This is a genomic window from Pseudomonas sp. 4CAES_32.4 (assembly GCF_058136335.1).
On the sequence record NZ_CM176882.1, the window covers coordinates 4,548,187 to 4,604,293 of the forward strand.

At 60.2% G+C, this 56,107-nt stretch carries 57 protein-coding genes and 2 pseudogenes (2 of these 59 running past the window's edge); 9 read left to right on the forward strand and 50 right to left on the reverse strand.

Features of this window, described 5'->3' with window-relative positions:
* Window positions 1–743 carry the 5' portion of an AraC family transcriptional regulator gene (locus AC3Y64_RS20340; protein WP_008085522.1) on the reverse strand. It extends 148 nt beyond the left edge of the window, so 743 of the gene's 891 nt are visible here — the first part of the coding sequence; the start codon lies at window positions 741–743; its stop codon lies off the left edge, out of view.
* Between the two features lie 191 nt (window positions 744–934).
* Here AC3Y64_RS20340 and AC3Y64_RS20345 point away from each other — a divergent pair, with 191 nt between their 5' ends.
* The gene (locus tag AC3Y64_RS20345) at window positions 935–1,987 is read left to right on the forward strand and encodes an NAD(P)-dependent alcohol dehydrogenase (protein WP_489985049.1); all 1,053 of its coding nucleotides are present in this window, start codon (window positions 935–937) and stop codon (window positions 1,985–1,987) included.
* On the opposite strand, the gene AC3Y64_RS20350 is transcribed toward AC3Y64_RS20345, so the two are convergent.
* From AC3Y64_RS20350 to AC3Y64_RS20375, 6 genes are all read right to left on the reverse strand, one after another.
* Entirely contained in the window at window positions 1,984–2,787 is an 804-nt protein-coding gene (locus AC3Y64_RS20350; protein WP_489988009.1) for an IclR family transcriptional regulator, read from the reverse strand. The two genes, AC3Y64_RS20345 and AC3Y64_RS20350, sit on opposite strands and share 4 nt — an antisense overlap.
* Window positions 2,788–2,848: 61 nt before the next feature.
* A complete protein-coding gene (locus AC3Y64_RS20355; RefSeq protein WP_158960047.1) occupies window positions 2,849–4,159 on the reverse strand; it encodes an MFS transporter in 1,311 nt (436 codons plus the stop codon).
* Between the two features lie 174 nt (window positions 4,160–4,333).
* Window positions 4,334–5,482 (reverse strand): galactonate dehydratase, encoded by a 1,149-nt coding sequence (gene dgoD, locus AC3Y64_RS20360; RefSeq protein WP_007908327.1) that lies wholly within the window; start codon window positions 5,480–5,482, stop codon window positions 4,334–4,336.
* 62 nt (window positions 5,483–5,544) lie between these two features.
* Window positions 5,545–6,165 carry a 2-dehydro-3-deoxy-6-phosphogalactonate aldolase gene (locus AC3Y64_RS20365; protein WP_489985050.1) on the reverse strand — a complete coding sequence of 207 codons (621 nt, stop codon included), beginning with the start codon at window positions 6,163–6,165 and terminating at the stop codon, window positions 5,545–5,547.
* A 19-nt stretch (window positions 6,166–6,184) separates the two neighbouring features.
* Window positions 6,185–7,174: a 2-dehydro-3-deoxygalactonokinase gene (locus AC3Y64_RS20370; protein WP_489985051.1), complete on the reverse strand. Its 990-nt coding sequence runs from the start codon at window positions 7,172–7,174 to the stop codon at window positions 6,185–6,187.
* Between the two features lie 191 nt (window positions 7,175–7,365).
* Complete coding sequence (locus AC3Y64_RS20375) at window positions 7,366–7,848, reverse strand: GNAT family N-acetyltransferase (protein ID WP_158960043.1); 483 nt, start codon at window positions 7,846–7,848, stop codon at window positions 7,366–7,368.
* A 120-nt stretch (window positions 7,849–7,968) separates the two neighbouring features.
* Between AC3Y64_RS20375 and AC3Y64_RS20380 the strand changes: the two are divergent.
* The 5 genes and pseudogenes from AC3Y64_RS20380 to AC3Y64_RS20400 all read left to right on the forward strand — a co-directional run.
* Window positions 7,969–8,159 (forward strand): annotated as a pseudogene (locus AC3Y64_RS20380) (HD domain-containing protein); the annotation flags it as partial.
* 112 nt (window positions 8,160–8,271) lie between these two features.
* A complete protein-coding gene (locus tag AC3Y64_RS20385) occupies window positions 8,272–9,468 on the forward strand; it encodes an MFS transporter (protein WP_489985052.1) in 1,197 nt (398 codons plus the stop codon).
* Window positions 9,469–9,550: 82 nt separating this feature from the next.
* The gene (locus AC3Y64_RS20390; protein ID WP_007908306.1) at window positions 9,551–9,892 is read left to right on the forward strand and encodes a hypothetical protein; all 342 of its coding nucleotides are present in this window, start codon (window positions 9,551–9,553) and stop codon (window positions 9,890–9,892) included.
* A gap of 44 nt (window positions 9,893–9,936) precedes the next feature.
* Complete coding sequence (locus AC3Y64_RS20395) at window positions 9,937–10,194, forward strand: hypothetical protein (protein WP_489985053.1); 258 nt, start codon at window positions 9,937–9,939, stop codon at window positions 10,192–10,194.
* A gap of 63 nt (window positions 10,195–10,257) precedes the next feature.
* Window positions 10,258–10,638 (forward strand): Rho termination factor N-terminal domain-containing protein, encoded by a 381-nt coding sequence (locus tag AC3Y64_RS20400; RefSeq protein WP_489985054.1) that lies wholly within the window; start codon window positions 10,258–10,260, stop codon window positions 10,636–10,638.
* Between the two features lie 534 nt (window positions 10,639–11,172).
* Here the strand turns inward: AC3Y64_RS20400 and AC3Y64_RS20405 are convergent.
* The 27 genes from AC3Y64_RS20405 to AC3Y64_RS20535 all read right to left on the reverse strand — a co-directional run bounded on the left by AC3Y64_RS20405 (window position 11,173) and on the right by AC3Y64_RS20535 (window position 35,990).
* Window positions 11,173–12,102: a PfkB family carbohydrate kinase gene (locus tag AC3Y64_RS20405; RefSeq protein ID WP_489985055.1), complete on the reverse strand. Its 930-nt coding sequence runs from the start codon at window positions 12,100–12,102 to the stop codon at window positions 11,173–11,175.
* Entirely contained in the window at window positions 12,095–13,561 is a 1,467-nt protein-coding gene (locus tag AC3Y64_RS20410) for a purine-cytosine permease family protein (protein ID WP_489985056.1), read from the reverse strand. The genes AC3Y64_RS20405 and AC3Y64_RS20410 overlap by 8 nt, the downstream gene beginning before the upstream one ends.
* A gap of 221 nt (window positions 13,562–13,782) precedes the next feature.
* Window positions 13,783–14,781: an ADP-ribosylglycohydrolase family protein gene (locus tag AC3Y64_RS20415; protein WP_489985057.1), complete on the reverse strand. Its 999-nt coding sequence runs from the start codon at window positions 14,779–14,781 to the stop codon at window positions 13,783–13,785.
* Window positions 14,778–15,491: a GntR family transcriptional regulator gene (locus AC3Y64_RS20420; RefSeq protein ID WP_489985058.1), complete on the reverse strand. Its 714-nt coding sequence runs from the start codon at window positions 15,489–15,491 to the stop codon at window positions 14,778–14,780. The genes AC3Y64_RS20415 and AC3Y64_RS20420 overlap by 4 nt, the downstream gene beginning before the upstream one ends.
* A gap of 197 nt (window positions 15,492–15,688) precedes the next feature.
* Entirely contained in the window at window positions 15,689–16,657 is a 969-nt protein-coding gene (gene araH, locus AC3Y64_RS20425; protein WP_026000669.1) for an L-arabinose ABC transporter permease AraH, read from the reverse strand.
* 12 nt (window positions 16,658–16,669) lie between these two features.
* On the reverse strand, window positions 16,670–18,217 hold the full coding sequence (gene araG, locus AC3Y64_RS20430) for an L-arabinose ABC transporter ATP-binding protein AraG (protein WP_489985059.1): 1,548 nt from the start codon (window positions 18,215–18,217) through the stop codon (window positions 16,670–16,672).
* A 53-nt stretch (window positions 18,218–18,270) separates the two neighbouring features.
* Entirely contained in the window at window positions 18,271–19,275 is a 1,005-nt protein-coding gene (locus AC3Y64_RS20435; RefSeq protein ID WP_489985060.1) for a substrate-binding domain-containing protein, read from the reverse strand.
* A gap of 135 nt (window positions 19,276–19,410) precedes the next feature.
* Window positions 19,411–20,229 carry an SDR family oxidoreductase gene (locus tag AC3Y64_RS20440; protein ID WP_158960024.1) on the reverse strand — a complete coding sequence of 273 codons (819 nt, stop codon included), beginning with the start codon at window positions 20,227–20,229 and terminating at the stop codon, window positions 19,411–19,413.
* Window positions 20,230–20,500: 271 nt separating this feature from the next.
* The gene (locus AC3Y64_RS20445; RefSeq protein ID WP_489985061.1) at window positions 20,501–21,376 is read right to left on the reverse strand and encodes an SMP-30/gluconolactonase/LRE family protein; all 876 of its coding nucleotides are present in this window, start codon (window positions 21,374–21,376) and stop codon (window positions 20,501–20,503) included.
* A gap of 135 nt (window positions 21,377–21,511) precedes the next feature.
* Window positions 21,512–22,228 carry a FadR/GntR family transcriptional regulator gene (locus tag AC3Y64_RS20450; RefSeq protein WP_489985062.1) on the reverse strand — a complete coding sequence of 239 codons (717 nt, stop codon included), beginning with the start codon at window positions 22,226–22,228 and terminating at the stop codon, window positions 21,512–21,514.
* A 136-nt stretch (window positions 22,229–22,364) separates the two neighbouring features.
* The gene (locus AC3Y64_RS20455; RefSeq protein ID WP_489985063.1) at window positions 22,365–22,925 is read right to left on the reverse strand and encodes a DUF1285 domain-containing protein; all 561 of its coding nucleotides are present in this window, start codon (window positions 22,923–22,925) and stop codon (window positions 22,365–22,367) included.
* 15 nt (window positions 22,926–22,940) lie between these two features.
* Complete coding sequence (locus AC3Y64_RS20460; RefSeq protein WP_489985064.1) at window positions 22,941–23,546, reverse strand: DUF4823 domain-containing protein; 606 nt, start codon at window positions 23,544–23,546, stop codon at window positions 22,941–22,943.
* A gap of 170 nt (window positions 23,547–23,716) precedes the next feature.
* Window positions 23,717–24,685: a GTP 3',8-cyclase MoaA gene (locus tag AC3Y64_RS20465; protein ID WP_150694125.1), complete on the reverse strand. Its 969-nt coding sequence runs from the start codon at window positions 24,683–24,685 to the stop codon at window positions 23,717–23,719.
* A gap of 137 nt (window positions 24,686–24,822) precedes the next feature.
* The gene (locus AC3Y64_RS20470) at window positions 24,823–25,461 is read right to left on the reverse strand and encodes a TetR/AcrR family transcriptional regulator (protein WP_007908276.1); all 639 of its coding nucleotides are present in this window, start codon (window positions 25,459–25,461) and stop codon (window positions 24,823–24,825) included.
* A gap of 351 nt (window positions 25,462–25,812) precedes the next feature.
* Window positions 25,813–26,604, reverse strand: a complete 792-nt coding sequence (locus AC3Y64_RS20475) for a TatD family hydrolase (protein WP_489985065.1) — start codon at window positions 26,602–26,604, stop codon at window positions 25,813–25,815.
* Window positions 26,605–26,618: 14 nt separating this feature from the next.
* Entirely contained in the window at window positions 26,619–26,975 is a 357-nt protein-coding gene (locus tag AC3Y64_RS20480; RefSeq protein ID WP_122592161.1) for a PilZ domain-containing protein, read from the reverse strand.
* A 42-nt stretch (window positions 26,976–27,017) separates the two neighbouring features.
* The gene (locus tag AC3Y64_RS20485) at window positions 27,018–28,001 is read right to left on the reverse strand and encodes a DNA polymerase III subunit delta' (RefSeq protein WP_489985066.1); all 984 of its coding nucleotides are present in this window, start codon (window positions 27,999–28,001) and stop codon (window positions 27,018–27,020) included.
* Window positions 27,994–28,626 carry a dTMP kinase gene (tmk, locus tag AC3Y64_RS20490; protein WP_158953704.1) on the reverse strand — a complete coding sequence of 211 codons (633 nt, stop codon included), beginning with the start codon at window positions 28,624–28,626 and terminating at the stop codon, window positions 27,994–27,996. The genes AC3Y64_RS20485 and tmk overlap by 8 nt, the downstream gene beginning before the upstream one ends.
* A 19-nt stretch (window positions 28,627–28,645) precedes the next feature.
* Window positions 28,646–29,821, reverse strand: a complete 1,176-nt coding sequence (gene mltG / locus AC3Y64_RS20495) for an endolytic transglycosylase MltG (RefSeq protein ID WP_489985067.1) — start codon at window positions 29,819–29,821, stop codon at window positions 28,646–28,648.
* A 3-nt stretch (window positions 29,822–29,824) separates the two neighbouring features.
* The gene (gene pabC, locus AC3Y64_RS20500) at window positions 29,825–30,640 is read right to left on the reverse strand and encodes an aminodeoxychorismate lyase (protein ID WP_489985068.1); all 816 of its coding nucleotides are present in this window, start codon (window positions 30,638–30,640) and stop codon (window positions 29,825–29,827) included.
* Entirely contained in the window at window positions 30,640–31,884 is a 1,245-nt protein-coding gene (fabF, locus tag AC3Y64_RS20505) for a beta-ketoacyl-ACP synthase II (RefSeq protein ID WP_065257229.1), read from the reverse strand. Before fabF ends, pabC begins: the two co-directional genes overlap by 1 nt.
* Before the next feature lie 111 nt (window positions 31,885–31,995).
* Window positions 31,996–32,232: an acyl carrier protein gene (acpP, locus tag AC3Y64_RS20510; RefSeq protein ID WP_003175607.1), complete on the reverse strand. Its 237-nt coding sequence runs from the start codon at window positions 32,230–32,232 to the stop codon at window positions 31,996–31,998.
* A 196-nt stretch (window positions 32,233–32,428) separates the two neighbouring features.
* A complete protein-coding gene (gene fabG, locus AC3Y64_RS20515; RefSeq protein WP_489985069.1) occupies window positions 32,429–33,172 on the reverse strand; it encodes a 3-oxoacyl-ACP reductase FabG in 744 nt (247 codons plus the stop codon).
* Window positions 33,173–33,188: 16 nt separating this feature from the next.
* Window positions 33,189–34,127: an ACP S-malonyltransferase gene (fabD, locus tag AC3Y64_RS20520; RefSeq protein WP_489985070.1), complete on the reverse strand. Its 939-nt coding sequence runs from the start codon at window positions 34,125–34,127 to the stop codon at window positions 33,189–33,191.
* Between the two features lie 124 nt (window positions 34,128–34,251).
* Complete coding sequence (gene plsX / locus AC3Y64_RS20525; RefSeq protein ID WP_489985071.1) at window positions 34,252–35,262, reverse strand: phosphate acyltransferase PlsX; 1,011 nt, start codon at window positions 35,260–35,262, stop codon at window positions 34,252–34,254.
* 4 nt (window positions 35,263–35,266) lie between these two features.
* A complete protein-coding gene (gene rpmF, locus AC3Y64_RS20530; RefSeq protein WP_003179396.1) occupies window positions 35,267–35,449 on the reverse strand; it encodes a 50S ribosomal protein L32 in 183 nt (60 codons plus the stop codon).
* Window positions 35,450–35,462: 13 nt separating this feature from the next.
* Window positions 35,463–35,990 carry a YceD family protein gene (locus AC3Y64_RS20535; RefSeq protein WP_038364482.1) on the reverse strand — a complete coding sequence of 176 codons (528 nt, stop codon included), beginning with the start codon at window positions 35,988–35,990 and terminating at the stop codon, window positions 35,463–35,465.
* A 105-nt stretch (window positions 35,991–36,095) separates the two neighbouring features.
* Between AC3Y64_RS20535 and AC3Y64_RS20540 the strand changes: the two genes are divergently transcribed.
* On the forward strand, window positions 36,096–36,674 hold the full coding sequence (locus AC3Y64_RS20540) for a Maf family protein (RefSeq protein ID WP_489985072.1): 579 nt from the start codon (window positions 36,096–36,098) through the stop codon (window positions 36,672–36,674).
* A gap of 85 nt (window positions 36,675–36,759) precedes the next feature.
* Here AC3Y64_RS20540 and sppA read toward each other — a convergent pair whose 3' ends face one another.
* The 3 genes and pseudogenes from sppA to rluC form a co-directional block, all read right to left on the reverse strand.
* Entirely contained in the window at window positions 36,760–37,749 is a 990-nt protein-coding gene (gene sppA / locus AC3Y64_RS20545) for a signal peptide peptidase SppA (RefSeq protein WP_489985073.1), read from the reverse strand.
* Between the two features lie 24 nt (window positions 37,750–37,773).
* Window positions 37,774–38,435, reverse strand: a pseudogene (locus AC3Y64_RS20550) (HAD-IA family hydrolase).
* Entirely contained in the window at window positions 38,422–39,381 is a 960-nt protein-coding gene (gene rluC, locus AC3Y64_RS20555; RefSeq protein ID WP_034155359.1) for a 23S rRNA pseudouridine(955/2504/2580) synthase RluC, read from the reverse strand. Before rluC ends, AC3Y64_RS20550 begins: the two are co-directional and overlap by 14 nt.
* Window positions 39,382–40,080: 699 nt before the next feature.
* Here rluC and rne point away from each other — a divergent pair.
* Entirely contained in the window at window positions 40,081–43,284 is a 3,204-nt protein-coding gene (rne, locus tag AC3Y64_RS20560) for a ribonuclease E (protein ID WP_489985074.1), read from the forward strand.
* A gap of 192 nt (window positions 43,285–43,476) precedes the next feature.
* Here rne and AC3Y64_RS20565 read toward each other — a convergent pair whose 3' ends face one another.
* From AC3Y64_RS20565 to AC3Y64_RS20620, 12 genes are all read right to left on the reverse strand, one after another.
* A complete protein-coding gene (locus AC3Y64_RS20565) occupies window positions 43,477–44,073 on the reverse strand; it encodes a nucleotidyltransferase family protein (RefSeq protein WP_489985075.1) in 597 nt (198 codons plus the stop codon).
* Window positions 44,070–45,050, reverse strand: a complete 981-nt coding sequence (locus AC3Y64_RS20570) for an XdhC family protein (RefSeq protein ID WP_489985076.1) — start codon at window positions 45,048–45,050, stop codon at window positions 44,070–44,072. The genes AC3Y64_RS20565 and AC3Y64_RS20570 overlap by 4 nt, the downstream gene beginning before the upstream one ends.
* Window positions 45,050–47,371: a xanthine dehydrogenase family protein molybdopterin-binding subunit gene (locus AC3Y64_RS20575; RefSeq protein WP_489985077.1), complete on the reverse strand. Its 2,322-nt coding sequence runs from the start codon at window positions 47,369–47,371 to the stop codon at window positions 45,050–45,052. The genes AC3Y64_RS20570 and AC3Y64_RS20575 overlap by 1 nt, the downstream gene beginning before the upstream one ends.
* On the reverse strand, window positions 47,368–47,838 hold the full coding sequence (locus tag AC3Y64_RS20580; protein WP_077574083.1) for a (2Fe-2S)-binding protein: 471 nt from the start codon (window positions 47,836–47,838) through the stop codon (window positions 47,368–47,370). Before AC3Y64_RS20580 ends, AC3Y64_RS20575 begins: the two co-directional genes overlap by 4 nt.
* Before the next feature lie 321 nt (window positions 47,839–48,159).
* Complete coding sequence (murB, locus tag AC3Y64_RS20585; RefSeq protein WP_489985078.1) at window positions 48,160–49,179, reverse strand: UDP-N-acetylmuramate dehydrogenase; 1,020 nt, start codon at window positions 49,177–49,179, stop codon at window positions 48,160–48,162.
* A complete protein-coding gene (locus AC3Y64_RS20590) occupies window positions 49,176–49,640 on the reverse strand; it encodes a low molecular weight protein-tyrosine-phosphatase (protein WP_064391519.1) in 465 nt (154 codons plus the stop codon). The genes murB and AC3Y64_RS20590 overlap by 4 nt, the downstream gene beginning before the upstream one ends.
* The gene (gene kdsB / locus AC3Y64_RS20595; RefSeq protein WP_489985079.1) at window positions 49,640–50,404 is read right to left on the reverse strand and encodes a 3-deoxy-manno-octulosonate cytidylyltransferase; all 765 of its coding nucleotides are present in this window, start codon (window positions 50,402–50,404) and stop codon (window positions 49,640–49,642) included. Before kdsB ends, AC3Y64_RS20590 begins: the two co-directional genes overlap by 1 nt.
* Entirely contained in the window at window positions 50,401–50,586 is a 186-nt protein-coding gene (locus tag AC3Y64_RS20600; protein WP_003174668.1) for a Trm112 family protein, read from the reverse strand. Before AC3Y64_RS20600 ends, kdsB begins: the two co-directional genes overlap by 4 nt.
* 22 nt (window positions 50,587–50,608) lie before the next feature.
* The gene (lpxK, locus tag AC3Y64_RS20605) at window positions 50,609–51,619 is read right to left on the reverse strand and encodes a tetraacyldisaccharide 4'-kinase (RefSeq protein WP_489985080.1); all 1,011 of its coding nucleotides are present in this window, start codon (window positions 51,617–51,619) and stop codon (window positions 50,609–50,611) included.
* Window positions 51,619–52,047 (reverse strand): ExbD/TolR family protein, encoded by a 429-nt coding sequence (locus AC3Y64_RS20610; RefSeq protein WP_158953735.1) that lies wholly within the window; start codon window positions 52,045–52,047, stop codon window positions 51,619–51,621. Before AC3Y64_RS20610 ends, lpxK begins: the two co-directional genes overlap by 1 nt.
* Entirely contained in the window at window positions 52,044–52,679 is a 636-nt protein-coding gene (locus AC3Y64_RS20615; protein WP_042560451.1) for a MotA/TolQ/ExbB proton channel family protein, read from the reverse strand. The genes AC3Y64_RS20610 and AC3Y64_RS20615 overlap by 4 nt, the downstream gene beginning before the upstream one ends.
* A 101-nt stretch (window positions 52,680–52,780) precedes the next feature.
* Complete coding sequence (locus AC3Y64_RS20620; protein ID WP_489985081.1) at window positions 52,781–55,015, reverse strand: DNA internalization-related competence protein ComEC/Rec2; 2,235 nt, start codon at window positions 55,013–55,015, stop codon at window positions 52,781–52,783.
* A gap of 136 nt (window positions 55,016–55,151) precedes the next feature.
* Between AC3Y64_RS20620 and AC3Y64_RS20625 the strand changes: the two genes are divergently transcribed.
* Window positions 55,152–55,670 (forward strand): DUF2062 domain-containing protein, encoded by a 519-nt coding sequence (locus AC3Y64_RS20625; protein WP_489985082.1) that lies wholly within the window; start codon window positions 55,152–55,154, stop codon window positions 55,668–55,670.
* Window positions 55,671–55,826: 156 nt separating this feature from the next.
* Here AC3Y64_RS20625 and AC3Y64_RS20630 read toward each other — a convergent pair whose 3' ends face one another.
* Window positions 55,827–56,107, reverse strand: partial view of an ABC transporter permease gene (locus tag AC3Y64_RS20630; RefSeq protein WP_008087860.1) — the end only. Its footprint extends 499 nt past the window's final position; 281 of the gene's 780 nt are visible here — the last part of the coding sequence; its start codon lies beyond the right edge, outside the window; its stop codon occupies window positions 55,827–55,829.

Consider the following 56,107-nt stretch of genomic DNA (forward strand, 5'->3'; position numbering starts at 1 on the left):
CGCAAACGCTTCAGATACTGCACCGGCGACAACAGCGTGCTGCGTTTGAAGTGCTCATGAAAGGTCGACACGCTCATGTTCGCGCAACCGGCCAGGGTCTCGACATTCAACGGCTCGGTGTAATGCGCGTGCAGATGACTGATCGACGCCGCCACCCGCGCGAATTGCCCCTGCTGCTCGACCAACGCGCGCAACACATCGGCCTGCGGCCCGCGCAAGGCGACGAACAACAATTCACGCACCCGTGCCGGGCCGAGAATCTGGCATTCCAGCGGATCGTGCAGGCAGCTCAGCAACCGTTCGACACACCCTCGCATGTCATCGTCGAGCACCACCGACGTCATCGACTCCGGCGTCTGTGCCGGAATATGCCGGCCCGGCGCCAGTCCCATGGCCAGCACCAGCTCACCGAGCAACACCCGGTCAATCGCCACCGACACCCCGAGCAACGGCGCATCCGGCAAGGCAAACGTCTCGCACTCGAACGGCACCGGCAGCGCCTGAATCAGATAATGCCCGGCGCCGTACTCCATGGTGCGCGGCCCGAGAAACGCCAGTTTGCTGCCCTGGGCGATGATCATCAGGCTCGGTTCATAAATGTGCGGGCCACGGGCAACGTCGCAACTGGCGCGCAACACCTGCACACCGGGCAACCCGGTCGGGGAATAACCATCGCGCAGCGCCAACGGCTCGATCAACGAAACCAGCCGGGCATTGGCATCAAGATGACGGGTTAATTGCATCAAAACTCTTCACTGAAAATGTGGCGGAAAAAGGGATAAAAGCATCATCGCAGATCCTTTTGCCAATACGACCGATCAAACCCGCATGCCGGAGGATTAGGCATGAGACCCGGAGGAATCGTCATGGCCGACCGGTCAGTCGGCGCCCAGAATGCGCCGCCTCACTTGTTCCTGCTTTTGCGAGGTTTCACATGTACACCGCCATCGGCTATGCCGCCCAATCGGCCACCACCCCCCTCGCCCCGATGAAGTTCGAACGCCGCAGCCCGCGCGCCGACGACGTAGCCATCGAAATCCTCTACTGCGGCGTCTGCCATTCCGATATCCACCAGGCGCGCAACGAATGGGGTATCGCCGTTTACCCGTTGATGCCCGGCCACGAGATCGTCGGAAAAGTCACCGCGATCGGTGCGAATGTCACCCAGCATAAAGTAGGCGATCTGGTCGGGGTTGGCTGCATGGTCGACTCCTGCCGCACCTGCGAAGCCTGCCAGTCGAACCTTGAGCAATACTGCCTCGAAGGCCCGACCATGACTTACGCCACCCCGGATCGGGTCGATGGCAGCAACACCATGGGTGGTTATTCGGACAGCATCGTGGTCAGCGAACACTTTGTCGTGCGCATCCCGGAAAGACTCGCGTTGGCCAGCGCGGCGCCGATTCTCTGCGCCGGCATCACCACCTACTCGCCGCTCAAGCACTACGGCGTCAAGGCCGGCGACAAGGTCGGGATTCTCGGCATGGGCGGCCTCGGCCACATGGGCATCAAGTTTGCCAAAGCCATGGGCGCGGAAGTCACGCTGTTCACCCGCTCGGCGAGCAAGGCGGAAGAAGGTCGTCGTCAGGGCGCCGATCACGTAATCGTTTCCACCGACGCCGAGCAGATGAAAGCCGCTGCCGGTTACTTCGATTTCCTGCTCGACACCATTCCGGTGCAGCTCGATCTCAACCCGTACCTCGACACTCTGCGCTTCGACGGTGTGCACATTCTGGTTGGTCTGATCGAACCGATCGATCCACCTGTGCACGCCGGCAAACTGGTGATGAGCCGCCGTGTGCTGGCCGGTTCGTTGATCGGTGGCGTCGCCGAAACCCAGGAAGTGCTGGATTTCTGCGCCGAGCACAACATCACCTGCGACATCGAAATGCTCGACATCCGCCAGATCAACGAGGCTTACGCCCGCATGATCGCCGGCGACGTGAAGTACCGTTTCGTCATCGACATGGCGACGCTCAAGGTTTAAATCTTCAGACCGAGTTCCGCCGAGAGCCGGGCTGTGACCCCTTTGATCAGGGGAATCAGCTCGGCCATTTTTTCCAGCGGCATGTACGGCACGGTGCTGGCGATGCTGATCGCCGCCACGATGCCCTTGCTCGCATCCCGAATCGGCGCCGCCACACAGCGGATCGACGGTTCGTTGTCTTCCAGATCGAAGGCGTAGCCGCCGACGACGTATTCGGTCATGCGCTGCTCAAGCTGTTCCCACGATTGCTGGGGATGCTGCGGCCAGAACTGACTTTTCCCACCGGCCGGCAGGCTGATGTCGTACAGACGCTGCCAATCTTTCGGCGAATCATCGAGCATCAACGCCTTGCCGATACCGGTGCGCGCCAACGGCATGCGATGGCCGACCCGCGAGCGCATTTCCGGGCCGTTGCGCCCCGGATTCTTCAGCAAGTACAGCACTTCATCGCCTTCACGAATGCCCAAATGCACGGTGTCGCCGGTCAGTGCCGACAACTCGTCCAGATACGGCGCGGCCAGGGTCACCAGCGGCAACTCTTCGCGCGCCTGGAAACCCAGTTCGATCAGCTTCGGTCCGAGCAGATAACCGACTTGCGGCACCACGCGCAGGTAGCGCTCGTCGACCAGACAACTGGCCAAGCGATGGGTGGTGCTGCGTGTGGTGCCGATCAGCCGGGCAATTTCCTTGAGATCGCGGGCGCCACTGGCCACCGCTTGCACCACTCCCAAGCCGCGCAACAGCGTTTGCGTGCCGGTGGGTGCGGCGTCCTTGGTTTTTTCCGGGGCGTCTTCCTGCATATCCAGCCTTTTACCGTTGAGCGAAGGAACGGGCGGCATTATGGTCGCCCGACGCAGACCACTACAACTCGATACGCTCGACCTTGCCGACCAGCAGCACGTAGGACAAAGCACCGATCAAGGCGAGCACCGCGATATAGGTGATCGCCGGGGCGAACGAATCGCCGCTGGCGAGGAAGCCGATAACGATCGGCGTAGCAATCGCCGACAGGTTGCCGATGAAGTTGAACACCCCGCCGGTCAGCCCGAGCAGCCGTGCCGGCGCCAACGTCGAGACCAGCGACCAGGTGATCGAAGCCAGACCGTTGCCGAAAAACGCCAGCGCCAGAAAGGCAATCACCAGCGGCGTCGACTCAACGAAGTTGGCACCGATGATCGAGGTGGAAATCAGCAGGCCGCCAATGATCGGCAACTTGCGCGCAAACCCGACGGTGTAGCCGCGCCGAATCAGGAAGTCGGAAAAGAACCCCGAACACAGCACGCCAACGAACGCGGCAAGAAACGGCAGCGACGCGAGCAGGCCGGACTTGATGAAGTCCATGCCGCGATATTTCACCAGATAGGTCGGGAACCATGTGAGGAAAAACCACAACGTCGAGTTCAGGCAGAACTGGCCGAGGTAGATGCCCCACAACTTGCGTTTGGTCAGGACGATGCCTAAATCGGTCCAGCTGAATTTGGCTTTGACCTTGGCCGTTTCCTGCTGAATATCGACCAGACCACCGCCTTCACGGATCAAATCGATTTCGGCTTCGTTGGCGCCCTTGAAATCGCGAGGCTCGCGATACACCGCGTACCAGATCACCGCCCAAATGATGCCCACCGCGCCGGTCGCGACGAAGACCATGTGCCAGCCGAATTCGTGTTGCAGCCAAGCCAGCACCGGGGTCAGAAAGGCCAGGCCGACGAACTGCCCGGAGGTGTAGAAACCAATGGCCGTGGCGCGTTCACGCTCAGGGAACCAGGTGGTGACCACGCGGCTATTGATTGGATACGCCGGTGCTTCCAGCGCGCCGACCGCCATGCGCAATACGAACAGCGCGATGAAACTGGCGGCGAAACCGAGCATCACCGTGGCAATCGACCACAACAGCAACGCGACGCTGTAAAGAATGCGCGGTGGCACGCGATCCACCAGCCAGCCGCCGGGAATCTGCATGGCGGCGTAGGTCCAGCCGAACGCGGAAAAGATCAGGCCAACGTGAATCGGATCGATGCCCAGCTCACTGGTCAGCGCTGGCGCGGCAATCGACAGATTGCTGCGGTCGAGGTAGTTGATGACCACGGTGATAAACAGCAACACCATGATGAAAAACCGCTTGCGGCTGGGCGTGACTAAAGACGCCTGCCCGGTGAGGGTTTGCGGTTGCATGGGGAGAGCCTCTTTTTATGTTTATTGAGGTCGGCCTGAGGCCTGATCGTTCCCACGCTACGCGTGGGAATGCAGCCCGGGACGCTCCGCGTCCCAGGAGCGGACGCAGAGCGTCCATGGAGGCATTCCCACGCAGAGCGTGGGAACGATCTCATCGGGTGTGTCAGGCAGGACTCACCACTCGGCAAAACTGCCATCGGCATGGCGCCAGATCGGGTTGCGCCAGCGGTGCCCGACGGCTGCGCGCTCAATCACGTATTCCTCGTTGATCTCGATGCCCAGGCCCGGCCCGTTCGGGATCTTCACGAAACCTTTGTCGTAATCGAACACCCGTGGATCCTTCACATAGTCGAGCAAGTCGTTGCTCTCGTTGTAATGGATGCCCAGGCTCTGCTCCTGGATAAACGCGTTGTAACAAGCGGCGTCCAGTTGCAAACACGCCGCCAGCGCAATCGGCCCCAACGGGCAATGCAGCGCCAGCGCCACGTCGTAGGCTTCGGCCATGTTGGCGATCTTGCGGGTTTCGGTGATGCCGCCGGCGTGGGAAGCATCCGGTTGGATGATGTCGACGTAGCCTTCGCTCAACACGCGTTTAAAGTCCCAGCGCGAGAACAGTCGCTCGCCGAGGGCAATCGGTGTGCTGGTCAACGGCGCCAGTTCTTTCAACGCTTCGTAGTTTTCGCTCAACACCGGTTCTTCGATGAACATCAGTTTGTACGGGTCGAGTTCCTTCATCAGCACCTTGGCCATCGGCTTGTGCACGCGGCCATGGAAATCGACGCCGATGCCGACGTTCGGCCCGACCGCGTCACGCACGGCGGCGACGTTGGCCAGCGCAAGGTCAACCTTTTCGAAGGTGTCGAGAAATTGCAGCTCTTCGGTGCCGTTCATTTTCACCGCGGTGAAACCACGGCTCACCGCCTCTTTCGCCGCACGCGCGGTGTCGGCCGGACGGTCGCCACCGATCCACGAATACACGCGAATCTTGTCGCGCACCTGGCCGCCGAGCAGATCACTCACCGACACACCGAGGGCCTTGCCCTTGATGTCCCACAGTGCCTGATCGATACCGGCCAGCGCACTCATGTGGATCGCGCCGCCACGGTAGAAACCGCCGCGATACAGCACCGTCCAGATGTCCTCGATGTTGCGTGGGTCTTTGCCGATCAGGTAGTCGGACAATTCTTCGACGGCAGCAGCGACGGTGTGCGCGCGCCCTTCAACCACGGGTTCGCCCCAACCGGTCACGCCCTCGTCGGTTTCAACCTTGAGGAAGCACCAGCGCGGCGGGACGATGAAGGTGGTGAGTTTGGTGATTTTCATCTCTGCTCTCTTTTGTAAATGCAGCTCTTATTAGATGCAGCGCACGCAGCGCCAAAAAAGTCTTAACGAAGCGCCTTCCACGCAGCCACATAAGCCTTGGCATTCACCGCCACTTGCTCCGGCGTCATGCCCGGTTTGAACAGGCCGGAACCGAGACCGAAACCTTTCACGCCGGCGTCGATAAACGCCTGCATATTGTCCTGGGTGATGCCGCCGACCGGCGCCAGCACCGTTCCGGACGGCAACACCGCGAGCCAGGCTTTGACGACCGCCGGGCCCATCTGCTCGGCGGGGAACAGCTTGAGAATGTCCGCGCCCTCCGCCAGCGCCGCGAACGCTTCGGTCGGTGTGGCAACGCCCGGCGACAGAAACAGCCCCGCCGCTTTCGCTGCGCGCAACACCTTGGCATCGCTGTGCGGCATGACGATCACTTGACCGCCAGCCTCTTTCACCAACTCGACCTGTTCCGGCGTCAACACCGTGCCAGCACCGATCAGGCAATCGGCGGGCAAGGTCTTGCGCAGGATGCGGATACTTTCGTACGGCGATGGGGAATTGAGCGGTACTTCGATGACGCGAAATCCGGCCGCATACAGGACTTCTCCGACAGCGGCAGCTTCCTGCGGATGCAGGCCACGCAGAATCGCGATCAGACCGTTTTGCGCCAATGCTTGCTTGAGCATGTCAGGCCTCCAGTCAGGGTTAACGGGATGAGGAATCGATCAGTCCAGCGGCGAGCGCCAGTTGCCACAAACCACGCTCGGTGGCCTGCTCGGCCAACGTCACGTTGGCGAAACCACAGGCGTCGAGTGCGCGGCGGTAGCGGGCACAGAGTTGCGCGTTGCCGATGAGGATGATCGAAGGGAGAGTCGGGTTGTTGCGACGACGCCGCTGAACCGTAGCGAGTGCCGCCAGCTCATGGCCAATCATCAAGCCAGACAGATAATCCGCCTGCGCCGTCGGGCTCAGTTCACCGGTCAGCCCCAGCGTACGGGCACTGAACAAGGTCGACAGCACGCCGAGTTCACCGTCCGCCGACTGCGCAATCTGCACGCCACGATCAAATGCTTGAGCATCGAACGTCGCGCAATGTTGCTGGGTTCGACCGAGGATGCTGTGTTCACTGAGCACGGCGAACACTTCGCCGGTCATGAACGTGTCGAAATGAGTGATGCAGCCATCGACCACGTCGACCCATTTCGAGTGGCTGCCCGGCAGACCGATCAACAGATCAACGCCCGCCTCGACCGGCAGGCTCTGCAACACGCCAAGCACTTGGGTTTCTTCGCCACGCATCACGTTGGGCAAACGCGAACGCTGAATCACGCCCGGCACGATATGCACGACGGTGCCGCGAAGGCTGACAACTGTTTGTAGGGAGTTTCCGAGATTGGCGACGTTCGCCGGCGTCTCGCAGTAGGCCGCTTCACGCCAGCCCTGCGCACTGCCGACCATGCCACAGGCAATCACCGGCAGATCCGGTTGCGCATCGAGCCAGTCACCGCACGCCTCGTCGAAGGCCAATTCAAAACCATCGGCACATTCACGACCGTTGATTATTCGCGGGGTCTTGGGCAACTGCATGATCCCGGACGACAGCGAGCGCTGCTCCAGCACCACACCGTCCGCCGCGAGTTTGTAAGCACGTAATGAGGTTGTCCCCCAATCGAGCGCGATCAATTGCGCCAGCATCGCTTCACCTGTTTTGTTTTTGGCAGTGAGTGCGATGGACTATAAACCTTGGCGCGGTGAAATCTCAATATATAAATATCAATCCCATATTTTGGGATAAAGAAAAAAAAGATCGCAGGCTTCGACAGTTCCTACAGAGTTTTCACCCATTGCCTGTAGAAGCTGCCGAAGGCTGCGATCTTTTGATGAATTCAGTGACCTTCAGCGAATTCCCTCAGGACCTTGCCATCCATGCGATACCTCACCCACTCTTCCTGTGGTTGCGCGCCAAGGGATTTGTAGAAATCGATGGCCGGCGTGTTCCAGTCGAGCACGCTCCATTCGAAGCGACCGCAGTCGTTGTCGCAGGCGATTTTCGCTAGGTGACGCAACAGCGTTTTGCCGGCGCCGCCACCGCGTTGTTCGGGGGTGATGTAGAGGTCTTCGAGGTACAGGCAGTTGCTGCCGAGCCAGGTCGAATAGCTGAAGAAAAACACCGCGAAACCGATCGGCAGACCGTCGCGCAGGCAGATCAGACCGTGGGCGGTGGCGCCTTCGCCGAACAGGCTGCGTTCGATGTCGGCGACGCTGGCGATGACTTCGTGACGGGCCTTTTCGAAATCGGCGAGTTCAGTGATGAAGGCGAGGATTTGCGGGGCATCGCTGGGGGTCGCCGGGCGGATTTCGATCGTCATGGACGGGCCTTGTCGGAAAAGGAAAACGCCATACTAAGGCCGTGGGCGGCGCTCGTCACATGGCAAAACACACACTACCCTGCCAATGTTGCAACACTTGGACAATCTGACAGGACGCTTATGAGCTTTGAGTGTTTTACACCCGTAGCGGCACTGGCGACAGAGTTACTGCCACACGCACTGGAACTGTCCGACGACGGCGCCCATGACCTCGCTCACCTGCAGCCTGTCTGGCACAACGTGCGCACGTTGCATGAAGAAGAAGGTGGCGATCTTGAGCCGCCGTACTGCTGCACGATTGCGTGGCCGTTTGACCACTTACTCCGGCGCGCACTGATCCTGACTTCGCCATCCTCAGACCTAACCTGCACGCACGCCGTGGTAAACAGAGGACGCTGATTTTTCCGGTCAAGGAACCGCGTCATGTCTCAAGCAACACCTCAAGTGTCAGGCAAGTTGTTCGGCCTGTTCTGCCTCGCCAGTTACCTGCTGTCGCTGTCCTATGGCTCGACGTTTTTGCTGTCGTTGTTGATCGGTTCGCGCGGCGGCAATGAACACGATGCCGGCAGTGTGATTTCGGCGGCGATGCTCAGTACGTTCGTGGCGGTGCTGATGTCCGGGCACTTGTCCGACTTGCTTGGCGCGGCGCGTTCGATTGCGCTGTTCGGGCTGCTGCTGGTGGCGGCGAGTCTGGGCTTTGCGATGACGCCGGGGTTCGGTCATTTGCTGTTGTTTTTCGGCTTGTTGCTGGGCTTGGGCTGGGGCGTTTTCTATACGCTGGGGCCGATCATCGTCGCCAGTCTGGTGACCCCGGCGCAACGCGCCAAATACTTTGCGTTGTTGTCCGGCAGCATGATGACCGGCATCGGCAGCGGCCCATTGCTCGGGCGTGCCGCCAGTGCGCTGGGTCTGCCGGTGACCTCGGCGTTCTATCTGGCGGCGTTGGCGAGCCTGATCGGCGTGCTGCTGTTCTGGCGTCTAGGCGCGCGATTGAAAAGTACGCAAGCCACGTCAGCCGCGAGAATTACCTGGCAAGCGACAACTCAGGTACTCAGTTCCCGTGCGCTGTTTCCGATCATCATGGTTGGGCTTGGCGGTTGTGTGTTCGGCGGGTTGTCGAGCTTCCAGACCAGTTATGCCGCTGCGCGCTCGCTGGACTATTCGCTGTTCTTTCTTGGCTTCATGAGCGCGGCGATCAGCAGCCGGATGTTGATCGCCGGTTTTGTGGTCAAGCGTGATCCGCTGCGCGCGTCCTGCCTGTTGTCCGGGTTGATGCTCGGCTCCATCGTCTTGTTCGCGTTCGGTGTACACAGCGGCTTCAGCTATCTGCTGGCGGCGGTGATGCTCGGTGTCGGTTATGGCCTGACGTATTCGGTAATCAATGGCCTCGCCGCCAACGAAGCACCGAACGGCACCACGTCCCAGGCGTTGCTGCTGTTCAGTCTTTCGTACTTTATTGGTGTGTTTGGCTTTCCGTTGCTGGCCGGCAAAATCATCGTCGAACAGGGGATGGCAACGTTACTGCTCACGGTGTTGGCGGTAGCGCTGGCGAACTGGCTGATCACCCTTGGGCGCTTGCTCTGGCGCCGAATCAACGTCAAAACTGCAGCGACGATCTAGACCGTTCGTCGTTCATCAGGCACCAATCCGAGCATAGGGCAGACCAACGACAGGTAAGGATTCCAATCACTGGAGAAGCCCTATGATCCCGTCAAGGTTGACCGCATTCGTATTCAGCGCCCTGCTCTGCCCCGCAGTTTTCGCAGCATCCGCCACCGCTGCGGGCACTGGCCCTACCGACCCGACTCCACCACGCGCCCCCGCCATCAACAGTGCCCCCGGCATGAACACCGATGGCTCGGGCGTACCCCTGATCAATCAGCCTCCCGCCACCGGCACCGACCCGCGCACGCAGGGCAGTGACCCGGGCCGCCAAGGCGGCATGAACACCCCCGACGCCCCCGCCACGCCCGACAACGCGGGCCCAGGCGTCGGCTCTAAAACCACCACTGGTGGTTCCGGCTCCGAAGGTTCCGGCCAGTAGTTCGCCGACGCGAGCGTCCTATTCACACCCATGAAGAGGTAACCATGAACGTCGATAAAAACCTGGAAAAAGAAGTCCTCACCCGCCTGTTGCACGCCCACCCGACCGGTCTGGGCAAGGAGGTGCTGGACAATTACCGGGGCGAAAAGGTCGTTGCCAGCGCCCTCGCCGCTCTGCAGGATCGCGGACTGATTCACCACGGTCATGTGACCTGCAATGAGGCCGGCGAACATTCGTTGAACCTGCCGATCAAGCTCAGCGCGGCCGGCGTTGAAGAGGCGCGCAAGCTGGATCTGCAGTAGTCCAGGGGCCGTTCGCTGCCGAGCCGGCGAGCGGCCTGATCTGCATACAAGAGGAGAATTCCCATGCCTCGTGGAAGCAAAGATAAATACACCGCCGAGCAGAAGCGCAAGGCCGAGCACATCGAAGACAGCTACGAGAAAAAAGGCGTGTCGAAAGATGAAGCCGAAGCACGGGCCTGGGCGACGGTGAACAAGCAATCGGGTGGCGGCGACAAGGCCGGTGGATCCGGGCGCAAAAAACCGGCGAGTGCCAAGTCTGAGGATCGCAAAGAGTCATCGCGCCGCGCGGTCGCCAGTCGCGAGGGACATTCGCGCAACAGCAAGGCTTCGAAGGATACGCAGACAGTGGACAGCCTGATGAAAGAAGCCCGGGCGAAGAAGATTCCGGGACGATCATCGATGCGCAAGCAGGAGCTGATCGAGGCGTTGCGCAAGGCCAGTTGAGTTTTTCGATGAGGCCGATGGTCTCATCGCTGGCAAGCCAGCTCCCACAGGGGATTGAGGCAAGCCTGCCGAATTTGTGTGAGGCTGATGGCCCCATCGCCAGCAGGGCTGGCTCCCACAGGGATTGAGGCAAGCTTGCTGAATTTGTGTGGGGCTGATGGCCCTATCGCCAGCAGGGCTGGCTCCCACAGGGATTGAGGCAAGCCTGCTGAATTTGTGTTGGGCAAATTGCCCTATCGCCAGCAGGGCTGGCTCCCACAGGGATTGAGGCAAGCCTGCTGAATTGGTGTGAGGCTGATGGCCCTATCTCCAGCAGTGCTGGCTCCCACAGGGGATTGAGGCAAGCCTGCCGAATTTGTGTGGGGCTGATGGCCTCATCGCCAGCAGGGGCTGGCTCCCACACTGTATTGAGGCAGGCCTGCTGAATTTGTGTGAGGCTGATGGCCCTATCGCCAGCAGGGCTGGATCCCACAGGGAATCTGCGAACGACATCAATCCCGTGTGGGAGCTAGCCCTGCTAGCGATCGCGGTTGATCAGGCGCCGCTGGACTCGCAGATAAACGCATCCACTTCAGCCGCCCCCGGCGAAGTGGCCGGCCCCCAGCGCGTCACCGCCAATGCCGCTGCCGCATTCGCCCGGCGCGCCGCTTCCGGGGCAGACAACCCCTGCGCCAATCCCGCGACAAACACCCCGGCATGGGCATCACCTGCACCGTTGCTATCCACCGCTTTCACGGCAAACCCGGGTACATGCAGACGCTCACCGCGCTGATGAATCCAGCAGCCTTGCGGCCCGTCACGCACCACCATCAGCACCTCGTCAGGCAGATGTTCAGCGAGACGGTCCAGCGCCACGCCAATGTCCTGCGCCCCGGTAAACCGCAGCGCTTCAACACTGTTGCTGGTCCACACATCGATGTGCGGCAGCAGTGCCTGCATCATCGGTGCACCTGGCGACTCCACCAGCGGGCCCGGATCGAACACCACGCTGATGGTCGCCGGCAACGCCAATGTCCAATCCAGCAACGCCTGCGCCTTGCCTTCATGCAACAGGCTGTAGCCGCTGAGATAAACGTAATCGCCAGCCTCGGCCGCGACGCTGTTCAAATCCTCTAAAGTCACCTCACCTTCAGCGCCGATATAGGAAATGAAACTGCGCTCGGCTGACGCGTCCGTCAGCGCCACACACAACCCGGTGTCGCGTTGCGCAGGCTCTCGGATGCCGATCTGAATGCCTTCAATGTTCATGGCCTGGCGCGCCAGATCGCCGAACCGCCCGGTGCCATGCCGACCCAGATAAACCACCGGCAGGCCATTTCGCACCGCCGCCGCCATCACGTTGAACCCGCCACCGGCTTCGAAACCGGCCGACTGCGCGAGAACATCGCCGCCAATCTGCGGCAGTTTATCCACGGCCATGACCAGGTCGATGATGACCTGGCCGGTGTGCAACATCTTAGGCATGAGCATTCTCGGTTGGCGCGGCGCGGCGATCTTTCGCCCCGCCGAGGACGAAGTAAATGCCACCAGCGACGACGAAGGTCACGATCCAGCCGAGGCCGTTGTGGCCCAGCCACGAGTCGGACAGGAAGCCTTTGAACCAGACGTTCTCGGCGGTGGTGCCGATGGTGGTGAAACTGAAGCCGAGCACGATGGCGATCGCCCACGCGCTGAACGCACGCCATTCGATGCCGCCGTTGTACCAGTAGGCACTGCGCGGACTGACGTCGAGCAGGTCGGTGGGGCTGTAGTAGTGACGATGGATCAGGTCAACGATGAAGATCCCGACCCACGCGGTGATCGGCACCGCCAGCAGCGAAATGAAGGTAATGAACGGGCCGTAGAAGCTGTCAGCAATCAGCATGAAATAGATCGAACCAGCGAAGATCGCGACGATGTCGACCACCACGGCGTAGACACGTTTGACCTTCAGACCAAGGGTCAATGTGGTCAAACCGGCGGAGTACACCGACAGGTTGTTCGACAGCAGCAGGCCACCGAATGCGGTGATCAGGTATGGCACGGCCATCCAGGTTGGCAGCATGTCGCGAATCGCCACGATCGGGTCAGTCGCCGAGGCCAGATCGTTGTTGCCCACCGAGAGCAAGCCGCCGAGGGTAATCAGCAGCACCAGCGGAATGCCCGCACCAAACGCTGCAGACGCCACCAGACGCACGGCTTTGACGCTGCGATGCTGATAGCGCGACATGTCGGCGCCAGCGTTGGCCCAACCGATGCCGGTGCCGGCGGCCATGGTGCCGATGCCGATGATCATTGCGCTCATCGGCGCGGGCGTGGCGTTGAACACCGCGCTCCAGTCGATAGTTGCGCAGAGGAAGCCACCAACAAGGATGTTCAGCGCGCCGAACACGTAGGTCGCCCACTTCTGGATCACCAGCAAGGTCGCGTGACCGAGGCCGGAAACCGACAAGGTCAGCAGGACGAAAATCGCGATAAAGATCAGCGTCAGTACCGGTGCGCTTTTCGCCTCAACCGGTGAGCCGAACAGGATCGAGCACAACGACAACAGCACGAATGCAGCGGTGGTGGTGTTGACGGTTTCCCAGCCCAGACGCGACATCAGCGAGACCAGCGTCGGGCCGATATTGCCACGTACGCCGAAGATCGCTCGCGACAACGTCAGGCTCGGCGCGCGGCCACGACGGCCGGCAATCGAGATGATCCCGACCACGGCAAACGAACCGGCGGCGCCGATGATCGCAACGATGATTGCCTGCCAGATCGCCAGCCCGCGAAACGCCACCAGCGTGGCGCCCAATGGCAGACCGAGAATGGAAATATTGGCGGCGAACCAGACCCAGAACAGTTGCAGCGGATGACCGTTGCACTCAGCTTCCGGCACCGGTTCGATGCCGCGGGTTTCCAGTTGCCCGGCGCTTTGCCCGGCGTTTGATGAACTCATGAAGGTGCTCCTGTTTGCCTTTTTTGTGGTTGTGGCAATGACGCAGAATGACAAGACATTGCGGCCGTCCCGGGCCTGTCTGCGCGATCCATTGCGGGTGAATGATTCAAAAATTTTGGTGCGCCTATCGCTGGCAAGCCAGCTCCCACAGGTACAGAGTGAACCTTAAGGTGTGCACTTTCCCTGTGGGAGCTGGCTTGCCAGCGATGGCGTCAGCCCAATCAGCGCAAGGCCAAAAGCCCCTGCACCAACGGCTCAAGCTCCAGATCGTTGACGGTTTTCACTGTCTCGATCATCTCGACAGGCCAACACTCAAGACCCAGGCAGGCCCCGAGCATCGCACCGAGAATCGCCGCGATGGTGTCAGTGTCGCCGCCCAGACTGGCGGCCATGCACAGCGCATCGAACGCACTCATCTCACCGATTGCCACTTGCTGCGCCAGCGCGAACGAGACCACCACAGATTCCTGCGATGCCACCGAAGTGCCGATCACGTCGTAGAGCAAATCGGCGAGCAGCGCTTTGTCACTGTCGACGCTGATGCTGCGCGCCCAACTGATGCGCGAACCGATTCGACCACCGGCGACCCAGTGACCGTGCGTTTCCGCTTGCTGAGCGATCTGCTGGCCGAGGTTCAACGCCTCGCCCAGATCCACGCCATTGATGCCGGCAGACACCACCGCCGCCACTGCCGCCGCGCTGGAAATCCCCAGCGTGGTGTTGTGAGTCACCTGACAGGCCTGCACCACCGCCGCGATAAACCGCTCAGGATCGGCAACATCTGCCGCAATCCCCACCGGGGTAATGCGCATCGCCGCGCCGTTGGTGGTGCCATAGCGCCCGGCTTCTTCCGGCGAATGACCGGCGAGGATCATTTCGATGGCGCGTTTGGTCGACGGGCCGAGCAAATCCTGCGAGCCCTTGGCCTGCATCGCGGCTTCCCACTCGATCAGGCGTTGCGCGAGGACCGCCGGTTCGATGTGGCCATTGCCTTCAACCAGCAACTCGCCGACCAGAATCGCCTGCTCGGTGTCATCGGTGATCGAACCTTTGGGCATGTTCGCGGCGATCGGTTGCAGAGGTCCGGCGTCCTGCAGATCGGTGATTGTGCCGAACCGGGTCTTGATGGTTTCGCGGTTCAGCGATTGCGTCGGCATGCCCAGCGCATCACCGAGGGCCAGGCCATAAAACGCACCGAGGGCACGGTTGAGCGCGGTCATTTCGATTCTCCAAATTGCAGGTGCAGACGGAAATGCACCGGGTCGAGCAGGCTTTCGACCTGTTCCATGAAACGGTTCTGCCGGTCGTAGGTGGTACGCAGGGCTTTGAGGAACACCGTGCCTTCCGGGCGGCCGAGCAGTTCAGCGTCTTCGGCATTCAGCGGTTCAGCGCCGATCCATTGATCGCCGCGCTCGCCGACATACCCGTAGGCGGCCAACGTGATGGTCAGGGAATTGTCGATCAGACCGACGCGCGGCAGGCTTTCCAGGCCGCCGGTGGCCGGCATCAAAGAACGTTCAAGGGACACCAGCGTGCCTTCGGTGGAACGGCGACGGCGGTCAAGGGTGATGAATTGGTCAGTGCCGAACCGCGCCAGCAGATCGGGGCGGGTCACGGCTTCCAGACGCAGCACTTCGGTATGAATCATCGCCCCGCTGTCAGCCAGGGCTTGCGCCCAGCCGCTGCGTTGGTCGAGGGCAACACCATCAAAGGTAACAATGGAGCCGACGCCGCTTTGCGTAGCGATGTATTTGCGCCGCTTCAGTTCTGCCAGCGCCTCGCGCAGCGTGCCTCGGCTGACTTTGAATTCTTGAGCCAACTGATGCTCGCCGGGCAACAGAAAGCCGTCCTCCATGAGGCCGCTTTCGATGCGCCGGACGAGTTCGTCGACCACCCGTTGTTTCTTGTCAAATCGTACCTGTCTAATCATGTACAAATTGATAACCGAAACGGGTGCGGGCGAGCAAGGGATATTTGAGGAAGGTGACAGAAGGCGGGGAGCTGGAGCGATCCCCTGTGGGAGCTGGCTTGCCAGCGATGACGGCGGCACATTCAAAGTTGGGTTTGAATGTTATACCGCAATCGCTGGCAAGCCAGCTCCCACAGGTTTGCGTGTTGGGGATGGATTCAGCGTTGTTTAAGGCGGTCGATGACCACGGCCAGCAACAGGATCGAACCACGGATCACATACTGATAAAACGTATCGATGTTCTTCAGGTTCATCGCATTCTCAATGATCGCCAGAATCAACACCCCGGCAATCACATGCCGGATCATGCCGATCCCGCCGCTCAGCGACACCCCGCCCAGCACGCAAGCCGAGATCACCGTTAGCTCAAAACCCTGACCAATCATCGGCTGCCCCGAGGTCATCCGTGAGGCCAGAATCACACCCGCCAGCGCACCGATCACGCCATGCACGGCAAAAATAATGATCTTGGTGCGATCAACATTTACACCCGCCAGCAGCGCCGCTTCCTGGTTACCGCCGATGGCCATGGTGTTGCGCCCGTAGGTGGTGTAGTTCAGCAGCCAGCCAAAAAACAGAAAGCAGACGATGGTGATCAGGATCGGCACCGGCACGCCGAACAACTGGCCGTTACCGAAAACGAAGAACGATTCCTGCGACACGCCCACCGCTTTGCCGTTGGCGAAAATGTACGCCAGACCGCGAACGATCTGCATGGTCGCCAACGTGGTGATCAACGCATTGACCCGCAGCTTGGCGATGACGATGCCGTTGATCAGCCCGACAATCAGGCCCATCACCAATGCCGCACTGACACCGAGAAACACGCTGTTGGTGTCGCGCATCACCACCGCGGCGACCACGCCGGCGCAGGCAATCACCGAGCCCACCGACAAGTCGAAATGCCCCGACGCCAGGCAATACAACATCGTGCACGCGGCGATCCCGGTGGTGGAAATCGCCAGGCCCAAACCACGCATGTTCAGCGGCGAAAGGAAGTTGTCGATCAGCAGCGTACAGGCAACGAAAATGCCCACAGCCGCCAGCAGCATGACCCAGTCATCAAGGAAGCGGCGCATGTCCAGCGGTTTGCGCTCTTTGGGCAGGGTTTCGTTTTGGGTTGTCATCATAGTCACCTCTCAGTTCGCCACGCCGTCAGCGCGGTGGCGCGGCAAAGCCAGTTGCAGCAGGTTGGATTCATTGGCCTGGTCGCGGCTGATTTCGCCGCGCAGGGCGCCTTCGCAAAGCACTAGAATGCGGTCGGAAATGCCCATCACTTCCATCAGATCGCTGGACACCACGATCACCGAAATGCCGTCGGCGGCGAGGTTGTGGATGATCTGGTAAATCTCAGCCTTGGCACCGATGTCGATGCCACGCGTCGGCTCATCAAGCAGCAGCACTTTCATCGGCATCGACAGCCAGCGACCGAGAATGGCCTTCTGCTGATTGCCGCCGGAAAGAAATTTGATCTGCTGGCCGGCATGCGGGGTTTTCACTTTCAGCGACTTGATCTGCTTGTCGGCGTTGCCCTTCTCCCAGAGACTGCGAATCAGGCACCCGAGGCCGGAGTTGGCGCCACGCGCACTGATATTGATGTTCTCGGCAACGCTGGCCAGCGGGATGATGCCTTCCTTCTTGCGATCCTCCGGGCAGAGCAAAATCCCGGCAGCAATCGCGTCTCGCGGTGAGCGCAGTTTCAGTTCATGACCACGCAGTTCAAGGCGTCCGGCGGTGTTGCGCTCCAGCCCGCTGAGCAGGCGAAACAGTTCGGTGCGCCCTGCCCCAACCAACCCGAACAGACCAAGGATTTCACCCTTGTGCGCTTCGAAACTGATCGGCTCACGCAGGCCTGGGCCGAGCAAACCGTCGACCTTCAGCGCCACGGCGCCGCGTGGACGATGGCGATAATCGTAGATGTCCTGAATGTCGCGACCGACCATGCAGGTCACCAGTTGATCATGGGTCAACTGGCTCATGTCCTCGAAGGTGCGCACGTAGCGACCATCCTTGAACACCGTCACCGCGTCGCAGATGCGGAACACTTCTTCCATGCGATGAGAGACGTAGAGCACGACTTTGCCCTCGTCACGCAGGCGCCCGATGATCGCCATCAGGCGGTCGATCTCGCGGGCCGAAAGGCTACTGGTCGGCTCGTCGAAGGCAATGACATGGGCGCCGCGCGACAGCGCTTTGGCGATTTCCACCAGTTGCCGCTGGCCGAGGGACAGGCGTCCGACCTTGGTTTGCGGATCGATTTCGTCGGCCAGGCCTTTCAGGCAATTCAGCGCTTGCTGACGCAAGGTGCTGCGATTGATCAAACCGAAACTGGCCGGCAGATGACCGAGAAACAGGTTTTCGGCGACGGTCATTTCCGGCACCAGATGCAGTTCTTGGTGAATCACCGCGACACCGCTGCCAATACTGTCGGCGGTCGACTTGAACGCCATGGTCTGCTCGCCGATCTGCAACTCGCCGCTGCTCGGGATGTAAGCGCCGCCGAGGATTTTCAGCAGGGTCGATTTGCCGGCGCCGTTCTCGCCCATCAAAGCGTGAACCTGGCCCGGATGCGCGACGAAGCTGATCGCGTCCAGCGCTTTCACGCCGGGAAAGGTTTTGCCGATCCCATTGAAACGCAGGCTGCCGCTGGCGCTGTGTTGTGCTTGTGTCTGTACTTGCGCGTGCATAAAGCCACCTCTTCACACCGAAAAACGGCCCGGCTGCCCGGGCCGTCGCTACGTCAGTTCCACAAGCCGATTTTTTCCAGCTCTTGCTTGAAGTTTTCGCGGGTGATCAGGGTGACGTCGTCCATCGCGGTGTACTTCGGCGGTTCTTTGCCAGCGGTAACCCACTCGTACATCATCTCGGCGGTTTTGTAGCCTTCGATGTGCGGGCTCGGCAGCATCGAACCGAAGAAGCCGCTGTTAGGCTTTTTCAGTTCGCCAATGGCGTCGGTGCCGTTGATGCCGATGCCGATCACGTTGGCCGCAGCAAAACCGGCCGCTTCAGTGGCGCGCACGCCGCCGAGCACGGTGTTGTCGTTCATGCCGCCGATGATCAGGTTTTTCGCGGCGCCTGGCAGCTTCACCAGTGCCGAGTTGGTGGCGTCCATGCTGCCCGGCACATCGAGGGTTTTCAGCGCGGCGAAGAGAATGTGGTCTTTCGGCATGCCGGCGTCTTCAAGGGACTTCACCGAGCCGTCGGTGCGTTTCTTGCCGGTGTCGAGTTCGTTGTAGGTGTTGACCACCGCGTAGGTGTCTTTCCAGTCCCAGTTGCGTTTTTTCGCTTCGGCAACCATGGCGTTGCCCTGCTTCTGGCCGACTTCGAACGCCGCCATGCCGAGGTACGGCACGTCTTCCATGAACTTGCCGTTGGCGTCGACGAAACGGTCATCGACGGCAATCACTTTCAGGTCATTGAGTTTGGCTTTGGCCATGATCGCCGGGCCGAGCGAGACATCCGGCGGGCAGATCACGAAGCCCTTGGCGCCGTTGGCGGCGAGGCTGTCGATGGCCGAGAGGGTTTTCTCGCCATCCGGCACGGCGATCTTGATCAGTTCGAAGCCCTTGTCCTTGGCGGCTTTCTCGGCGAAGGCCCACTCGGTCTGGAACCAGGGTTCTTCCGCCTGTTTGACCAGAAAACCGATTTTCACGGTGTCGGCAGCGAGCAGCGAACTGCTCAGGCTGAATGCAGTGACCGCCAGGGCGGTAGTGCACAGGGTACGAATCCCGAAACGACGTTTCATAAGCTGACTCCTTGTTATTTTTTTTGAGCAATGTTTGAAAAGCGTTAAAGCGTGTTCCTGCAAAGCCTGTTGAAAATAGTCATATCGTATGATGATTGGATTTCAAGCGGACTCATCCACACAAAACCCGTTCAATCAGTCGTGGTACATCACCGAGCGCCCACCATCGATGGTGATGCACGATGCATTGATGAACGGCGCTTCGTCGCTGGCCAGAAATACGGCGGTCATTGCCACTTCGAGCGGCTGACCGATACGCTTCGGCGGGTGCAGATCGAAGGCGCGCTGCCGCTCGGCATGCGGGTCGGCGAACCCGTTCCAGTAGTCGACGTTCAGTTGCGTTTCGATGTAGCCCGGGGCGATGGCGTTGACGCGGATGCCTTTCGCCGCGTACTCGATGCCGAGGGCGCGGGTCAGGCCGAGTAAACCGTGCTTGGCCACCGGGTACGGGAAGCAGCCGGGAATGATGTGGCTGGAATGGGTCGAGGCGATGTTGATGATGCTGCCGACGCCCTGCTCGATCATCTGCGGCAGCACCGCTTTGCAGCCGAACCAGGCGCCGTCCAGGTCGATGGCGAAGCAGCGGCGCCAGTCTTCCTCGGTCATTTCCAATGGATCGCGGAACACGTTGACCCCGGCGCAATTGACCAGCACATCGATGCGCCCGTGCAGTTCAACGGCGCGTTTGGCCATGGCGTGCAGATCCTGCTGACGCGAGACATCCGCCTTCAGCGCCTGCACATCAAAGCCTTGTTCGCGCCAGTGCGCGGCAACCTGCTCGACTTTCTCGGCCTGAATATCGCTGATGACCAGTTTTGCTTGCTGCGAAGCGAACGCAGCGACGATGGCTTCGCCGATGCCTTGCGCAGCACCGGTCAGCAGTACGACCTTGTTTTTCAGACGCTCGCCCTTCGGCGGTGCGGGCACCGGCGGCAGGGAAAGAGGTTCAGCCATGGATCTGGACTCCTGTTTCGCAAGCGCAAAAAAACCGGACATCTGACGATGTCCGGTCTGGAAGACGGCTGGAACGAAACAGGCAGGCGCGACCGACAGCTTGGGGCCGTTGCGAGACGCGGACTCCACACGGGAGTGCGATAGACATTCGCTGCATCACTTCACCTGTTTTGTTCTTTTTAAGTGTGAGTGCGTGTTACTGCTGGAGTCGACTATAAACCCGACCGCCAAATAATCTCAATATATAATTTTGCGTCCCATATTATGGGATTTAGTTCGCGAACCGCGTACAGAGTTTTCCTGCGACATCCACGCGCATCGACAGCACTGCGCCATCCAAGGGATGGTCGTGCGGGCTTTTAGCGCTGGTGATGAACAGGGTTTTCAAATCTTCTCCGCCAAATACGCAACTGGTCGGGCGGCTGACGGGGAGATCGATTTTGCGCTCGACCTCGCCATTCGGTGACAGACGCAGCAGGCAACTGCCGTCCCAACGGGCATTCCACACGTAGCCTTCGGCATCCATCGCCGAGCCGTCCGGCCCGCCCTGCTGGTCGGGGCCGTACCAGGTTTCAGCCGCACCGAGGTTGCCGTCGGTGTGAATGAAATAGCGGTGCAGCGTGCTGTCCATGCTGTCGCCGAACAGCAGCGTGGTGCCGTCGTCGCTCCACAGCAGCGTGTTGGGAATGCCCAAACCGCGTAGCAAGGGCGTGACACGCTTGTCTGGATCGACCCGGAACAAACCACCGGAACGGCGGGTGATCGGCAAGTCTTCGCCGTTTTCACCGATATTGTTTTGCATGGTGCCAAGCCACAAACGGCCTTGGCCATCGCAACGCGCTTCATTGGGGCGATTGCCGGGTTGCGGGTCGGCGACGCAGAACAGGCTCAGGCGCGGTTCGAGACCGGGGGAGTCAAGATCAAGCCGATACACGCCGCTGCTGAGCGTGACCAAAGCATCGCCGCTGGCGCAGGGGATGAACGCAGAAACGTGCTCGGGCATCTGCCAGATCTCAACATTCTGGCCGATCAGGCGCAGGGCCTGTTTGCCAGCGATGTCGACCCAGTACAGCGCCTGGGTCGGTGCGTCCCAGAACGGGCCCTCGCCGAGTTGGGCGCGGTGTTGGGTCAGGGCGGTCCACGGCATATCCATTCCTCAATTGTTCTTGTGATTTTCTGTAGGAGTGAGCCTGCTCGCGATGGCGTAGTGTCAGTTGACTTCAATTCGATTGATTTACCGCTATCGCGAGCAGGCTCACTCCTACAGGGGATTTCTTTGTGTTCAGCCGGTTTTTTTGTCGGCCATGACTTTCGGGTAAAAACGTTTGATCGCCAGATCAGCGTTATCGATCAACGTCATGCACGCCCACACGCCTCGCGCGGAATCCCGGGCGGCGATGGCGTCGGCCATATCCTTGTGGATCGGCAAGGTGCGGCGCAATTCATCAGGATCAGCAGCGGAAACTTCGAACGACACCGCCAGCAACGCGCCGAGGGCCGGGACCATTTGTTCGATGAATTGGTTGTGGCTCGCCGCAAGAATGCATTCGTGGAAGAACTGGTCGGCGCGGTTGTAATCGGCATCGCAGTCCACTGCGCGCTCAAGGGCGTTGTAGGCCAATTGCACCGCTTCGATCTGTTCCTGTGTTGCCCGCTCGCAGGCCCAGCGCACGGCCATCGGTTCGATGGTGCGGCGCAGGTCGAGCAGGTCGTCGACGAAGTTTTCCGGCAAGCCGTTGCGCGACAGCCAACCAACGACTTGCGGATCAAACAGATTCCAGCGCCGCACCGGCAGCACGCGGGTGCCGACTTTCGGCCCGACTTCGAGCATGCCTTTGGCGACGAGGGTTTTGATTGCTTCGCGGATTACGGTACGGCTGACCCCGAGCTGTTCGCCCAGATCGGCCTCGACCTTGATGGTCTGCCCAGGCTTGATCTGGCCGGCGGCGATCCAGCTGCCCAGCCAGTCGACCGTGGATGCGTGAAAGCTGCTGGACATGCACACCTCAAAGCGGATCGCGATGGGTGATCAAGCTAATCATCATATGATTGGGTGTCAACGACAAAAAAGATCGCAGCCTTCGGCAGCTCCTACAGGTGTACGCCATGTAGGAGCTGCCGAAGGCTGCGATCTTTTAAGGTTCGAGGCCGATGCGAAAGAACTCGCCGCCACTCCATACGCCCAACCAACGTTGGCCATCGATCTCACGACTGACCGCCAGTTCCACCAGTTGATAGAACACATTGCGGTGAATCAACGCTTCAAGGTTGGTGCGGATATGCACGTAGGGCGCTGGTTCTTGTGTCGTCGGATCAATCTCGACGCGGATCGGATGCTCAGGTCCAGCCTCAGCGGTTTCTTCAACGTTGGTGGTGAAGCGCAGCAACTGCGCCTCCCCTTCGCCTTCCACCTCAACGGCAATCGCCACAAACGGCGCATCGTCGACCTTGATCCCGACCTTCTCGACCGGGGTGATCAGGAAATAGTCATCGCCATCGCGGCGGATGATCGTCGAGAACAGTTTGACCATCGGCTTGCGCCCGATCGGCGTGCCCAGGTAGTACCAGGTGCCGTCGCGGGCGATGCGCATGTCGATGTCGCCGCAGAAGTCCGGGTTCCACAAGTGCACCGGCGGCAAGCCTTTGGTTTTGGGGATCTGTCCCAACAGGTCATTGGCTTTTTGCGGGCCACTCATGGCGTTCTCCTTGAATTATTGGTCACCGACTCCCAACAGGCTGCGCGCGTACTGTGCCAGCGGCGGGCCGATCAGGTCTTCTGGCTTGTTATCGTGGAACGTCAGTAAACCGCCACGACTCTTGATGCGTGCAGTATCAATCAAATACTGGGTGTTGGTCTCGATCAACATGATCTGAATCACGCCGCCGTCGATGCCGAGACGATCCACGGCTTCCTGGTCGAGCCACTCATCAGAGTTGCCGATACGGTCGTCAGCCCTCGCGAAGCGGGTGTACAGCAGATAGTGCGCGCCAGCGTCGCGAGCTTCGCCCATCGCCTGATCGAGGCCTTCCGGCGCACGCGCGCGGCGAACCATCGGGAAGTATTCGACGAAACCTTTGAAGGCCTCTTCGGCCACAACGTTGGGGCGCGGGTAAGAACCGCCCGGCGGTGCGAACGCGCCCTGGGCGATATAGATGAACGAGTCCGGCTGAATACGGAAGTTGTTCACGCGACGGCTGTCGCTGTGGTCCAGCAGACCTGCGTCACTCATCTGGTAGCGAGTTCCTTCGGCCATATCGCTGACAGTCATACAGCCGCCAAGCGCCAAAACGGCCAGCAGCAAAACCAGGCTACGCATCCTATTCCTCCAGAGGCCGGTGACGGAAAACCGGCGAATGGCCGTTGAATGCAGCTTTTGCGCCAGCTCTGGTTCTTGGTTGATTGTTAGATCGTATTCGCGAGCAAGCTCGCTCCCACAGGATTGCGAAAACCAATGTGGGAGCTAGCCCTGCTAGCGATGGGGCAGGTTCATCCGCCGATGATTTTCATGACTGTAGCGCCGCCGGAGAAGGCCACTTCCTGCTTGTCCCCCAGCGCCTTGACCAGCAATCGCTGGAGCGCCGGCAACGCCTGATGGCGCGGTTTGTCGAGCAGATCACCGACGTAATGCCGATTGCTCGACGACAGGCAGCCATGCAGCCAACCGGTCGACGACAGGCGCAATCGCGAACACGTCCGGCAGAACGGCACGCTTTCGTTGGCGATCACTCCAAAATTGCCCAGACCGGGAATCGCGTAACGCACGGCGGTGGCGTCAACGGGCGCATCGGTTTGCGCATATTCGTAGCGCTCGCCAATCAGCTCCAGCAGTTGCTGCAGGCTGACGAACTGTTGCAGGAACGCATTGTTGTCCTTGGCCAGATGGCCCATGCGCATCAACTCGATGAAACGCAGTTCGTATCCGCGTTCCAGGCAGTAATCGAGCAACGGCATGACCTGATCGAGGTTCTGCCCGCGCAACGGCACCATGTTGACCTTGATCTTCATGCCCGCAGCTTTCGCTTGATCCATGCCATCGAGCACGGTGGCCAGGTCACCGCCACGGGCAATGCTGCGGAACGCGCCGGCGTCGAGAGTATCGAGGGACACGTTGATGCGACGCAGACCGGCATCGACCAGCAGCGGGAGTTTTTTTGCGAGGAGTTGACCGTTGGTCGTCAGGCTGATGTCTTCCAGGCCCATCTTGCCGACAGCGGTCATGAACGATTCGAGTTTGGGACTGACCAGCGGTTCACCGCCAGTAATGCGTAGCCGCTCGATGCCGGCGGCTTCGATCAGATACGCCACGCCACGCGCCATCGCGTCGGCCGACAGTTCATCCTGCGCAGCCACCAACCGCTTGCCGTTGGGCACGCAGTAGGTACACGCGTAATTGCAGGCTGAGGTCAGGCTGATGCGCAAATTGCGAAAACGCCTGCCTTGACGGTCAACGATCATGATCACTCCGGCGATAGAATTTCGAGCCGCTAAAACTTGACTCACAAATCAAGTTTTAGCAAGCCCTATGCCTGAGTATATTCCTGCGATACTGCGTCATGTAGCGAAATCATGGCGCAATAAGGCAGCTGAATGGCTCAGCTGCTTGGGGTTTCCGGATCGCGCTTGCGCTTGTTGCCCATGCGCACGCCGATGTCCATCAGGAACTGGAAGAAACCTTCCTGATCTTCCAGCACATTGCTCCAGAACGGCGAGTGATACAGCGCCACAGCGCCGTGCACCAGCGCCCAGGATGCGCAGTAGTGGAAGTACGGCGGCACGTCTTCGAGCTTGCCTTCGCTGATGCGGCCCTTGATCAACAAGGTCAGGCGTTCAAAATTCGAGGCACGGATCTTGTGCAACTCCTCGACCATCTCCGGCACCTGATTGCCCTTGACCACCTTCTCTTCGAGGCGGTCAAACAGGCGATAGCGCTGCGGGTCGCGCATACGGAATTCGAAGTAGGCACGGGACAGCGCTTCCTTGTCCTTGTCGACATCCGCCGAATGCAGCAGCTCGTTCAAATCACGCTCGTAATCGAGCATTAGGCGCAGATAAATCTCGGCCTTGGATTTGAAGTGCTTGTAGATCGTGCCTTTGCCGATACCCACGGCATCAGCAATCATCTCGACGGTGACACTGTCTTCACCTTGGTCGAGGAACAGCTTGAGCGCGGTATCGAGAATTTCTTGCTCGCGGCGACGAAACTCACGGACCTTACGAGGTTCTTTGTGCATAAGAAAAGGTCTGAAGGGTCAAAATTCGAAGCCGCGTATTATGCCTAACTTGCGCAAAAATGCACGGATCATCCGACCATATCTGTGTTTCTTGTTCGTTTTGAGAACGTTTTGGGCGCAATGAGAACTCAACTGAAGCAAACGTATTCCAAATTTGTTTAAAAACCCCGACCGGCTCACTGGACTGCACGCCAGACTGATCAATACTTGAACTGTCGGGCGACATCTCCCCCAAGTGTCGCGCCGATAAAGGTACCAACGGACCGCGTGCCTTTGTTTTACTCCTAATGGTCTTAACCCGGATTCACCCCCCAGAACCCGGGTTTTTTTTGCCTGCGATTTGGCAAACGGCTACAGGGCAGATTTAACACTCGCCAGCGGAAACAGACGCTTGAAGTTCTCGGTGGTCTGTTCGGCAAATCGCTCGTAGTTTTCACCGCGCAGCATCGCCAGGAATTCCGCCACTTCGCGCACGTACTGCGGCAGGTTCGGCTTGCCGCGATAAGGAATCGGCGCCAGGTATGGCGAGTCGGTTTCAACCAACAGGCGATCTGCCGGCACTTTGCTCGCGACATCGCGCAGCGCATCGGCATTGCGGAACGTAACGATGCCCGACAGAGAAATGTAATAGCCCATGTCCAGCGCAGCCTTGGCCATGTCCCAGTCTTCGGTGAAGCAATGCAGCACACCGGCCTGGGGTAACGCCGCTTCACGCAACAGTTCAAGGGTATCGGCGCGCGCGCCACGGGTGTGGATGATCACCGGTTTGCCGGTCTGCTGAGCCGCTTGCAGGTGCAGGCGGAAGGATTCCTGCTGTAACTCGGCGGCTTCTGGCTCGTAGTGATAGTCCAGACCGGTTTCACCGATCGCCACTACCTTCGGATGATTGAGTTCGTGCAACAGCCAATCCAGCGCAGGCGCCGCGCCTGGTTGCACATCGAGTGGATGCACACCGACCGAGCAATCGACATCGTCGTAACGCTCAGCCAGGGCTTTGACGTCGGCAGCGTTATCGGCACTCACGCCGATGCACAGAAAGTGCCCTACGCCGCGTTCGCGTGCCGCTTCAAGTGCGGCATCCAGCGAGCCATCATGGGCGGCAAGGTCGAGGCGATCGAGGTGACAATGGGAATCTACGAGCATAAAAAGATGGCTACTTACATCGTATGAGTGGGACGGTCGGATTTCAGCGCTCCGGCCAGATGGGTTTCGATGCGACTGCGCGCGGTGTTGTCGCCGTCGTTGAACTGCACGCCGACACCGGCGGCGCGGTTGCCTTGCGCACCTTTGGGGGTGATCCAGGTGACTTTGCCGGCGACCGGGATCTTCTCTGCCTCGTCCATCAGATGCAGCAGCATGAACACCTCGTCACCCAACTTGTAGCTCTTGTTGGTCGGGATGAACAGGCCACCGTTCTTGATGAAAGGCATGTAAGCCGCATACAGCACCGACTTGTCCTTGATGGTCAGGGACAGGATGCCGTTGCGCGGCCCGGGGCTCAGGGGTTCATTCATGTTGACCTCCACTGCTGATCTTCAGAGTCTAGGTACACATTGTTATCTTTGGCCAGGCAAACCCGCCCATTGCACCAACAACGCTTCCAGCAGCAACGCCGGATTAAGGTTGGCTTTGCTCATGACCTTCTGCCGCTGGGCGAGAATCCAGTCCTGAATCTCGAGAACTTTGCCCTGCGCACTTTTCTGCGCCAGATACTGCACAACCTTGCGCATATCGCTCAGACCGAGGCCAGCCTCATCCTGAGTCAGTTGATAGCGCAGAATCAGGCTCGACCAGTCACAGAACCAGTCGAACAGTCGCAGCATCGGAATACTTTTCCATTCCTCAGCCAGTTGCGTCGGCGATTGCTGCTGCTTGAGCAACTTCTTCACCCCTTCCACCACTTGCGCGCGCTGTTCACGCACGCCTTGGGATTGAAGACTGACCGCCATCAACGGCGAACCGGCGGCCAGTGTTAGCAATTCGACCCGTTCTTCTTCAGAGCAGTCCGGCAGCGCCTGAGCCAGCCATTGCAGGCTCATCGCCTCGCCCGGCAAAGGACAGGCTTGTTGCACGCAGCGACTCTTGATCGTCGGCAGCAAACGGCTGGTCTGGTGGCTGACCAACAGCAGCATGGTATCGCCGGACGGCTCTTCCAGGCTTTTCAACAAGGCGTTGGCCGCGTTGATGTTCATCGACTCGACCGGCTCGATCAGCACCACTTTGCGCCCGCCCAGTTGCGCGGTCTGCACCACGAAACTGACCAGATCACGCACTTGGTCGACCTTGATCGCCTTGTCGGCTTCTTCCGGTTCGAGGATGTAGTTATCCGGGTGACTGCCGGCCTTGAGCAGCAGGCAGGATTTGCACTCGCCGCATGCTTCTGGCGTCGGACGCTGGCACAACAGGCTGGCCATCAGGCGCTCGGCCAGCGCGCGCTTGCCGATCCCGGCGGGGCCATGCAGCAGATAGGCGTGTGCGTGCTGCTTACGCCCGGCCAGTTGCTGCCAGAGGCTGTCTTGCCACGGATAGGCCTCAGCCACGGGCCAGCTCCAGCAAGTTCGGGATCAGGGTATCCAGCGATTGCTGAACCTTGGCCAAGGGCTGACCGGCGTCGATGCGCACATAGCGCGCTGGATCGGCTTCAGCGCGCTTGAGAAACGCATTGCGTACTGCCTCGAAAAAAGCCCGGCCTTCCAGCTCGAAACGATCCAGACGACCACGGGCACTGGCGCGGGCCAAACCGATTTCCACCGGCAGATCGAAAATCAGCGTCAGGTCCGGCCGCAGATCGCCCTGCACGAAGTTTTCCAGCGTGGCAATGCGCTCCAGCGACAAGCCGCGACCACCACCCTGATAGGCATAAGTCGAATCGGTAAAACGATCACACAGCACCACCGCGCCGCGGGCCAGCGCCGGGCGAATCACTTCGGCCAGGTGCTGAGCGCGCGCGGCGAATACCAGCAACAACTCGGCATCCGGATTCATGACTTCATCGGCCGGGGCCAGCAGCACGTCGCGGATCCGCTCGGCCAGCGGCGTGCCGCCGGGCTCACGGGTCAGCACCACTTCGATACCGGCGGCACGCAGGCGCTCAGCAAGGTATTCGCGGTTGGTACTTTTGCCGGCGCCTTCCGGGCCTTCCAGAGTGATAAACAAGCCAGTCACAGGCAGTCCTTAATCAAAGTCATTGCGCGTTTTGTGGTGCGGCAGTTTCCGGGGCCGGCGCGGGTTCCTGAGCAGGAACCGGCGGCAACGCCTCCGGAGCCGTATTCGGCGACGCTGCGGGTATCGCGTCTTCCGCAGCCGGAGCCGCTTCCGGAGTCACCGCCGGCGCTGGGCTGGACCGGTAATCCGCCCGGCGTTTGAGCTGGTACTCACGCACCGCATTGTTATGTGCATCGAGATCATCGGAGAACACATGGCTGCCGTCGCCACGGGCAACGAAATACAGGCTCGTGCCTTCGACCGGATTCAGCGCCGCATGTATTGCTTCACGCCCGACCATCGCAATCGGTGTCGGCGGCAGGCCGGGAATCACATACGTGTTATACGCCGTCGGCTCTTTCAAGTGCGCGCGGGTCAACTTGCCGGTGTAGCGATCACCCAGGCCATAGATGACCGTCGGATCAGTCTGCAACTGCATGCCCAAGGCCATTCGACGCACGAAGACGCCAGCAATCTGCCCGCGCTCCTGTGGCACGCCCGTTTCTTTCTCGACCAGCGAAGCCATGATCAGCGCTTGATAGGGTTCGGTATAGGGCACGTCGGCAGAACGGCTTTCCCACTCTTTCGCCAACACTTCGTCGAGGCGATCAAAGGCTTTCTTCAGCAGTTCGGCATCGGACATGCCGCGCACAAAGCGGTAGGTATCGGGAAAGAAACGCCCTTCAGGGAACAGACCTTTATGGCCAATCTTCGCCATGACGTCGCTGTCGCTCAGGCCGTTCAAGGTCTGTTCGATTTTCTCGTCTTTGGCCAACGCAGCGCGCACTTGATGGAAATTCCAGCCTTCAACCAAGGTAAGGCTGTACTGAACCACATCGCCACGTTTCCACGAGTCGATCAGACCATTGACGGTCATGCCCGGCTGCATGCGGTATTCGCCGCTGTGGATCGGTGTACCGGCGAGATTGAAGCGCCAATAGACCCGCAGCCAGAACGCGTCCTTGATGACGCCATCGGTTTCGAGTCCAAGAAAAGTACGGGTTGGTGTCGAGCCTTTCGGCACATCCAGCAGTTCTTCCTGCGTGATGTTCAGGGGCTGTTCCAGTGCGGAGTGAATCTTCCAGGCGCTGGCGCCCAGCAACAGCCCTGCCAGAACCAGTCCGGTTTCCAGCAGCAGCAAAAGTTTACGTCTCACTAATCAGGCATCCAGTAGGGCGCGGGCAATGGTTTGCAGTTTACGGGTGAGCGGGCCAACCGACCAGCTCAGTGCAGCGTAGGCGCGTACCGGCCAGACGCCATAAACGCTGTTGCAGATAAAGACTTCGTCGGCCCACTGCAGTTGTTCGAGGCTGATGTCGGCGATTTGCGTAGGGATGGCCAATGACTCGGCCTGAAACAATATTTCGGCGCGCATTACGCCAGCGACGCCGCAGCGCTTCAGATCCGGCGTGATCAACACACCATCACGCACCAGGAAAATATTGCTGAACACCCCTTCGACGACTCGACCGGCCTGATCAAGCATCAAGCCTTCGGCGTGCTCGCTGTCCTGCCATTCGGCGCGGGCGAGCACCTGTTCAAGGCGATTGAGGTGTTTGAGTCCGGCGAGTAACGGCTGTTTGGCCAGGCGCGTGTTGCACGGAAACAGACGAACGCCGTGTTCTGCATGAACAGCAGGATAAACCGCTGGCGGATTACCTTGCAGAAAACGTCGGCCCGGCGCCGCAGGGTCGGGCGCATAACCGCGCAAACCGTCGCCACGGGTGAGGATGAGCTTGAGCACGCCCTCACCCAGCGCTGCCGCGTAGCTCAGCAGCTCGTGGCGAATCAGATCGATATCCGCCGCGATGGCCAGACGCGAGCAGCCCTCAGCCAGTCGCGCCAGATGCCGATCCAGCAGGATCGGCTGACCACTGCGCACAGCGAAGGTCTCGAACAGACCATCGCCGTAAGCCAGGCCGCGATCTTTCAGCGACAAACTGTCAGCCGGTTGACCGTCGACCCAGCAGTCCATCAGCCTGCGAACCGACGGAACGCCAAGGTGCCGTTGGTGCCACCAAAACCGAAGGAGTTGGACAGTACGACATCGATGTCCATGTTGCGCGCGGTGTGCGGCACGAAATCGAGATCACAGCCTTCGTCCGGCTCATCGAGGTTGATGGTCGGCGGCGCTACCTGGCTGTTGATTGCCAGTACGCTGAAGATCGCTTCCACCGCGCCCGCCGCACCCAGCAAGTGACCAGTCATCGACTTGGTCGAGCTGACTGCCAGTTTGTAGGCGTGATCACCGAACACGGACTTGATCGCGTTGGCTTCGGCGAGGTCGCCGGCTGGAGTCGACGTGCCGTGGGCGTTGATATATTGCACTTGATCAATGTTGATCTTGGCATCGCGCAGTGCATTGGTGATGCAGCGTGCGGCACCGGCGCCGTCGGCCGGTGGCGAGGTCATGTGGAACGCATCGCCGCTGGTGCCGAAACCAATCAGTTCGGCATAAATGGTCGCACCGCGTGCCTTGGCATGTTCCAGTTCTTCAAGAACCAGTGCACCGGCACCGTCGGACAGGACGAAACCGTCACGGCCCTTGTCCCATGGACGGCTGGCGCGAGTCGGCTCATCGTTGCGCGTCGACAGCGCACGGGACGCGCCGAAGCCGCCCATGCCCAGGCCGCACGCAGCCATTTCGGCACCGCCGGCAATCATCACGTCGGCTTCGTCGTACATGATGTTGCGCGCCGCCATGCCGATGCAGTGCGTACCGGTGGTGCACGCTGTGGCGATGGCGTAGTTAGGTCCCTGTGCGCCCAGATGGATGGACAGGAAACCGGAAATCATATTGATGATCGAGCCTGGCACGAAGAATGGCGAGATTCGACGCGGGCCCGTCTCATGCAGGGTACGGCTGGTTTCTTCGATGTTGGTCAGACCGCCGATCCCCGAACCCATGGCCACGCCAATGCGTTCACGGTTGGCGTCGGTGACTTCGAGCCCTGCATTGCGCACGGCTTGAAAGCCTGCGGCGAGGCCGTACTGAATGAACAGGTCGAGCTTGCGCGCTTCCTTGACCGACAGGTATTCCTCGACATTGAAGCCCTTTACCGAGCCGCCAAAGCGGGTGGAATAGGCAGAAAGGTCGGTGTGTTCGATCAGACCAATGCCACTGCGGCCAGCCAGAATGCCCTGCCAACTGCTCGGCACATCCGTGCCCAGTGGCGACAACATACCCATACCGGTGACTACGACGCGTCTACGCGACACAGCACTCTCCTTTTTCAAATGACGACGACTTTGCATCAGGCCTAAAGAAAAAACCGCACGCCATGATGGCAGTGCGGTTTTTCCATGACAGCAAACAACGATTACAAACTATTACGCCTGGTGGCTAGTAACGTAGTCGATTGCAGCTTGTACAGTAGTGATCTTTTCAGCTTCTTCGTCAGGGATTTCGGTCTCGAATTCCTCTTCCAGAGCCATCACCAGCTCAACGGTGTCAAGGGAGTCGGCACCCAGGTCTTCTACGAAGGAAGCAGTGTTAACCACTTCTTCTTCTTTAACACCCAGTTGCTCGGCAACGATTTTCTTGACGCGCTCTTCGATGGTGCTCATACCTTGTTTTCACTCCTAATGGACAAATTCAGGCAGCTGGCCAGTGGGTAAGTGTATAGAAAGACTTTTCAGCTTTTCAACTGAAAGCTTCACTCCTCAAACCCTGCGACCCTCTGCCTATAAATAGATTGCAGCTTTATAACGGATTTTAGACAGCTCGTATGACATTTTTTTGAAGCAATCCGTCACATTTTACTTACATGTACATCCCACCGTTCACCGGGATTGTAGCCCCAGTGACGTATGCCGCACCGTCGGATGCAAGAAAAGCGACCACGGACGCGATCTCTTGAGCTTGTCCCAGACGACCCAGCGGAATCTGCGTCTGCAAGGCTTCACGCTGTGCTTCAGGCAGTTCGCGGGTCATATCGGTGTCGATAAACCCTGGGGTTACCGAGTTGACCGTAATCGAACGCGAACCGACTTCACGCGCCATTGCACGGCTGAAACCTTCCAGACCGGCCTTGGCGGCTGCATAGTTTACTTGGCCAGCGTTGCCCATGGCACCCACTACCGAGCCAATACTGATAATTCGACCCCAGCGAGCCTTGGTCATGCCGCGCAGAACGCCCTTGGACAGGCGGAATAGACTGTTCAGGTTGGTATCGATCACCTCGTACCACTCATCGTCTTTCATGCGCATCATCAGGTTATCGCGGGTGATGCCTGCATTATTGACCAAGATCGCCACTGGCGCACCGAACTGCTCCTGAATGCTTGCCAGCACAGCGCTGACCGACTCATCGCTGGTTACGTTCAGCTCAAGGCCAGTGCCCTGAATACCGTTTTCCTTCAGGGTCGCGGCAATGCGCTCGGCGCCCGAGGCGGAGGTCGCGGTGCCAACAACGATGGCGCCCTGACGACCCAGTTCCAGCGCGATGGCCTGACCAATGCCGCGGCTTGCACCGGTGACCAGTGCAACTTTACCTTGCAGACTCATGCAAGTTTCTCCTGATTCAGGCTTGCGCTGCGCGAGCGGCAGCGAAAGCGTCTGGGGTATTGAGGTTGGAAGTCGCCACGCCTTCGGCGCAACGTTTGTTCAGACCAGCCAGCACTTTGCCCGGGCCGCATTCGACCAGATTGGTCGCGCCTTTGGCCGCCAGCGTCTGTACCGACTCGACCCAGCGCACTGGCTTGTACAGTTGTTCGAGCAGATCACGCTTGAGAGTTTCCAGATCGGCCGGCACTTGCGCGCTGACGTTCTGTACCACCGGGATCTGCGGCGCCTGCCAGTCGATGGCGGCGATGGATTCGGCAAAGCGCTCGGCAGCCGGGCGCATCAGCTCGCAGTGCGACGGCACGCTCACCGGCAGCGGCATGGCACGCTTGGCACCACGCGCCTTGCAGCCTTCAATGGCGCGCTCGACAGCAGCCTTGGCGCCGGCGATCACGACCTGGCCCGGCGAGTTGAAATTCACTGCACTGACCACTTCGCCTTGCGCAGCTTCTGCACAGGCTGCCAGCACATCAGCGTCTTCCAGACCGAGAATGGCGGCCATGCCACCCTGCCCGGCCGGCACCGCTTCCTGCATCAGTTGACCACGGCGCTCAACGAGCTTCACCGCGTCAGCCAGTGTCAGACTGCCAGCGGCAACCAGCGCGCTGTATTCGCCCAGGCTGTGACCGGCCACAAAGGCCGGACGCACGCCACCTTCAGCCAGCCACAGACGCCACAGGGCGATCGATGCGGTCAGAATGGCCGGTTGGGTTTTGTCGGTTTGATTGAGCAGCTCTTCCGGACCCTGCTGGGTCAATGCCCACAGGTCATAGCCCAGAGCCTCAGAGGCTTCTTTGAAAGTTTCGAGGATCAACGGATATTCCGCGCCCAGCTCGGCCAGCATGCCGAGGGACTGCGAACCCTGTCCTGGAAAGACGAATGCGAGGGAAGCAGACATGTAACAAGCCCCTAATGATCTTGTCGTCGGAAAATGACGCCCCACTGAGGGACGCAAGAAACTGACAGTTTGGATGGCCCTTTGAACCGGGCGGTCACATTTAAGCATTGTCCGACGAAAACGCCTAAGACAACAGATCCTCCAGACGACCGTGAAGGCGCTCGGGCAAGTTCTCCTGAATCTCGATCAGCGCACGCTGAATCGCGCTCTGAAAGCCCTGGACCCCGGCCGAACCGTGACTTTTCACGACGATACCCTGCAAACCAAGGAAGCTTGCGCCGTTATGTCGCGCCGGTGCCAGATCCGCCTGCAAGCGCTTCATCAGCGGCAACGCCAACGCGCCCACAGCCCGGGTCGCCAGATTCTTTTTGAACAGCGCTTCGATCCGCGCAGCAATCATCGTCGCCAGGCCCTCACTGGACTTGAGCAGGATGTTGCCGACAAAACCATCGCACACCACGACATCGGCCTCGCCACGATACAACCCGTCGCCTTCGATGAAGCCGATGTAGTTGATCCCGCGAGCAGCCTGCAACAGTGTCGCCGCCAGCTTGACCTGCTGATTGCCCTTGATGTCTTCAGTGCCGATGTTCAGCAGCGCCACGCGCGGACGATTGATCCCCAGCGTCTGCGCCGCCACCGAACCCATCACCGCAAACTGCAGCAAATGCTCGGCACTGCAGTCGACATTGGCGCCCAGATCAAGCAACTGGCAAAAACCGTTCTGCGTCGGAATTGCGGCGACCATTGCCGGGCGATCAATGCCAGGCAAGGTTTTCATCACGAATCGCGACAGCGCCATCAACGCACCGGTATTACCAGCACTGACACAGGCTTGAGCCTTGCCATCACGCACCAATTCGAGGGCGACACGCATCGACGAGTCCGGCTTGCCACGCAAGGCCTGGGTCGGTTTTTCGTCCATGGTGATGACTTCGCTGGCCGCAACAACCGTCAGGCGAGCGCGATCGGCAGCCGATTGGCCGTGGATCAGTTCTTCAAGAAGGGAGGGTTGACCGACAAGGGTCAGGTGCAGCGAGGGCGTAGCAGACAGGCAAGCAAGGCTGGCCTGAACAATGCTGCGGGGACCGAAGTCCCCGCCCATTGCGTCAATCGCGATGACTTGAGCGGACAAGTGATTACTCGTCAGCGCCCTTGTCGATCACTTTACGGCCACGGTATACGCCTTCTGGCGATACGTGGTGACGCAGGTGAACTTCACCAGTGGTTTTTTCTACAGACAGGGTGCTAGCCTCGAGAGCGTCGTGCGAACGGCGCATGTCACGGGCAGAGCGGGATTTTTTGTTCTGCTGAACAGCCATAATTGATTAACTCCTAAACGTTTGGGTCACGCTTTAACTGCGCCAATACACTGAACGGGTTGGACCGCGTTACCTCGTCCTCGCTCGGTTCGGGCTCATCTGCTCCCGCCGGCTGCTGGCATTCTTCCGGATGATGAGCAGGCACAATAGGCAAGGCAAGCAGAAGCTCTTCCTCGACCAGTGACTGCAGATCCAATGGATCTTCGCCCAGTTCCAGCACGTCATAACCTTTCGGTAACGACTGGGTATTCGCACCCTCCTTCACTACAGCGTAACTGCATTCGCTGTGGATCGGCAGGGTGACCAGCTCAAGACAACGCTGGCAAACCATTTTGACTTCGGTGTCGATAAAGCTGTGGATCACCACAGATTTACGTTCATCTCGTTCAAAAACGAATTTCGCCTGCACCGTACCGACATCGTCGGAAAGCGGGTCGCAGAGTCTCTTCAAATCGGCCAGCAGCAGTTCACCTTGAAGGGTGGTGCCACGGTCAGCCAATTTGCGCGGGTCAACGTGAGGTGGAATCGGGTCATTCAACATAGGCGCAGCATTATAGGGATGCACCCACCCATGTCAAAGGAAATTGTGCCCTGTCCGTCACTTGCGTGCCTCCGCTAGAATCCGCACCTGCCTCAGGAGACGCGAATGCTGCCTTTATTACTCGCTTCAAGCTCGACTTATCGTCGGGAATTACTCGCCCGCCTGCACCTGCCGTTCGTCTGCAGCTCACCGGACATCGATGAAAGTCATCGTCCGGGCGAGTCAGCCATCGCACTGGTCAAGCGCCTCGCCGAGCAAAAAGCCCGGGCTCTGGCCGACAGCTACCCCGCCCATCTGATCATCGGCTCGGACCAGGTTGCCGTGCTCGGCGAGCAGATCATCGGCAAGCCGCACACCTTTGAGAAGGCTCGCGAGCAACTGCTGGCCGCCAGCGGCGCCAGCGTGAGCTTTCTGACCGGCCTGGCGCTGCTCAACAGCCAGACCGGCGAGTGCCAAGTCGATTGCGTGCCCTTTACCGTGCACATGCGCCAACTCGATCAGGCGCGCATAGAGCGCTACCTGCGCATCGAGCAGCCGTATGACTGCGCTGGCAGCTTCAAGGCGGAAGGCCTCGGCGTGAGCCTGTTTCAATCCACCGAAGGCCCTGATGCCACCAGCCTGATCGGATTGCCACTGATTCGCCTGATCGACATGCTGCTGATCGAAGGTGTGCAGATCCCATAAAGCAAAAGATCGCAACCTGCGTCAGCCCTACATCGATCTCTGTAGGAACTGCCGCAGGCTGCGATCTTTTGATCTTTACGACGATTTAACGCAACGAAGGCCCATGGAAACCCATCCACATCGCCAACTGCTCAGCCACGCTGGCACCGAGCTTTTTCGAGAAGCGATCAAACGGCGATTCTTGCACAGTGAAGTCCACCAGCTCTTTCTCGCCAATCACGTCACGCGCTACCGAACTGGCATTACCCAGACCATCGATCAAGCCCAGCGGCAACGCCTGCTCGCCCGACCAGACCAACCCGGAGAACAGCTCTGGATGATCCTTGTCTTTCAGACGATCACCGCGACCCTGCTTGACGCTATTGATGAACTGCTTGTGCGTCGTGTCGAGCACGCTCTGCCAGAACGCCGTTTCTTCGGGCTTCTGCGGCTGGAACGGATCGAGAAACGACTTGTGCTCGCCCGAGGTGTAGGTGCGGCGCTCAACACCCAGTTTCTCCATGGTGCCAACAAAGCCGTATCCGGCCGCCGTCACACCAATCGAACCGACCAGACTCGCCTTGTCGGCGTAGATCTGATCCGCCGCACTGGCGATGTAATAGGCACCGGACGCACCGAGATCGGAAATCACCGCGTACAGCTTGGTATCCGGATGCAGGCCACGCAGGCGCTTGATCTCGTCATACACATAACCCGACTGCACCGGACTGCCGCCAGGGCTGTTGATGCGCAGGATGACGCCCTTGACCTTCTTGTCCTCGAACGCAGCACGCAGACTGCCGACGATGTTGTCGGCACTGGCCGGCTCCTTGTCGGCGATCACGCCAGTGACATCGATCAACGCTGTGTAGTTGTCGCTGCGTGTGGCGCTCTTTTCCATGTCCATCAGCGGCGTGAACAGGATCAATGCCACGAACAGATAAACAAAGGTCAAGAGCTTGAAGAAAATCCCCCAACGCCGTGAGCGACGCTGCTCCTGAACACCGGCGAGCAAGGTCTTTTCCAACAGCTTCCAGCTTTTCTGATCACCGTCGTCGGCACTTGCCTTGGCCGGTGCTTTCCATTCGTCGGTCATGCCATCCACCCCAGATAAAACGTATTAAGCCCGCTGCCCCAGCCAGGCATGCAATTCGGAAAAACGGTCGATCGACAGGCGCGGCTCGAACTGCTGCAACGATTCGATCGATTGCGCGCCATAACTGACCGCCACCGAATCCATCCCCGCGTTACGTGCCATCAGCAGATCAAAAGAAGAATCGCCAACCATCAGCGCCTGCTCCGCCCGCACACCACAATGCGCAAGGATCTGCTCAAGCATCAGAGGGTGTGGTTTGCTGGCAGTTTCATCGGCAGCGCGGGTGATATCGAAATACGCTTCCCAGCCATTGGCCTTGAGCACCCGATCCAGTCCGCGACGATTCTTGCCGGTGGCGACAGCGAGGTGATAACCCTGTCACGAAAGGACGCCATCGACTCGACAACGCCTTCGAACAACGGTGAAGGCACGGCTTCTGCGGCGATGTAGTGATCGGCGTAATACTCGCGAAACAAGGTCATTTCGGCGTCGCTGATTTCGGGATAAAGCGTGCGAATCGCCTCGGGCAAGCCCAGACCGATGATGCCTTTGACGGCAAAATCATCGCGCAACTCGAAACCGGAGCGCCCGGACGCCGAATGCATCGCCTCGACGATCCGGTGAATGGAGTCGGCCAGCGTGCCGTCCCAATCGAAAATCAGCAGCTTGTAATCAGATGGGCGCACTCAATCGCTCCACGGTCTTGGCCCACATTTCATCGACCGGCGCCTGCAGGGTAAGCTTGCCGCCATCAGGCAGCGGCACGGTCAGCATGTAAGCGTGCAGGAACAGGCGCTTGCCGCCCAGATCGCGGATTTCCTTGGTGAAATCCTCATCGCCGTACTTGCTGTCGCCAGCAATGCAGTGGCCAGCATGCAAGGTGTGCACGCGAATCTGGTGGGTACGACCAGTCACCGGTTTCGCCTCGACCATGGTGGCAAAGTCGCCGAAGCGGCGAAGCACTTTGAACATGGTCAGGGCTTCTTTGCCCTCGTCATTGACTTCAACCATGCGCTCGCCGGAACGCAGATTGCTCTTGAGCAACGGCGCACTGACTTTCTTGATCGAGGTCGCCCAGTTGCCGCGGACCAGCGCCATGTAGCGCTTGTCGACGCCATCGCCGCGCAATTGCTCGTGCAAGTGACGCAACATGCTGCGTTTCTTGGCGATCATCAGCAGACCTGAGGTGTCACGGTCGAGACGATGCACCAGTTCCAGCTCTTTGGCATCGGGACGCAACTGACGAAAGGCTTCGATCACGCCGAAGTTCAAGCCGCTGCCACCGTGAACCGCAATGCCAGCGGGCTTGTTGATCACGATCAGGGCTTTGTCTTCGAAGACAATCGAGGCCTCCAGGCGCTGCAACAAGCCTTGTGCCAACGGCACCGGCTCGTCACGCTCAGGCACGCGAACCGGCGGCACGCGCACGATATCGCCGGCCTGCAGCTTGTATTCGGGCTTGATCCGACCTTTGTTCACGCGCACTTCGCCTTTACGCAAAATGCGGTAAATCAAGGTCTTGGGCACGCCTTTGAGCCGGGCGAGGAGAAAGTTGTCGATTCGTTGGCCGGCATACTCCGGCGAGACTTCAAGCAATTGAACGCCTGGAGTCGAAGGGGCAGTAGTTGTCATGCCGCAGATGATAACAATTTTTATGGAATTGAAGCACTTAATCATTGCTGCTATAGTCGCGAACGCCGCCAAAAGCGGCCTGGACAGCGGAACCACGGTCAAAAACCGGCCCTGACCAACGCAATTCACCAGGACGCGAGGCCGTCCTACGGGGCTTTCGCTACGTAACGGTGGAGTTTGCAGTTGTAACAAGCGCAGGTGACATGAGGCCTGAATTACACCGCCGAGCAGAGTTTTTACTCGCCTGGCAGGCACACATTCAAGGCCAGTTCACAAAGTGCAGTCAGCTGCAGATGACCCCGAGCGAATGCTTCGGAAACAACGCCTGAATTAGCCATGATGCGTGACTTCCCCTTTCGGAGCTCACGGTAAATGCCAACCCGCTGCGGATTCTGCGCGCGGCAGCACCCGAATTATCAGGGATACGTGTAGGGTGGAGATGCACAACCGCTGGACTGTGTAGCAATAGGCTTTATCAAGACGCTTCATCTCGTCCACAGCCACTGGTTGATTCCTCCTCCTGACTGAGTGCTTAAGTAGCCACAGCAAGCAGGACGCGTACGTCGCGATATCGGCCCAATTGGTCGCACATCGCTGGACACGGGAATGGCCAACCACTCCCGACGCACCTGACACCGACCGTGAGAAGTCGTGTGTGCCGAACGCCGTTTCCGGCAGCCCGGAAACCGACGGTACTACATGAAAAGAATGCTGATTAACGCAACTCAACCCGAAGAGTTGCGTGTTGCACTGGTAGATGGCCAACGCCTCTACGACCTGGACATCGAATCCGGTGCACGCGAGCAGAAAAAGGCCAACATCTATAAAGGCCGTATCACTCGCATCGAACCGAGCCTTGAGGCTGCCTTTGTCGATTTCGGCTCCGAGCGCCACGGCTTCCTGCCCCTCAAAGAAATCTCCCGCGAATACTTCAAGAAAGCCCCTGAAGGCCGCGTCAACATCAAGGACGTCCTGAGCGAAGGCCAGGAAGTCATCGTTCAGGTCGAAAAAGAAGAACGTGGCAACAAGGGCGCTGCCCTGACCACCTTCATCAGCCTGGCCGGTCGTTACCTCGTGCTGATGCCGAACAACCCGCGTGCCGGCGGTATCTCCCGTCGCATCGAAGGTGAAGAGCGCAACGAACTGCGCGAAGCGCTGAACGGCCTGGTTGCACCGGCCGACATGGGTCTGATCGTGCGCACTGCCGGCCTGGGCCGCAGCAGCGAAGAAATGCAGTGGGACCTCGATTACCTGCTGCAACTGTGGACCGCCATTAAAGAAGCCTCGCTGGATCGCTCCGCGCCATTCCTGATCTACCAGGAAAGCAACGTGATCATCCGCGCCATCCGTGATTACCTGCGCCAGGACATCGGCGAAGTGCTGATCGACAGCGTTGAAGCCCAGGACGAAGCCCTGACCTTCATCCGCCAGGTGATGCCGCAGTACGCCAGCAAGATCAAGCTGTACGAAGACAGCGTTCCGCTGTTCAACCGTTTCCAGATCGAAAGCCAGATCGAGACCGCTTTCCAGCGCGTCGTTGAACTGCCTTCCGGCGGCTCCATCGTTATCGATCCGACCGAAGCTCTGGTGTCCATCGACATCAACTCGGCGCGCGCCACCAAAGGCAGCGACATCGAAGAAACCGCTCTGCAGACCAACCTTGAAGCCGCCGAAGAAATCGCCCGTCAGTTGCGCCTGCGCGACATCGGCGGCCTGATCGTCATCGACTTCATCGACATGACCCCTGCCAAGAACCAGCGCGCCGTGGAAGAGAAAGTCCGCGAATGCCTGGAAGCCGACCGCGCTCGCGTGCAGATCGGCCGCATCTCGCGCTTCGGCCTGCTGGAAATGTCCCGTCAACGCCTGCGTCCATCCCTGGGCGAAAGCAGCGGCATCGTCTGCCCGCGTTGCAACGGCACCGGCATCATCCGTGACGTTGAATCGCTGTCGCTGGCGATCCTGCGCCTGATCGAAGAAGAAGCCCTGAAAGACCGCACTGCCGAAGTACGCGCTCAGGTGCCGATCCCGGTCGCTGCGTTCCTGCTCAACGAAAAACGCAACTCGATCACCAAGATCGAACTGCGCACCCGTGCCCGTATCGTCATTCTGCCGAACGATCACCTCGAAACGCCGCACTTCGAAGTTCAGCGTCTGCGTGACGACAGCCCGGAAGCCGCGACCAACCAGTCCAGCTACGAGATCGCTGCTGCCGCTGCCGAAGTCGAAGAAGTCCAGCCAGCCGCTGCGACCCGCACCCTGGTTCGCCAGGAAGCCGCGGTCAAGACTGCCCCGGCTCGTGCCAATGCTCCGGTTCCGACCGAAGCCGCCGCACCAGTCGCCGCTGCACCGGCCCCGGTTGCCGCGCCAGAGCCAAGCCTGTTCAAAGGTCTGGTGAAGTCGCTGGTCAGCCTGTTCGCCACCAAGGAAGAGCCAGTTGCCCCGGCCGTGGTTGAAAAACCAACTACCGAGCGTCCGGCCCGCAACGAGGAGCGTCGCAACGGTCGTCAGCAGAGCCGCAACCGTAATGGTCGCCGCGATGAAGAACGCAAGCCGCGCGAAGAACGTGCACCTCGTGAAGAACGTGCCCCACGCGAGCCGCGCGAAGAGCGCGCACCACGCGAAGCCCGTGAGCCACGCGAAGCTCGTACCGAAGCGCCAGCAGCCCGCGAAGAACGCGCACCACGCGCCCCTCGTGAGGAACGTGCACCACGTGCGCCGCGTGAAGATCGCAAGCCTCGTGGCGAGCGTGAAGAGCGTGTACGTGAACTGCGCGAGCCACTGGACGCCGTTCCAGCTGCAGCCGCCGCTGTTGCCGTGACCGCTGAAGAGCGTCCGGCCCGTCAGCCACGTGAAGAGCGCGCACCGCGTCAGCCGCGTGAAGAGCGTCAACCGCGTGCCGAGCAGGCCGCTGCTGCCGTCGCTGAAGAAGAAGTAAACACCAACGAAGAGCAACTGCCGGAAGACGGTTCGGAGAGCGCCGAAGGCGATCGCCCACGTCGTCGTTCGCGCGGTCAGCGTCGTCGCAGCAACCGTCGTGAGCGTCAGCGTGATGCCAACGGCAACGTGATCGAAGGTTCGGAAGAATCCGAAGCCGGCGAAAACGCTGAAGAGCCAAGCACTGCCGATCTGGCCGCCGGCCTCGCTGTGACCGCAGCCGTTGCCAGCACCGTGATCAGCGCTCCGGCCGAAGCCCAGGCCCACGAGCAAGCTGAACGCGCCACCGCAGCCGTTCAGGAAACTCCTGAAGTGGAAGCGCCGGTTGTTGAAGCGACTACTCCGGTAGAAGTGGTTGCTGCTCCGGAAGTCGAAGTGGCACCGGTTCAGGAAACCCTGCCTCAGGTAGAGCCAGCGCCGTTTGTGGTTGCCGAGCCGGTGGTTGAAACCGTCGCTGAAACCGTGACCGAAACCGTGCGTGAAGTTCGCGAAGAGCAGACCGCTTTCAACTGGGTTGCCGAGCCGACCGTGACCGAAGCACCAGCCCCTGTTGCTGAAGCTGAAGTCCCGCAAGCCATGGTTTCCGAGCCAGTGGTTGTGGCTGCCGAACCTGCTCCAGCGCCAGTCGTTGAAGCGCCTGCGGTTGAAGCGCCAGTAGTTGCCGAAGCGCCAGCCCCAGTGGTTGAAGCACCGGCTCCGGTCAGCGCCCTGACCCCTAGCGGCCGCGCGCCAAACGACCCGCGTGAAGTGCGTCGTCGCAAGCGTGAAGAAGAGCGTCTGCAGAAGGAAGCCGAACTGGCTGCCGCTGCTGCTCCGGTCGCCGAAGTGGTCGAGGCAACTCCTGCCCCGGTTGCTGAGGAAGCGGTTGTCGAAGCTGTGATCGCTGAAGCACCACGCTCCGTACAGGACGCTGTTGAGCAACACCAAGAAGCCGAGGAAAAAGAACACGAGCCTAAACCTCTCGTGTAATTCCCGAAGCCGTTAAAAAGCCCCGCCAGGTGAAAACCTGGCGGGGCTTTTTTTATGCCTGCAGTTTAAGCCTTAACGCTATCCCCTGTAGGAGTGAGCCTGCTCGCGATAGCGGTGGTTCAGATAAGTGTGCGTCAACTGACACACCGCTATCGCGAGCAGGCTCACTCCTACAGGGGATCTATGCATGGCTCAGGATTGGGGAAATACCAGAGATTCAGGCACATCGATATCCCACAGCACCCCAGGATCATCGACGGCAATCTCCACCACCCTGCCCTGCTTGAACAACGGCCTCGCCCCGCGATCACCACTCAAAGCCTGCAACCCGACACCAAACGACCGCCCAAACCCAACCGGGTGGCCATACTCGCCCTCCTGCACCGGCACGCTCACCGCATCATCGGCAATGGCCGCGACCACCCGCTCGATACTCGACGGCAAGATAAACGGCATATCCCCCAGCACAATCAACCAGCCATCGGCGTCCGGGCAAGCGGCGACACCGGCGGCAATGCTGTCACCCATGCCGGTCGAGTCGATCGAAACGATATCGCAACCGTACGCCTGCGCCATGCGCATGGCCTGTGGGCGTGCTTCGGTCGTGACCAACACGCGTTTATCAAGACTCGGCGGCAAATTCACCAATACCTGCTCGATCACCGAACGCACCGCGCCATCCAGCCCGGTGCAATCGGCAAGCAACTTGTCCTTGTCAGCGCCCGCCACCTGGCGAAAGCGGCGGCCCTCGCCTGCCGCCAGGACAATCACTGCGATGGATCGACTCATGCGTCCTCCAGTGTTTTCTTCTGTTTCAATTCGACGCCGTTCTTGATCGCGACAATTTCCGCCAGCAACGACAAAGCGATTTCCGCCGGCGAATGACTGCCGATGTGCAAACCGATCGGCCCGTGCAGGCGATCAATCGCCTGTACCGACAAGCCTAGCTGAGCCAGATTCTCCCGGCGCTTCTGACTGTTGACCCGCGAACCGAGCGCGCCGACATAGAAGGCTGGCGAATCCAGCGCCGTCAGTAGCGCCATGTCATCCAGACGTGGATCGTGAGTCAACGCGACAATCGCTGTGCGTTCGTCGGTCTGGATACTCAACACCGCGTCGTCCGGCATGCCCGAGACGAAACGCCCGTGATGCTCCTCCCAGCCATAGACGAATTCGGTGCGCGGATCGCAGATCAGCACCTCGAAATCCAGCAACCGCGCCATGTCTGCAACGTAGCGCGACAACTGTCCGGCGCCGATCAACAACAATCGCCAACGCGGGCCGTAGATGGCTCGCAGGGTTTTGCCGTCGAACGCCAGAGAGTCGGATTTACTCGCCGTCGCCAGAACCACTTCACCGGTTTCGATGTTCAGCTCGCGAGCGACAATCTCATGAGCCTCGCAACGCGCCAGCAATTCGGCAACCCACGCTGGATCGCCAACCCGCTCTTCGGTCAGCCGCAACGTGCCGCCGCAAGGCAAACCGAAACGCGCCGCCTCTTCACGGGTGACGCCGTAAGTGATCAGTTGCACCGGCGGCCCATCAGTGGCGATCCGCCCATCGTGCAGACGGGCGATCAAGTCATCCTCGACGCAGCCGCCCGATACCGAACCGATCACCACGCCATCCTCACGCAACGCCAGCATGGCACCGGGCGCCCGAGGTGCAGTGCCCCAGGTTTGCACGACACTGAACAACACCACCTGCTGTCCGGCGCGGCGCCATTCCAGGACGCTGCGCAGCACGTTGAGATCGACGCTGTCCATCAGGCGCCTGCCTTCTGCCAGTCCTGCAACTGATAGCGCACCGGCAGATTGCGAATACGTTTGCCGGTGGCCGCGAAGATTGCATTGCACAGCGCCGGGGCAATCGGCGGCACGCCCGGTTCGCCGACGCCGCCCAACGGCACGTCGCCCGGTGGCGTCACCAGATGCACCGCGACTTCCTTCGGTGCCAGCGACATGCGCGCCACTTCGTACATATGGAAGTTGTCCTGCTGGACCTTGCCGTCCTTGAAGCTGATTTCACCCAGCACCGCATTGCCGAGGCCCATCACGCAGGCGCCTTCGAACTGCGAGCGAATGCGCTCAGGGTTGATCTGCGGCCCACAATCCACGGCAATATCAGCTTTGTGCACGATCAGCGAACCATCGTCCTTGACCTCGACTTCAATCACCGCCGCCACGTAGGTGACGAAGCTGTAATGCACGGCCAGACCCAGTCCGCGGCCCTTGGGCAGCTTGCGCCCCCAACCGGCTGCCTTCGCAGCCGTTTCCAGCACGGTGCGCATGCGCCCGGTATCAATCGGATAACGCTCGGGAGATTCACCGTAGTTCCACTCTTCGCTCAACGTGCGCGGGTCGATCTGCCGATCCGGGCCAAGCAGTTTGATCTGGTACTTGAGCGGATCTTCGCCGGCCTTGTGCGCCAGTTCATCGACAAAACTCTGAATGGCGAAACCATGGGGAATGTTCGACACCGAGCGATACCAGCCAACCCGCATGTGCACGGTCGCTTCGGGGTTTTCCAGGCGCACATTGGGAATCGCGTAGGCCATGTTGGTGAAACCCATGCCCAGCTCGAAAGCGGCTTCATGGTTCATGCCCGGCGCGAACAGTGCAGTGATGCTCGGTGCCACGGTGCGATGCAACCAGCCGGACGGCATGCCGTCCTTGCCGACGCCTGCCTTCAGATACTCGGCGGACACGGTGTGGAAGTACGAGTTATGGATGTCATCTTCACGGGTCCACTGCACGCGCAGCGCTTTGCCGGGGAACTCCTTGGCAAGGATCGCCGCCTCAACGACGAAATCCGGCTTGGATTTACGTCCGAAACCACCGCCCAGCAGCGTGACGTTAAAGGTGACGTTATCGAACGGCAGACCAAGACGTTCAGCGATTCGCTCGCGGGTGACTTGCGGCGCCTGACTTGGTGCCCAAGCTTCGCAGACGCCGTCCTGGTAACGGGCGATGGCGACCATCGGCTCCATTGGGGCCTGCGCCAGATGCGGCAGGTAATACGAAGCTTCGAGGGTGCTGGACGCGCCACTCAACGCCTTGTCGATATCGCCAGTGTTGCGCACCACTTTGCCGGCTTTCAGCGAGGCGGCTTCCAGCTCCTTGCGATAGGCAATCGAGTCGTAACTGGCATTCGGGCCATCGTCCCACTTGATTTTCAACGCTTCGCGGCCCTTGATCGCCGCCCAGGTATTGCTGGCCACGACGGCCACACCGCCCAATGGCTGAAACTCCGAAGGCAGCGGACGACCTTCAATCTGAACCACTTTGAGCACGCCGGGGACTTTCAGCGCGGCGCTGTCATCCAGCGATTTGACCTTCCCGCCGTAGACTGCCGGGCGGGCGATGGTCGCGTACAACATGCCGTCAAAATGTACGTCGGCGCCGTACACCGCACGACCGTTGACGATGTCGTCGCCATCGATGGCTTTGGTACCTTCCTTGCCGATGTAGCGAAATTCCGATGGCTGCTTGAGGCGCAGACTGTCACGCGCTGGCACCGCCATTGCACTGGCGGCAGCGGCCAGTTCGCCATAGCCCAGTTCACGACCGGACGGTTTATGGATGACTTTGTGCAGCTGCGCATGGCATTCGCCGAGCGGTACTTTCCACTGCGCAGCCGCCGCTTGCTCAAGCATCGTCCGGGCCGCCGCGCCGCAACGCCGCATTGGTTCGTACCAGTGGCGCATGCTGCGCGAACCGTCGGTGTCCTGATTACCGAAACGCACTTCATCGCCCGGCGCCTGTTGCACTTTGACGTGGGCCCAATCGGCGTCCAGCTCATCGGCAACCACCATGGTCAGACTGGTGCGCACGCCCTGGCCCATTTCCGAGCGATTGCACACCACTGTCACCGTGCCGTCGGCGGCAATGCTGACATAGACTTTCGGATCATCGATCCAGCCGTTGGGCATGCCGTCGGCGCCGAATTTCTTTTCCTTCTCGTCGGCCAATGCATCCTGCCAGCCCCAACTCGCGGCCAGCACCAAGGCGCCCGTCGCGCCGACGCCTTTGAGGAAACCGCGGCGACTGAGATTGCTCAGAGCGAAGTCATTCGGAAGGTGGCTCATGCTTTCGCCTCCTTCAAATGCGTGGACGCCTGACGGATAGCGGTTTTGATCCGGTTATAGGTGCCGCAGCGGCAAATGTTGCCGACCATGGCCTCTTCGATCTGCTCGTCGCTCGGGTTCGGGTTGGTTTTGAGCAATGCTGTGGCCGACATGATTTGCCCGCCCTGACAGAAACCGCACTGCGCGACAGCCGTGTCGAGCCAGGCTTGCTGAACGACTTGGCCGACCGGGTCAGCGTGAAGGTTGTCGATGGTGGTGACGTTCTGGCCGACGACCGAACCTATCGGCGTGATGCAACTGCGCGCCGGCAAACCGTCGATGTGGATGGTGCACGCGCCACACAGGCCCATGCCGCAGCCGAATTTGGTGCCGTTATAGCCGGCAACGTCGCGGATAGCCCAGAGCAGCGGCATGTCTTCCGTGACATCAAGCGAATGGTCTTGGCCATTGAGTTTCAGGGTAATCATGGGCACGCCCGCATATTTTTGGTGGTTATGGGGTCGAGCAATCTGCCGCCGTTGAATCGGCGGTGGTTCACGCAGATCGACTCAGGCTAATAAGGCTCTCTTGTGCCGACGCGAACGTCTGCACCGGGCCTTTGGTGGAGCAAATGACGGCTATCGTTAGCTCGCTAAGTTAACCCAACATTAACGAAAAAGCCCTGCTGAGACAGGGCTTTTTAGTGGCGAGCTTTTAGCTACAAGCTGCAAGTAAAAGCAGTAGCTGGATCATGTTGCAGAGATTGTAGCTTGCCGCTCAAAGCTTGAAGCTTGAAGCTCGCCGCTGCTTCAATACCGATTGGGCTCCATTTCCAGTTCGACATTGAAACGTTCTGCAATGTCTTTCTGAATACGTTGCGCCAGATCGAACAATTGCAGGCCGGTCGCCGTGCCGTAGTTGACCAACACCAGCGCCTGCAATTTATGCACGCCGGCATCGGCTTCGCGGAAACCTTTCCAGCCTGCGCGTTCGATGAGCCAGCCAGCGGCCAGTTTCATCTGCCCGTCCGGTTGCGCGTAGGCCACCACATCCGGGTGCTGCGCTTTGATCTGCGCGACGACGGCCGCCGACACCAGCGGATTTTTGAAGAAGCTGCCGGCATTGCCGAGCACCGCCGGATCCGGCAGTTTTTCACTGCGGATGCTGCAGATGGCGCGGCTGACGTCGGACGGCGTCGGTTGCTCGATGCCCTGCTCGCTCAGGCGCTGACGCACCGGGCCATATTCCAGATGCAGATGCGCGACGCGATTGAGCGTGAAGCGCACGCGCAAAATCAGCCAACGCCCCGGCTGCTGTTTGAACAGGCTGTCACGGTAGGCGAAGTTGCATTCTTCCAGGGTGAAATCGCGCAGCTCGCCGGAGTGGCGATCCAGCGCGGTGAGCCCGGCGAACACATCTTTGATCTCGACACCGTAGGCGCCGATATTCTGCATCGGCGCAGCGCCGACGGTGCCCGGGATCAGGCTGAGGTTTTCCAGCCCGGAAAAGCCCAGTGCCAAGGTGTGCTGCACAAACGGATGCCACGGCTCGCCGGCTTCAGCTTCGATCACCACACGGTTGCCATCGTCGCTGATCACGCGAATCCCCCGCGTGGCCATGCGCAAGACCAGCGCCGGGATATCTGCGGTCAACAGCAAGTTGCTGCCACCGCCGATCACCAGCAATGGCACGTCATGCGCCGTGGCATAAGCCAATGCCTCGCGGACATCGGCGTCGCTGTGGGCCTCGGCGAACAGTTGCGCGCGGACATCGACGCCAAAACTGTTGAACGGTTTCAGGGAAACCTGCGGTTGCACCTGCAAACTCATAACCGGCCCTTCACTTCGATCAACAATTGGTCACAAGCCGCTTCAATCAGATCCAGCACCTGCTCGAAACCCTGATCGCCGTCGTAATACGGGTCCGGCACTTCATCGACCAACCCGGCATAGCGGCGCAGGAACAGATCCAGCTCGGCTTTGCCGGTGGACGGTTGCAGGGCTTTGAGGTTGCGCAGGTTGCTGTTGTCCATGGCCAGAATCAGGTCGTAACTGGCGAAGTCGGCACGGCTGACCTGCTGCGCGCGTTGCGCCGACAGGTCATAGCCGCGCACTTTGGCGGCGGCTTGGCTGCGTTTGTCCGGCGGATTGCCGACGTGCCAGTCACCGGTGCCGGCGGAGGCCACTTCGACCTGATCTGCCAGCCCGGCTTCACGCAGTTTATAGCGCAACACACCTTCGGCCGTGGGCGAACGGCAAATGTTGCCCAGGCACACAAACAGAACGCGCATCAGGCCCCCAGCAGGCGACGAACGCGCTCGAGGTCTTCAACGGTGTCGACACCGGTCGGCGGCGCGATCAACGCATCGGCAACGTGAATCCGCACGCCGTGCCACAGGGCACGCAGTTGCTCAAGGGATTCGGTGTTTTCCAGCCAGCACGGGCCCCAGCTAACGAAGTCGTGAAGGAAACCGGCGCGGTAGGCATAAATGCCGATGTGGCGACGGTACGGCACGCCTTCCGGCAATTGCTCGCGGCTCTTGGCGAACGCATCGCGCGCCCACGGCAAGGTCGCACGGCTGAAGGTCAGCGCCAGACCATTGAGGTCGCTGACGACTTTGACCACATTCGGATTGAACAGGGTTTCGACGTCTTCGATCGGCTCAGCCAGGGTGGCCATGCGCGCTTCGGTGTGGGCAGCGAGGTTGGCCGCCACCTGATCGATCACGCTCGGCGGAATCAGCGGCTCGTCACCCTGCACGTTGACCACGATCGCGTCAGGCTCAAGGCCCAGTTTCGCTGCGACTTCAGCCAGACGATCGGTGCCGGAATTGTGATCTTCACGGGTCAGCACCACTTCGGCGCCAAAGGCCTTGCAGGCCTCGACGATGCGCGCATCGTCAGTGGCCACCACCACGCGGGTCGCGCTGCTTTTGCTCGCCTGTTCCCAGACGTGCTGAATCATTGGCTTGCCGGCGATGTCCAGCAGCGGCTTGCCCGGCAGGCGGGTCGAGGCGAAACGCGACGGGATGACAACGGTGAAGGCGGTGGTCATTTATCCAGACGCTCGTCGGTGGTCAGGGTGCGGGCTTCGCTTTCGAGCATCACCGGGATGCCGTCGCGGATCGGGTACGCCAGGCCGGCGCCCTTGCTGATCAGCTCGGTCTTGTCGGCGCTGAGCTTGAGCGGGCCTTTGCAGATCGGGCACGCGAGGATGTCGAGCAATTTGGTGTCCATGAACTTTCCCTGGATAAAAGAATTAAGGCAAAAGCCGATCGGGTAACAGGCGCATCAGCTGTGTGTCGAACCAGGCCACGAAGGCCGACGACGGCACCGCATCGACCGCCAGATACCACCAGTCGGCAGCAGCGAAGGCACGGCACTTCACCGCGTCCTTTTCGGTCATCACCAACGGCAATGACGGTGTGAAATTCAAGGCCTGCACGCTGTATTCGGCGTGATCGGCAAACGCGTGCGGGACTGCTCGCCAGTCTAGCGCTTCAAGGGTATTGAAGAAACGTTGCGGATTGCCGATCCCGGCGACCGCGTGCACGCTCTGGCCGGGCGCAAAGTGCTCGAGCGGCTTGCGCTCGCCGCTGCACAGGTTGACCAGCGCCGTCGGCTGCAGATGGAAAGCGAAACCGTCGTCGCGATCGGCGGTGGCGCCGTTGAACAGCACGCCGTCGACACTTTGCAAACGCTCGATCGGCTCACGCAGCGGGCCTGCCGGCAAGCAGCGTTTATTGCCCAGACCACGAGCCGCGTCGATCAGCACCAGTTCCAGATCCCGCGCCAAACGGTAATGCTGCATGCCGTCATCGGAGAGGATCAGATCCAGCGGTTCGCTGGCGAGCAAGGCTTTGACGGCGGCGCTGCGATCAGGATCGATCATCAACGGTACGCCGGTACGCTGGACGATCAGCAACGGTTCGTCGCCAGCGATATCGGCGCTTTGATCGGCCTCGACGCGCCACGGCAATTGCGGTGGTTTGGCGCCGTAACCACGGCTGACCACGCCAACGCGCAAACCACTGCGCCGGCAATGCTCGATCAGCCAGAGGATCATCGGCGTTTTGCCAGTGCCACCGACGGTAATGTTGCCGACCACAATCAACGGCACCGGCGGCTGGTAGATCTCGCCTTCACCGTCGAGAAAACGCTGACGTTTGCTGACCACCACGCGGCGGTACAACAATTCCAGCGGCCGCAGCAACGCCAGGGCCGGGTGCCCCTGATACCAAGCGGCGAGCAAGCGATCGGACAGGCTCATCAGGATTTCGGCGCAGCCTCAACCGTGGTCATGCGCAAATGGCTGAAACCGAGCTTGCCGGCCGCGTCCATGGCGGTGATCACTGATTGATGCTGAGTCTTGCCGTCGGCACTGATCGACAACGGCATATTGGTGTCACCGTTGGATTCTTTCTGCATGGCTTCCATCAACGTCGCCAGATCGTTTTTCGGCAGAATCTTGTTGTTCACCGAAAACACGCCTTCGGCGCTGATGGCGACATCCAGTTGCTTGAGCTGCTGGTCTTCGGCCGGCGAGCCGCTGACCGCTTCCGGCAGATCCACGCGCAACTGGGTTTCGCGGGTGAACGTGGTGGTCACAACGAAAAACAGCAGCAGGATGAACACCACGTCGATCAGCGACGCGAGGTTGATGTCCACGGTTTCCCGGGGCTTGCGACGGAATTTCACGCGCGGCCCTCGGCCAGGTCGACGTCACGGTCGCCCTGCACCACTTCAACCAGTTTGATCGCTTCCTGCTCCATGCCGACCACCAGTTCATCGATGCGGCGCTGCAGGAAACGGTGGAAGAACACCGCCGGAATGCCGACCATCAGGCCCGCAGCCGTGGTGATCAGCGCTTTGGAGATACCACCGGCCAGAACGGAAGCATTGGTGGTCATGCCGGAGCCGGTGAATGCGCTGAAAATATCGATCATGCCCAGCACCGTGCCGAGCAGACCCAGCAACGGTGCCATGGCGGCGATGGTGCCGAGCGCATTGATGTAACGCTCCAGCTCGTGAATGACGCGGGCGGCGGCCTCTTCGATGCACTCCTTCATGATCTCGCGACCGTGCTTGGAGTTGGCCAGACCGGCGGCGAGGATTTCCCCCAGCGGCGAATTGGCGCGCAATTCCTTGAGTTTTTCTTTATTGAGCTGCTTGTCCTTGATCCAGACCCAGACCTGGCCCAGCAGATGCTCGGGGGTGACGCGACTGGCGCGCAGGGTCCACAGACGCTCGGCGACAATCGCCATGGCCGCGATGGAACTCAAAATGATCGGCAACATCATCCAGCCGCCGGATTTGACCAATTCCCACACAGTGACAGTCCCCTCGAAAAAGTGCGCCACTTTACCATACCGATCCGCGATTAAGACCCGCCCCTCCGACGACCGTGATGTGCCATCCATGCTGGCACCGATCAACGGGCGGGCACAGGCGGATCGCGCCAGAAACGCCGTTGTTGACGCATCGTCCGCGGCGCTTTGAAGCGGCCCAGTTGCAGATGGATGGCGCCCTGCTCGGCGCTGTCGTAGATGCGCAGGCCTTGTTTGCGATAGCGCGCCAGCACGGTCGGGTGCGGATGGCCGAAGGAGTTGCCGTGGCCTCGGGAGATCAGCACCGACTCGGGCTGCAAGCCTTTGAGCAAGGCCATTGACGAGGAACTGCGGCTGCCGTGGTGAGGCGATTGCAGCCAGTGCGTCGGCACGGCCAACGGGCTGTCGAGCAGGTCACGTTCGGCGTGGCTGTCGATGTCCCCGGTCAGCAGCAACCGCTCGCCATTGGCTTCGATCCGCAACACGCAGGAGCGTTGATTGCTGTCGTGGGCATCCGCCCATTGCCAGAGCTGAAAGCGCACGCCGTCCCATTGCCATTGCGCGCCACTTTCGCAGGCTTCAGCGCTCAACTCGGCGGGCAGCCCCGGCGGATCGCCGCTCAATACCCGGGCGACCTTCATGCCACGTGTAATCGCTAGCGCACCGCCCGCGTGATCGGCATCGGCGTGACTAATCAGCATCAGATCGAGTTTCTCCACGTTGAGTTTGCGCAGCGCCGGCAACACCACACGTTCGCCGAGATCGAACTCGCCGAAGCGTGGGCCGGCGTCGTACAACAGCGTGTGGTGACGGGTTCTGATCAGGATCGCCAGACCCTGGCCGACATCCAGCTGCCAAACATCGGCCAGGCCCTCGTTCAAGCGCTCGCGCGGCGGCACCACCAGAATCAGCAGCAATGGCCAGCCCAGCGCTCGCATCGGCACTCCGCGTGGCAACAGCAACAACACCGCGCCGAGGCAGCCAATGGCCCAGACCGAAACGGGTATCGAAGGCGCAACCCACGCAGGCCATTGCCCGGCAATCAGCGCCAGCGCGCGAAACAGCCAATCGATCAAGCCACCCGCCAGCCACAGCAGCCCTTCGCCGACATAAGGCACCGGCAACAATAAAGTCCCGAGCAGCGCCGGCGGCAGCACCAGCAGACTGACCCAAGGCACAGCCAACAAATTCGCCAGCGGCCCGCTCAGACTGATCGGCAGGTTCAGCGCCAGCAGCACCGGACATAAACCGATGGCGATCAACCACTGCGCGCGCGTCCAGGTCTGCCACCAGCGCCACGCGCCCAAGCGACCGCCAAAGGTGAAGATCAGCACCGCCACCGCTGCAAACGACAGCCACAAACCCGGACGCAGACTGGCGAGCGGATCGAGCAACAGCACGCCGTTAAAGGCCAGCAACAGCGGCCACCACGCCCCCAGATGGCGAAAACGCAGACGCCACAACAGCACCAACCCGACCATCACGCAGGCGCGCTGCACGGGCACGTCGAAACCGGCGAGCAAGCCGTAACCAAGCGCTGCTGCAAACGCCAGTCCACAAGCCCACGGCAACCAAGGCCAGCGCAACGGCCAAAGTCCATAACGAGCCAGACCGGCGACCAGCAAATACATCACCGCCGCCAGCATCCCGATGTGCTGTCCGGAGATCACCAGCAAATGCACGGTGCCGGTGTCCTGCAGAATCTGCCAATCCTCACGACTAAGCGCCGAACCGTCGCCGAGCACCAGCGCCGCCAGGGCTCCGGCCCTACCGTGTGCGTCCACCGCAAGCAAACGCTGACGAATGCCGTCGCGCCAGGCCCAGCGGGCTTCGCTGAGGCGCTGGCCATCCTTGATCGTGCCCGTGGCACCGATGCGTTGCGCCAACAGCCACGCCTCATGATCGAAAGCGTCCGGGTTGAGCAAACCGCCGGGGCGTTTGAGTTTGACCGCCAGCCGCCAGCGCTCACCGCTGTTGACCGGCGGCCCGGCGTACCAGGCCATACGCATCCGTGTGGGCAATTCTTCATGACGCGAGCGTGCATCAGCCAATTCGAAACGCACCACGCCGTCCGCGTTTTGCGGCAAGCCGACCACCCGTCCTTCGAGCCAACGGGTTTCGCCATCCAGACGGGCTGGCAGTCGATCATTCAACGCCCACTGCGCGCTGACACAGGCCCATGTGAAGCCGAACAGCAAAAACGCCAACGGATAGCTGCGAAACGGCAGCAACAGCAAACCCAACACCGGCAACAGCAACATCCACCCGACCGGCGGCAATGCCGGTAAAAACATCGGCACCAGCAGACCGACTGCCAGCGCCATCATCCCTGTGCGCATACGCCCGTCCTTGAGAGTCCCGCACTTAGGCATAGCGGGTGTCGGGCACGTCCGTCGTCAACAATTGTCACAAAGTCTGAATGGGCGCTTCGTAGAATCCAGACATACTTGCCGCCTTAACCGACCGAGAAGCCTTATGCCCCGGCGCTTATTCAAACGTTACATGCCCGATCCGACGAGCATCAGGGAACACAAATCCTTACGCTTTCTCGGCAAGTTGCTGCATGACCCGAACCTCTGGCATCTCAATCGCCACTCCGTTGCGCGGGCGATGGCGGTCGGTTTGTTTGCCGCTTTCCTGCCGATCCCAGCGCAGATGCTGGTGGCGGCCGCCCTTGCCGTCACCGTGCGCGGCAACATGCCGATCGCCGTCAGTCTGGTCTGGCTGACCAACCCGATCACCATGCCGGCGGTGTTTTTCTGCACCTATCAGGCAGGCGCGTGGTTGATGGATGTGCCGGCACGACATCTGCCGGACGAGCTGACCTGGGAATGGATCAGCGGTGAGTTGTCGACGTTGTGGCAGCCGTTTTTGCTCGGCTCGGTGGTGGTAGGGCTGGTGCTTGGCGCCCTCGCCTATTTCGGGGTGATGATGTACTGGCGCTGGTGGGTGGCGCGGCAATGGGCACGGCGCAAGAAGAGCAGAATGCGCTGAATGCAAAACGGCCTCCGCAGTGGGAGGCCGTTTTGTTTTGTGCAATCCGGTTTGACGCTATCGCTAGCAGGGCTAGCTCCCACAGGGGGTTTCAGCGCGACATAAATCCAGTGTGGGGCTAGCCCTGCTAGCGATTGCAGGCAACGCGGTCTCGGATCAGGTCCGCATCCCGCGCCCACTCACCAGCAACCGTGCACAACCGAGATACAACACCACCGTCGCCACCAGCATGAAGGTAATCGCGATGCCGATCTTGATGTCCGACACACCCAGAATGCCGTAGCGGAACGCATTGACCATGTGCAGCACCGGGTTGGCCAGCGATACGGTCTGCCAGAACGGCGGCAGCAAGGTGATCGAGTAGAACACGCCACCCAGGTAGGTCAGCGGGGTCAACACGAACGTCGGGATGATCGAAATATCATCGAAATTGCGCG

What these genes read in the sequence shown, in the direction of transcription:
- AC3Y64_RS20345 (WP_489985049.1), top strand. Translation starts at nt 935, where the DNA reads ATGTACACCGCCATCGGCTATGCCGCCCAATCGGCCACCACCCCCCTC.
- AC3Y64_RS20350 (WP_489988009.1), bottom strand. Translation starts at nt 2,787, where the DNA reads ATGCAGGAAGACGCCCCGGAAAAAACCAAGGACGCCGCACCCACCGGC.
- AC3Y64_RS20355 (WP_158960047.1), bottom strand. Translation starts at nt 4,159, where the DNA reads ATGCAACCGCAAACCCTCACCGGGCAGGCGTCTTTAGTCACGCCCAGC.
- dgoD (WP_007908327.1), bottom strand. Translation starts at nt 5,482, where the DNA reads ATGAAAATCACCAAACTCACCACCTTCATCGTCCCGCCGCGCTGGTGC.
- AC3Y64_RS20365 (WP_489985050.1), bottom strand. Translation starts at nt 6,165, where the DNA reads ATGCTCAAGCAAGCATTGGCGCAAAACGGTCTGATCGCGATTCTGCGT.
- AC3Y64_RS20370 (WP_489985051.1), bottom strand. Translation starts at nt 7,174, where the DNA reads ATGCTGGCGCAATTGATCGCGCTCGATTGGGGGACAACCTCATTACGT.
- AC3Y64_RS20375 (WP_158960043.1), bottom strand. Translation starts at nt 7,848, where the DNA reads ATGACGATCGAAATCCGCCCGGCGACCCCCAGCGATGCCCCGCAAATC.
- AC3Y64_RS20385 (WP_489985052.1), top strand. Translation starts at nt 8,272, where the DNA reads ATGTCTCAAGCAACACCTCAAGTGTCAGGCAAGTTGTTCGGCCTGTTC.
- AC3Y64_RS20390 (WP_007908306.1), top strand. Translation starts at nt 9,551, where the DNA reads ATGATCCCGTCAAGGTTGACCGCATTCGTATTCAGCGCCCTGCTCTGC.
- AC3Y64_RS20395 (WP_489985053.1), top strand. Translation starts at nt 9,937, where the DNA reads ATGAACGTCGATAAAAACCTGGAAAAAGAAGTCCTCACCCGCCTGTTG.
- AC3Y64_RS20400 (WP_489985054.1), top strand. Translation starts at nt 10,258, where the DNA reads ATGCCTCGTGGAAGCAAAGATAAATACACCGCCGAGCAGAAGCGCAAG.
- AC3Y64_RS20405 (WP_489985055.1), bottom strand. Translation starts at nt 12,102, where the DNA reads ATGCCTAAGATGTTGCACACCGGCCAGGTCATCATCGACCTGGTCATG.
- AC3Y64_RS20410 (WP_489985056.1), bottom strand. Translation starts at nt 13,561, where the DNA reads ATGAGTTCATCAAACGCCGGGCAAAGCGCCGGGCAACTGGAAACCCGC.
- AC3Y64_RS20415 (WP_489985057.1), bottom strand. Translation starts at nt 14,781, where the DNA reads ATGACCGCGCTCAACCGTGCCCTCGGTGCGTTTTATGGCCTGGCCCTC.
- AC3Y64_RS20420 (WP_489985058.1), bottom strand. Translation starts at nt 15,491, where the DNA reads ATGATTAGACAGGTACGATTTGACAAGAAACAACGGGTGGTCGACGAA.
- araH (WP_026000669.1), bottom strand. Translation starts at nt 16,657, where the DNA reads ATGACAACCCAAAACGAAACCCTGCCCAAAGAGCGCAAACCGCTGGAC.
- araG (WP_489985059.1), bottom strand. Translation starts at nt 18,217, where the DNA reads ATGCACGCGCAAGTACAGACACAAGCACAACACAGCGCCAGCGGCAGC.
- AC3Y64_RS20435 (WP_489985060.1), bottom strand. Translation starts at nt 19,275, where the DNA reads ATGAAACGTCGTTTCGGGATTCGTACCCTGTGCACTACCGCCCTGGCG.
- AC3Y64_RS20440 (WP_158960024.1), bottom strand. Translation starts at nt 20,229, where the DNA reads ATGGCTGAACCTCTTTCCCTGCCGCCGGTGCCCGCACCGCCGAAGGGC.
- AC3Y64_RS20445 (WP_489985061.1), bottom strand. Translation starts at nt 21,376, where the DNA reads ATGCCGTGGACCGCCCTGACCCAACACCGCGCCCAACTCGGCGAGGGC.
- AC3Y64_RS20450 (WP_489985062.1), bottom strand. Translation starts at nt 22,228, where the DNA reads ATGTCCAGCAGCTTTCACGCATCCACGGTCGACTGGCTGGGCAGCTGG.
- AC3Y64_RS20455 (WP_489985063.1), bottom strand. Translation starts at nt 22,925, where the DNA reads ATGAGTGGCCCGCAAAAAGCCAATGACCTGTTGGGACAGATCCCCAAA.
- AC3Y64_RS20460 (WP_489985064.1), bottom strand. Translation starts at nt 23,546, where the DNA reads ATGCGTAGCCTGGTTTTGCTGCTGGCCGTTTTGGCGCTTGGCGGCTGT.
- AC3Y64_RS20465 (WP_150694125.1), bottom strand. Translation starts at nt 24,685, where the DNA reads ATGATCGTTGACCGTCAAGGCAGGCGTTTTCGCAATTTGCGCATCAGC.
- AC3Y64_RS20470 (WP_007908276.1), bottom strand. Translation starts at nt 25,461, where the DNA reads ATGCACAAAGAACCTCGTAAGGTCCGTGAGTTTCGTCGCCGCGAGCAA.
- AC3Y64_RS20475 (WP_489985065.1), bottom strand. Translation starts at nt 26,604, where the DNA reads ATGCTCGTAGATTCCCATTGTCACCTCGATCGCCTCGACCTTGCCGCC.
- AC3Y64_RS20480 (WP_122592161.1), bottom strand. Translation starts at nt 26,975, where the DNA reads ATGAATGAACCCCTGAGCCCCGGGCCGCGCAACGGCATCCTGTCCCTG.
- pabC (WP_489985068.1), bottom strand. Translation starts at nt 30,640, where the DNA reads ATGGACTGCTGGGTCGACGGTCAACCGGCTGACAGTTTGTCGCTGAAA.
- acpP (WP_003175607.1), bottom strand. Translation starts at nt 32,232, where the DNA reads ATGAGCACCATCGAAGAGCGCGTCAAGAAAATCGTTGCCGAGCAACTG.
- fabG (WP_489985069.1), bottom strand. Translation starts at nt 33,172, where the DNA reads ATGAGTCTGCAAGGTAAAGTTGCACTGGTCACCGGTGCAAGCCGCGGC.
- fabD (WP_489985070.1), bottom strand. Translation starts at nt 34,127, where the DNA reads ATGTCTGCTTCCCTCGCATTCGTCTTTCCAGGACAGGGTTCGCAGTCC.
- rpmF (WP_003179396.1), bottom strand. Translation starts at nt 35,449, where the DNA reads ATGGCTGTTCAGCAGAACAAAAAATCCCGCTCTGCCCGTGACATGCGC.
- AC3Y64_RS20535 (WP_038364482.1), bottom strand. Translation starts at nt 35,990, where the DNA reads ATGTTGAATGACCCGATTCCACCTCACGTTGACCCGCGCAAATTGGCT.
- AC3Y64_RS20540 (WP_489985072.1), top strand. Translation starts at nt 36,096, where the DNA reads ATGCTGCCTTTATTACTCGCTTCAAGCTCGACTTATCGTCGGGAATTA.
- sppA (WP_489985073.1), bottom strand. Translation starts at nt 37,749, where the DNA reads ATGACCGACGAATGGAAAGCACCGGCCAAGGCAAGTGCCGACGACGGT.
- rluC (WP_034155359.1), bottom strand. Translation starts at nt 39,381, where the DNA reads ATGACAACTACTGCCCCTTCGACTCCAGGCGTTCAATTGCTTGAAGTC.
- rne (WP_489985074.1), top strand. Translation starts at nt 40,081, where the DNA reads ATGAAAAGAATGCTGATTAACGCAACTCAACCCGAAGAGTTGCGTGTT.
- AC3Y64_RS20565 (WP_489985075.1), bottom strand. Translation starts at nt 44,073, where the DNA reads ATGAGTCGATCCATCGCAGTGATTGTCCTGGCGGCAGGCGAGGGCCGC.
- AC3Y64_RS20570 (WP_489985076.1), bottom strand. Translation starts at nt 45,050, where the DNA reads ATGGACAGCGTCGATCTCAACGTGCTGCGCAGCGTCCTGGAATGGCGC.
- AC3Y64_RS20575 (WP_489985077.1), bottom strand. Translation starts at nt 47,371, where the DNA reads ATGAGCCACCTTCCGAATGACTTCGCTCTGAGCAATCTCAGTCGCCGC.
- AC3Y64_RS20580 (WP_077574083.1), bottom strand. Translation starts at nt 47,838, where the DNA reads ATGATTACCCTGAAACTCAATGGCCAAGACCATTCGCTTGATGTCACG.
- murB (WP_489985078.1), bottom strand. Translation starts at nt 49,179, where the DNA reads ATGAGTTTGCAGGTGCAACCGCAGGTTTCCCTGAAACCGTTCAACAGT.
- AC3Y64_RS20590 (WP_064391519.1), bottom strand. Translation starts at nt 49,640, where the DNA reads ATGCGCGTTCTGTTTGTGTGCCTGGGCAACATTTGCCGTTCGCCCACG.
- kdsB (WP_489985079.1), bottom strand. Translation starts at nt 50,404, where the DNA reads ATGACCACCGCCTTCACCGTTGTCATCCCGTCGCGTTTCGCCTCGACC.
- AC3Y64_RS20600 (WP_003174668.1), bottom strand. Translation starts at nt 50,586, where the DNA reads ATGGACACCAAATTGCTCGACATCCTCGCGTGCCCGATCTGCAAAGGC.
- lpxK (WP_489985080.1), bottom strand. Translation starts at nt 51,619, where the DNA reads ATGAGCCTGTCCGATCGCTTGCTCGCCGCTTGGTATCAGGGGCACCCG.
- AC3Y64_RS20620 (WP_489985081.1), bottom strand. Translation starts at nt 55,015, where the DNA reads ATGCGCACAGGGATGATGGCGCTGGCAGTCGGTCTGCTGGTGCCGATG.
- AC3Y64_RS20625 (WP_489985082.1), top strand. Translation starts at nt 55,152, where the DNA reads ATGCCCCGGCGCTTATTCAAACGTTACATGCCCGATCCGACGAGCATC.